The sequence below is a fragment of the Vibrio profundi genome, from assembly GCF_005281835.1.
GTDB classification, from domain to species: Bacteria; Pseudomonadota; Gammaproteobacteria; order Enterobacterales; family Vibrionaceae; genus Vibrio; species Vibrio profundi.
In genome coordinates this window covers 172618-229169 of the sequence record NZ_RZIS01000002.1, presented here as the reverse complement: position 1 = coordinate 229169, position 56552 = coordinate 172618, and the positions used below count along the sequence as shown (strand labels likewise).

General features: G+C 45.0%; 62 protein-coding genes (2 of these 62 only partly in view). 45 read left to right on the top strand and 17 right to left on the bottom strand.

Translation table 11 applies throughout. The features are described from left to right. A protein-coding gene (locus ELZ11_RS05950) for a DUF2798 domain-containing protein (RefSeq protein WP_137356465.1) crosses the window boundary here: on the bottom strand, positions 1-73 show its 5' portion. Its footprint begins 239 nt before the window's first position; only the first 73 of its 312 coding nucleotides appear in the window; it begins with the start codon at positions 71-73; its stop codon lies beyond the left edge, outside the window. 102 nt (positions 74-175) lie between these two features. Here ELZ11_RS05950 and ELZ11_RS05945 point away from each other — a divergent pair, with 102 nt between their 5' ends. Together ELZ11_RS05945 and ELZ11_RS05940 are read left to right on the top strand one after the other, a co-directional pair. Next, the gene (locus tag ELZ11_RS05945) at positions 176-1078 is read left to right on the top strand and encodes a LysR family transcriptional regulator (protein ID WP_137356464.1); all 903 of its coding nucleotides are present in this window, start codon (positions 176-178) and stop codon (positions 1076-1078) included. A gap of 11 nt (positions 1079-1089) precedes the next feature. After that, positions 1090-1965, top strand: a complete 876-nt coding sequence (locus ELZ11_RS05940) for an NAD(P)-dependent oxidoreductase (protein ID WP_137356463.1) — start codon at positions 1090-1092, stop codon at positions 1963-1965. Positions 1966-2060: 95 nt separating this feature from the next. On the opposite strand, the gene ELZ11_RS05935 is transcribed toward ELZ11_RS05940, so the two are convergent. Next, entirely contained in the window at positions 2061-2813 is a 753-nt protein-coding gene (locus ELZ11_RS05935) for a substrate-binding periplasmic protein (RefSeq protein ID WP_137356462.1), read from the bottom strand. A gap of 301 nt (positions 2814-3114) precedes the next feature. Here ELZ11_RS05935 and ELZ11_RS05930 point away from each other — a divergent pair, with 301 nt between their 5' ends. From ELZ11_RS05930 to ELZ11_RS05865, 14 genes are all read left to right on the top strand, one after another. Then, positions 3115-3801 (top strand): hypothetical protein, encoded by a 687-nt coding sequence (locus ELZ11_RS05930; RefSeq protein WP_137356461.1) that lies wholly within the window; start codon positions 3115-3117, stop codon positions 3799-3801. 24 nt (positions 3802-3825) lie between these two features. Beyond that, positions 3826-4524, top strand: coding sequence for an ABC transporter ATP-binding protein (locus ELZ11_RS05925; RefSeq protein ID WP_137356460.1), 699 nt, complete (start codon positions 3826-3828; stop codon positions 4522-4524). After that, the gene (locus ELZ11_RS05920) at positions 4512-5807 is read left to right on the top strand and encodes an ABC transporter permease (RefSeq protein WP_137356459.1); all 1296 of its coding nucleotides are present in this window, start codon (positions 4512-4514) and stop codon (positions 5805-5807) included. Before ELZ11_RS05925 ends, ELZ11_RS05920 begins: the two co-directional genes overlap by 13 nt. 40 nt (positions 5808-5847) lie before the next feature. Next, complete coding sequence (locus ELZ11_RS05915; RefSeq protein ID WP_137357022.1) at positions 5848-6630, top strand: outer membrane lipoprotein-sorting protein; 783 nt, start codon at positions 5848-5850, stop codon at positions 6628-6630. 80 nt (positions 6631-6710) lie between these two features. Continuing rightward, a complete protein-coding gene (locus ELZ11_RS05910) occupies positions 6711-8006 on the top strand; it encodes a hypothetical protein (protein WP_244291629.1) in 1296 nt (431 codons plus the stop codon). Then, positions 8006-9046: a sensor histidine kinase gene (locus tag ELZ11_RS05905; RefSeq protein WP_137356458.1), complete on the top strand. Its 1041-nt coding sequence runs from the start codon at positions 8006-8008 to the stop codon at positions 9044-9046. The genes ELZ11_RS05910 and ELZ11_RS05905 overlap by 1 nt, the downstream gene beginning before the upstream one ends. Before the next feature lie 53 nt (positions 9047-9099). Next, positions 9100-9900 carry a LytR/AlgR family response regulator transcription factor gene (locus ELZ11_RS05900; protein WP_137356457.1) on the top strand — a complete coding sequence of 267 codons (801 nt, stop codon included), beginning with the start codon at positions 9100-9102 and terminating at the stop codon, positions 9898-9900. Positions 9901-10073: 173 nt separating this feature from the next. After that, positions 10074-12848 (top strand): M16 family metallopeptidase, encoded by a 2775-nt coding sequence (locus tag ELZ11_RS05895; RefSeq protein ID WP_137356456.1) that lies wholly within the window; start codon positions 10074-10076, stop codon positions 12846-12848. Between the two features lie 270 nt (positions 12849-13118). Beyond that, entirely contained in the window at positions 13119-15878 is a 2760-nt protein-coding gene (locus tag ELZ11_RS05890; protein ID WP_137356455.1) for a M16 family metallopeptidase, read from the top strand. A gap of 208 nt (positions 15879-16086) precedes the next feature. Next, positions 16087-16581 carry a hypothetical protein gene (locus tag ELZ11_RS05885; protein ID WP_137356454.1) on the top strand — a complete coding sequence of 165 codons (495 nt, stop codon included), beginning with the start codon at positions 16087-16089 and terminating at the stop codon, positions 16579-16581. A gap of 141 nt (positions 16582-16722) precedes the next feature. Beyond that, positions 16723-18516, top strand: coding sequence for a protein translocase subunit SecD (secD, locus tag ELZ11_RS05880; RefSeq protein ID WP_374939803.1), 1794 nt, complete (start codon positions 16723-16725; stop codon positions 18514-18516). A 3-nt stretch (positions 18517-18519) separates the two neighbouring features. Next, positions 18520-19428 carry a protein translocase subunit SecF gene (gene secF, locus ELZ11_RS05875; RefSeq protein WP_137356452.1) on the top strand — a complete coding sequence of 303 codons (909 nt, stop codon included), beginning with the start codon at positions 18520-18522 and terminating at the stop codon, positions 19426-19428. A gap of 200 nt (positions 19429-19628) precedes the next feature. After that, the gene (gene rlmJ, locus ELZ11_RS05870) at positions 19629-20492 is read left to right on the top strand and encodes a 23S rRNA (adenine(2030)-N(6))-methyltransferase RlmJ (RefSeq protein WP_137356451.1); all 864 of its coding nucleotides are present in this window, start codon (positions 19629-19631) and stop codon (positions 20490-20492) included. 343 nt (positions 20493-20835) lie between these two features. After that, positions 20836-21324 carry a hypothetical protein gene (locus ELZ11_RS05865; RefSeq protein WP_137356450.1) on the top strand — a complete coding sequence of 163 codons (489 nt, stop codon included), beginning with the start codon at positions 20836-20838 and terminating at the stop codon, positions 21322-21324. A 71-nt stretch (positions 21325-21395) separates the two neighbouring features. On the opposite strand, the gene ELZ11_RS05860 is transcribed toward ELZ11_RS05865, so the two are convergent. From ELZ11_RS05860 to ELZ11_RS05845, 4 genes are read right to left on the bottom strand one after another with little or no spacing between them, the layout of a single operon-like run. Further along, positions 21396-22493, bottom strand: a complete 1098-nt coding sequence (locus ELZ11_RS05860) for an extracellular solute-binding protein (protein ID WP_137356449.1) — start codon at positions 22491-22493, stop codon at positions 21396-21398. 15 nt (positions 22494-22508) lie between these two features. Then, positions 22509-23354, bottom strand: coding sequence for an ABC transporter permease (locus ELZ11_RS05855; RefSeq protein ID WP_137356448.1), 846 nt, complete (start codon positions 23352-23354; stop codon positions 22509-22511). After that, positions 23351-24220: an ABC transporter permease gene (locus ELZ11_RS05850; protein ID WP_137356447.1), complete on the bottom strand. Its 870-nt coding sequence runs from the start codon at positions 24218-24220 to the stop codon at positions 23351-23353. Before ELZ11_RS05850 ends, ELZ11_RS05855 begins: the two co-directional genes overlap by 4 nt. Further along, positions 24217-25287 (bottom strand): ABC transporter ATP-binding protein, encoded by a 1071-nt coding sequence (locus ELZ11_RS05845; protein ID WP_137356446.1) that lies wholly within the window; start codon positions 25285-25287, stop codon positions 24217-24219. Before ELZ11_RS05845 ends, ELZ11_RS05850 begins: the two co-directional genes overlap by 4 nt. A gap of 280 nt (positions 25288-25567) precedes the next feature. On the opposite strand from ELZ11_RS05845, the gene ELZ11_RS05840 reads away from it, so the two are divergent. The 5 genes from ELZ11_RS05840 (at position 25568) to ELZ11_RS05820 (ending at position 30664) form a co-directional block, all read left to right on the top strand. Continuing rightward, complete coding sequence (locus ELZ11_RS05840; protein ID WP_244291616.1) at positions 25568-26356, top strand: glycerophosphodiester phosphodiesterase; 789 nt, start codon at positions 25568-25570, stop codon at positions 26354-26356. Positions 26357-26424: 68 nt separating this feature from the next. Beyond that, positions 26425-27549 carry an ROK family protein gene (locus ELZ11_RS05835; protein WP_137356444.1) on the top strand — a complete coding sequence of 375 codons (1125 nt, stop codon included), beginning with the start codon at positions 26425-26427 and terminating at the stop codon, positions 27547-27549. Positions 27550-27570: 21 nt separating this feature from the next. Beyond that, positions 27571-28245 (top strand): DUF1868 domain-containing protein, encoded by a 675-nt coding sequence (locus tag ELZ11_RS05830; protein ID WP_137356443.1) that lies wholly within the window; start codon positions 27571-27573, stop codon positions 28243-28245. 471 nt (positions 28246-28716) lie between these two features. Next, complete coding sequence (locus ELZ11_RS05825) at positions 28717-29391, top strand: response regulator transcription factor (RefSeq protein WP_137356442.1); 675 nt, start codon at positions 28717-28719, stop codon at positions 29389-29391. Further along, on the top strand, positions 29375-30664 hold the full coding sequence (locus tag ELZ11_RS05820) for a sensor histidine kinase (protein WP_137356441.1): 1290 nt from the start codon (positions 29375-29377) through the stop codon (positions 30662-30664). Before ELZ11_RS05825 ends, ELZ11_RS05820 begins: the two co-directional genes overlap by 17 nt. Positions 30665-30742: 78 nt before the next feature. On the opposite strand, the gene nagE is transcribed toward ELZ11_RS05820, so the two are convergent. Beyond that, the gene (nagE, locus tag ELZ11_RS05815) at positions 30743-32224 is read right to left on the bottom strand and encodes an N-acetylglucosamine-specific PTS transporter subunit IIBC (protein WP_137356440.1); all 1482 of its coding nucleotides are present in this window, start codon (positions 32222-32224) and stop codon (positions 30743-30745) included. A 312-nt stretch (positions 32225-32536) separates the two neighbouring features. Between nagE and ELZ11_RS05810 the strand changes: the two genes are divergently transcribed. Then, positions 32537-33139, top strand: a complete 603-nt coding sequence (locus ELZ11_RS05810) for a hypothetical protein (RefSeq protein WP_137356439.1) — start codon at positions 32537-32539, stop codon at positions 33137-33139. A gap of 120 nt (positions 33140-33259) precedes the next feature. Here the strand turns inward: ELZ11_RS05810 and ELZ11_RS05805 are convergent, their stop codons facing one another. Further along, the gene (locus ELZ11_RS05805) at positions 33260-34027 is read right to left on the bottom strand and encodes an amino acid ABC transporter substrate-binding protein (protein ID WP_137356438.1); all 768 of its coding nucleotides are present in this window, start codon (positions 34025-34027) and stop codon (positions 33260-33262) included. Positions 34028-34217: 190 nt separating this feature from the next. Here ELZ11_RS05805 and ELZ11_RS05800 point away from each other — a divergent pair, with 190 nt between their 5' ends. The 8 genes from ELZ11_RS05800 to ELZ11_RS05765 all read left to right on the top strand — a co-directional run bounded on the left by ELZ11_RS05800 (position 34218) and on the right by ELZ11_RS05765 (position 38050). Next, entirely contained in the window at positions 34218-34619 is a 402-nt protein-coding gene (locus ELZ11_RS05800; protein WP_137356437.1) for a GFA family protein, read from the top strand. Between the two features lie 121 nt (positions 34620-34740). After that, the gene (locus tag ELZ11_RS05795; protein WP_137356436.1) at positions 34741-35214 is read left to right on the top strand and encodes an OsmC family protein; all 474 of its coding nucleotides are present in this window, start codon (positions 34741-34743) and stop codon (positions 35212-35214) included. A 57-nt stretch (positions 35215-35271) separates the two neighbouring features. After that, a complete protein-coding gene (locus tag ELZ11_RS05790; RefSeq protein WP_137356435.1) occupies positions 35272-35682 on the top strand; it encodes a DUF1330 domain-containing protein in 411 nt (136 codons plus the stop codon). A 39-nt stretch (positions 35683-35721) separates the two neighbouring features. Then, positions 35722-36159 (top strand): gamma-glutamylcyclotransferase family protein, encoded by a 438-nt coding sequence (locus ELZ11_RS05785; protein WP_137356434.1) that lies wholly within the window; start codon positions 35722-35724, stop codon positions 36157-36159. Between the two features lie 98 nt (positions 36160-36257). Beyond that, positions 36258-36683, top strand: a complete 426-nt coding sequence (locus ELZ11_RS05780) for a GFA family protein (RefSeq protein WP_137356433.1) — start codon at positions 36258-36260, stop codon at positions 36681-36683. A gap of 26 nt (positions 36684-36709) precedes the next feature. Beyond that, complete coding sequence (locus ELZ11_RS05775) at positions 36710-37207, top strand: GNAT family N-acetyltransferase (protein ID WP_137356432.1); 498 nt, start codon at positions 36710-36712, stop codon at positions 37205-37207. Positions 37208-37275: 68 nt separating this feature from the next. Further along, a complete protein-coding gene (locus tag ELZ11_RS05770) occupies positions 37276-37683 on the top strand; it encodes a ribosome recycling factor family protein (RefSeq protein WP_244291615.1) in 408 nt (135 codons plus the stop codon). Between the two features lie 25 nt (positions 37684-37708). After that, positions 37709-38050 (top strand): Fis family transcriptional regulator, encoded by a 342-nt coding sequence (locus ELZ11_RS05765; RefSeq protein ID WP_137356431.1) that lies wholly within the window; start codon positions 37709-37711, stop codon positions 38048-38050. Between the two features lie 48 nt (positions 38051-38098). On the opposite strand, the gene ELZ11_RS05760 is transcribed toward ELZ11_RS05765, so the two are convergent. Next, positions 38099-38338 carry an RNA recognition motif domain-containing protein gene (locus tag ELZ11_RS05760; RefSeq protein WP_137356430.1) on the bottom strand — a complete coding sequence of 80 codons (240 nt, stop codon included), beginning with the start codon at positions 38336-38338 and terminating at the stop codon, positions 38099-38101. Between the two features lie 383 nt (positions 38339-38721). Here ELZ11_RS05760 and ELZ11_RS05755 point away from each other — a divergent pair, with 383 nt between their 5' ends. The 11 genes from ELZ11_RS05755 to ELZ11_RS05705 all read left to right on the top strand — a co-directional run bounded on the left by ELZ11_RS05755 (position 38722) and on the right by ELZ11_RS05705 (position 44418). Then, positions 38722-39135 (top strand): GFA family protein, encoded by a 414-nt coding sequence (locus tag ELZ11_RS05755; protein ID WP_137356429.1) that lies wholly within the window; start codon positions 38722-38724, stop codon positions 39133-39135. 113 nt (positions 39136-39248) lie between these two features. Further along, the gene (locus ELZ11_RS05750) at positions 39249-39713 is read left to right on the top strand and encodes a GNAT family N-acetyltransferase (RefSeq protein WP_137356428.1); all 465 of its coding nucleotides are present in this window, start codon (positions 39249-39251) and stop codon (positions 39711-39713) included. A gap of 16 nt (positions 39714-39729) precedes the next feature. Then, positions 39730-40131 carry a thiol-disulfide oxidoreductase DCC family protein gene (locus ELZ11_RS05745; RefSeq protein WP_137356427.1) on the top strand — a complete coding sequence of 134 codons (402 nt, stop codon included), beginning with the start codon at positions 39730-39732 and terminating at the stop codon, positions 40129-40131. A gap of 66 nt (positions 40132-40197) precedes the next feature. After that, positions 40198-40599 carry a VOC family protein gene (locus tag ELZ11_RS05740; RefSeq protein ID WP_137356426.1) on the top strand — a complete coding sequence of 134 codons (402 nt, stop codon included), beginning with the start codon at positions 40198-40200 and terminating at the stop codon, positions 40597-40599. A gap of 201 nt (positions 40600-40800) precedes the next feature. After that, complete coding sequence (locus ELZ11_RS05735) at positions 40801-41226, top strand: DUF6232 family protein (protein WP_137356425.1); 426 nt, start codon at positions 40801-40803, stop codon at positions 41224-41226. Between the two features lie 269 nt (positions 41227-41495). Continuing rightward, positions 41496-41864 (top strand): VOC family protein, encoded by a 369-nt coding sequence (locus tag ELZ11_RS05730; RefSeq protein WP_137356424.1) that lies wholly within the window; start codon positions 41496-41498, stop codon positions 41862-41864. Between the two features lie 77 nt (positions 41865-41941). After that, entirely contained in the window at positions 41942-42148 is a 207-nt protein-coding gene (locus ELZ11_RS05725) for a DUF3565 domain-containing protein (protein ID WP_137356423.1), read from the top strand. A gap of 38 nt (positions 42149-42186) precedes the next feature. Further along, entirely contained in the window at positions 42187-43146 is a 960-nt protein-coding gene (locus ELZ11_RS05720; protein WP_137356422.1) for a D-2-hydroxyacid dehydrogenase family protein, read from the top strand. Positions 43147-43188: 42 nt separating this feature from the next. Beyond that, positions 43189-43554: a VOC family protein gene (locus tag ELZ11_RS05715; RefSeq protein WP_137356421.1), complete on the top strand. Its 366-nt coding sequence runs from the start codon at positions 43189-43191 to the stop codon at positions 43552-43554. Between the two features lie 11 nt (positions 43555-43565). Then, the gene (locus ELZ11_RS05710; protein WP_137356420.1) at positions 43566-44054 is read left to right on the top strand and encodes a GNAT family N-acetyltransferase; all 489 of its coding nucleotides are present in this window, start codon (positions 43566-43568) and stop codon (positions 44052-44054) included. After that, complete coding sequence (locus ELZ11_RS05705) at positions 44032-44418, top strand: tautomerase family protein (protein WP_137356419.1); 387 nt, start codon at positions 44032-44034, stop codon at positions 44416-44418. The genes ELZ11_RS05710 and ELZ11_RS05705 overlap by 23 nt, the downstream gene beginning before the upstream one ends. Positions 44419-44470: 52 nt before the next feature. On the opposite strand, the gene ELZ11_RS05700 is transcribed toward ELZ11_RS05705, so the two are convergent. Next, positions 44471-45745: a glycosyltransferase gene (locus ELZ11_RS05700; protein ID WP_137356418.1), complete on the bottom strand. Its 1275-nt coding sequence runs from the start codon at positions 45743-45745 to the stop codon at positions 44471-44473. A gap of 250 nt (positions 45746-45995) precedes the next feature. Here ELZ11_RS05700 and ELZ11_RS05695 point away from each other — a divergent pair, with 250 nt between their 5' ends. Both ELZ11_RS05695 and ELZ11_RS05690 read left to right on the top strand, forming a co-directional pair. After that, complete coding sequence (locus ELZ11_RS05695) at positions 45996-46802, top strand: helix-turn-helix domain-containing protein (protein WP_137356417.1); 807 nt, start codon at positions 45996-45998, stop codon at positions 46800-46802. A 74-nt stretch (positions 46803-46876) separates the two neighbouring features. Continuing rightward, a complete protein-coding gene (locus ELZ11_RS05690; RefSeq protein ID WP_137356416.1) occupies positions 46877-47509 on the top strand; it encodes a LysE family translocator in 633 nt (210 codons plus the stop codon). A 164-nt stretch (positions 47510-47673) separates the two neighbouring features. Here the strand turns inward: ELZ11_RS05690 and ELZ11_RS05685 are convergent, their stop codons facing one another. Both ELZ11_RS05685 and ELZ11_RS05680 read right to left on the bottom strand, forming a co-directional pair. Further along, complete coding sequence (locus tag ELZ11_RS05685; RefSeq protein ID WP_137356415.1) at positions 47674-48705, bottom strand: HlyD family secretion protein; 1032 nt, start codon at positions 48703-48705, stop codon at positions 47674-47676. Then, entirely contained in the window at positions 48702-49013 is a 312-nt protein-coding gene (locus tag ELZ11_RS05680) for an Mg2+ and Co2+ transporter (RefSeq protein WP_137356414.1), read from the bottom strand. Before ELZ11_RS05680 ends, ELZ11_RS05685 begins: the two co-directional genes overlap by 4 nt. 187 nt (positions 49014-49200) lie before the next feature. Here ELZ11_RS05680 and ELZ11_RS05675 point away from each other — a divergent pair, with 187 nt between their 5' ends. After that, positions 49201-50094, top strand: coding sequence for a LysR family transcriptional regulator (locus ELZ11_RS05675; protein ID WP_244291614.1), 894 nt, complete (start codon positions 49201-49203; stop codon positions 50092-50094). 48 nt (positions 50095-50142) lie between these two features. On the opposite strand, the gene ELZ11_RS05670 is transcribed toward ELZ11_RS05675, so the two are convergent. The 3 genes from ELZ11_RS05670 to ELZ11_RS05660 all read right to left on the bottom strand — a co-directional run bounded on the left by ELZ11_RS05670 (position 50143) and on the right by ELZ11_RS05660 (position 52724). Then, a complete protein-coding gene (locus ELZ11_RS05670; RefSeq protein WP_167494635.1) occupies positions 50143-51108 on the bottom strand; it encodes an alpha/beta hydrolase in 966 nt (321 codons plus the stop codon). Positions 51109-51390: 282 nt separating this feature from the next. Continuing rightward, positions 51391-51771, bottom strand: a complete 381-nt coding sequence (locus tag ELZ11_RS05665) for a DUF4345 family protein (protein ID WP_137356412.1) — start codon at positions 51769-51771, stop codon at positions 51391-51393. A gap of 29 nt (positions 51772-51800) precedes the next feature. Next, positions 51801-52724 carry an SDR family NAD(P)-dependent oxidoreductase gene (locus tag ELZ11_RS05660; RefSeq protein WP_137356411.1) on the bottom strand — a complete coding sequence of 308 codons (924 nt, stop codon included), beginning with the start codon at positions 52722-52724 and terminating at the stop codon, positions 51801-51803. Between the two features lie 116 nt (positions 52725-52840). Here ELZ11_RS05660 and ELZ11_RS05655 point away from each other — a divergent pair, with 116 nt between their 5' ends. Then, positions 52841-53779, top strand: coding sequence for a LysR family transcriptional regulator (locus ELZ11_RS05655; protein WP_137356410.1), 939 nt, complete (start codon positions 52841-52843; stop codon positions 53777-53779). Between the two features lie 142 nt (positions 53780-53921). On the opposite strand, the gene ELZ11_RS05650 is transcribed toward ELZ11_RS05655, so the two are convergent. Then, a complete protein-coding gene (locus tag ELZ11_RS05650; protein ID WP_137356409.1) occupies positions 53922-55583 on the bottom strand; it encodes a methyl-accepting chemotaxis protein in 1662 nt (553 codons plus the stop codon). Positions 55584-55863: 280 nt separating this feature from the next. Then, positions 55864-56552, bottom strand: partial view of a DUF4344 domain-containing metallopeptidase gene (locus ELZ11_RS05645; RefSeq protein ID WP_244291613.1) — the 3' portion only. 100 nt of this gene lie beyond the right edge of the window; the window shows 689 of its 789 coding nt (coding positions 101-789); the start codon falls outside the window, past its right edge — the gene reads right to left on this strand; the stop codon is at positions 55864-55866.

Sequence of the window (56552 nt, the reverse complement as noted above, 5' to 3'; positions counted from 1 at the left end):
TGATGCCAGACATAATGGCGGCCATGACGAAAGAAGATAAAAACGTATTTAACCACACTTGCTTTTTATTCATGCTTTCTCCTTTCGAGGTTGAGGTCTGTGAATGAATAGTTGAACTTTGATGTGAAAAGGTTATAACTATCCAATAATGAAATAAACAAGTAGATATAGAACTATGAATTCCATATTTGGAAACGTTGATGATTTGTTCTTGTTTTGTACCGTGGTTGAAGAAGGCTCCTTACTGTCAGCGTCAAAGAAATTGCAATTACCTGTCTCGACGATGTCACGCCGTCTGAACGCGCTAGAAGCTCGCCTGAACGTTCGGTTGTTGGAAAAGCAAGGTAGAGAACTAGTCGCGACTGAAGCTGGTGAGGCTGCGTTTCAGGGGCTAAGTAGCGGTATGGAATCGATTCAAGCTGCCTTTGTTGGGATGCTGACTGACAGAGAGTCGGTACAAGGACGAATTAAGCTAGCGATTCCTCATAATTTCTATACTGGCTTTGTTGGAAAAATCATTGAGAGTTTTTTAACCCAATACCCTAAAGTGCAACTGGATTTAGTGTTAAGCCAAGAGCAAGTAGTGCCACAAACTGATCGCGACTTGTTGATGACCTTTGATATATCGTCGCTTGAAGGAATGATTGCCCGGCCTTTGTTTAAGGCAAAACACGGCTTTTTTGCTAGCCCTGAATATTTGCAAAGCCACGCAGAAATCACTTGTCCAGCCGACTTAGAAAAGCATGAGTGGATATCAGTCGATCACTTGCTGCAATTACCCGTCTATAAAGGCGATGAGTTGCTGCAGATGATCTCAATACAGCCAAAACTGATAGTGAATGATATTCATGCGGTGGTCCAAGCGACCGAGAAAGGGATTGGAGTTGCATCGTTGCCATTTCGACATGTCTCGCCCGAGATGAATTTGGTTCAGCTCTTACCCGAATATCATCGAAGTGACCGACAAGCGTATTTAGTGTACAAAGAAAGAAAATATCAGCCAAAAGCACTGACGCTATTGATTGAGGCTTTGATTGAAGGAGTTCAATTAGCGCAACAATCGGTCACGGTCGAATGAAGGAGAAAGGAATGAAAGTAAGTTTTATTGGGCTTGGTGTCATGGGGTTTCCTATGGCCGGACATCTTAAGAATGCTGGTTTTGATGTGACGGTGTTTAATCGTACTTACACCAAAGCTCAAACTTGGGCTGAACAATACCAAGGAAAAGCTGCTCAAACTGTGGCTGAGTGTGTGGCTGATGCAGACGTAGTATTAGTGTGCGTCGGAAACGATGACGATGTACGTAGCATGACCACCAGCGAAACGGGCGCCTTAGCTGCGATGAAAGATAGCGCGATTTTGGTCGACCATACCACAACGTCCGCACTACTTTCTGAAGAGCTAGGTACTGTCGCAAAGGCAGCCGGATTGCGCTTTATGGATGCGCCAGTTTCGGGCGGCCAAGCGGGTGCAGAGAATGGTGTATTGACCATCATGTGTGGTGGTGATGAAGATCTGTTTGAAACGCTGCAGCCCGTGTTCAACGCGTATGGGAAGTCTTCAGTTTTGATGGGACGAGTCGGACAAGGTCAACGCGCCAAAATGGTCAATCAGATCTGTGTGGCAGGCGTGCTGACCGGGCTTTCGGAAGGGCTTATTTTGGCTGAGAAAGCCGGTTTAGATATTCCCACGCTGGTGGATTGCTTAAAAAATGGTGCAGCTGGCTCGTGGCAGATGGAAAACCGAGCTGAAACCATGGCTGAAGGCAAATTCGACTTTGGCTTTGCGATCGACTGGATGATCAAAGATTTAGGATTTTGTTTAGATGAGGCAGATCGCCAGGGCTTACAATTGCCGATGACAGAAAAATCTATGGAGTCATATAAGGCGTTATCCGCTCAAGGGGATAATCGTATGGATACCTCAGTGATCATTAAAGCGATAGCTGAAGAAGCGCAAAAGTAACCCGCTATTGGTTTGATATTTCGAGCCGATAAAAGAATACAATAAGGCGCAGATGTACATCACATCTGCGCCTTATTGCTGGTCGCTAATCTTGTTTACTTCTTATATTCGCCTTTCACGGATGCTTCACGGTACGCGTCCAGTTTTCCTTCCGCTTTTAGTTTTGCTAGGCCGCGATTAAAAGCGTCTAACAATTCTTGCGCTTTAGGTGATTTTTTAGAAATGATCACCGAATAATCTCTTTCGGTCAGAGCTTTGCTATTGGTTTCAATTTTGCCAGACAAACCTAAGCGATTAACGGTTTCCTTACCGACATCGGTATCTTCCAATACGATATCCAATCGCCCGGCACCTAGCTTCTTGTAGTTACTTTCTGCTTTAGAAATTCGTAATATTTTCAGCTTACCTTGTTTTTCGAGTTCTTCGGTTCCGTAGGCATAACCTACCACTCCCCCAATTTTGTATTTGGCTAAGTCTTCCAAGGTACTCCAGCTAATATTCTTGCCTTTTTGCTGGAATAAAGAGGTACTTAACGTGATCACTGGATCGGAATAATGAAAGGATGCTTCTCGCTCAGGGTTTTTACTCCAGATGAATGAACCATCTAAGTTACCGACTTTGGCTTCTTCAAAGCCTCGTTTCCAAGGCATGTAAGTCAGTTCTACTGTGTAGCCTTCGGCGGCAAACGCTTCAGTCACGATTTGGGTGATGAAGCCTTCGTGTTTTAACAATTTAGATTGGTACGGAGCCCATTCTCCAGTCGCAAGCTTCACGGTGTTTGCCGAGGCTACGCTGGTAAGTAGGATTGCAGCAACCAGTAATAGGTATTTGTTGATGAGATGAAACATGACAGTCCGTCCTATGGAATTACCTTTCTATTAACAAAAAGATTAGTAGTGTTTGCTCACTTCAACAAATATCTCTGAATGGGATTGCAGATTTAGCCTAGCGGTGGGAGGGCACGCTACCTCGGGCTGGCAATGTTGTAGAAATGACGCAGTTAATATCTACCTCTCTCAGATCTTATTGGACCGTTTACTCTCGTTTTTTGCCGTTTATCTAAGCTAATGACCGTTTGTCGCATTGCACCACAAACGTGACACAAAGTGGTTAACCTTTCATCGTCAACTTTTGAAAGGAACTTTAACCATGACGACTTCTCAGGCTCAACGTAAGACTCGCTCTCCAATAAAACATTCACTACTTATCGCAATGATGTCACTGGCAATGACTGGTCACTCTGTGGCGAATGCCAATCCAAGTAGCGACGTACTTTCCATTTATAACCAAGCTGCGCAAGGCGACGAGCAATCGGTAGATGTTGCGTATGAACGCTTGAACGATGTGCTCAAAACCGAGGGGGCGACACCGTTAACTTTGGTTTATTTAGGCAGTACTGAAACCTTGATGGGGCGTGATGCCTTTTTGCCTTGGAACAAGATGAAGCATGTAGAAAAAGGGCTAGCGACGATCGACAAGTCACTCAATCTACTAAGCGATTTTGACACGCCTCTCCATGAGCAAGAACGTATTCAGGGGTTACCGGAGTCCTACCTTACAAGAGCAATGGCAGCGGCAACGTACACTTCTCTGCCTGATATGTTTAATCACTTTGAGCGCGGTTATGACCTTTACCTCGCCTTACTTGCTGAAGAGGCTTTCACTCAGCAGCACTTCGCCGCTACGGCATGGGTTTATCGCTATGCCATTGCAGCGTCCATTCGCGCGCAAGATTTACCTCAGGCGGAACGTTGGTTGACGGTGATGGAAAGTAGAGACAAAGACAACATCGAAACCATGACTGCCAAAGCTCTGGTAGAGAAAGCACGCGGCTAAGCACTAGCAAGGGAGGAAAACGTCATGATTGAATTTAAAAAACTGCATAAAAATTACCGACTAGGAACCCAAAAGGTCTCCGCTTTACGAGGAGTGAGTGGGCAAATTCAAAAAGGTGAAATGGTGGCCTTATGTGGGCCATCGGGCTCAGGAAAAAGCACTTTACTGAATATCTTGGGTTTATTGGATATGGGCTATCAAGGCAGAATTCAAATAGAAGGTAAGCCTTACCCTGTAGACCCAATGGCAGCGGCTCGCTTTCGCAGGCAACAACTGGGCTTCGTTTTTCAAAAATTCAATTTAGTCCCAGTCATGACCGCGCTCGAAAACGTAGCCTATCCCTTAATGCTGAATAAGCTCAGTAAAACGGCACAAAGAGAGAGGGCTGAAGCCATGTTAATACGTGTCGGGCTTGGGCAGTTTCTTCAGCATAAGCCAGACAATTTGTCTGGAGGTCAGCAACAACGTGTCGCGATCGCAAGAGCGCTTATCCATAACCCTAGCTTGGTCATTGCTGATGAGCCAACCGCAAGCCTTGATAGTCACACAGCTAACCTTGTCATCGATATTATGAAAGAACTCGGGCATGAAATGGGCACGACTTTTATTGTCGCCACCCATGATCCGAGAATGGCGAGTCGCTGTGATCGTAAGATAGAGCTGCTCGATGGGAAGCTTGTGTCAGAAGTGGCGGATAGGGAGGTCGTATCATGGGCAAGTTAATCGAGTTATCGTCATGGGTGCCTGATTCTTTAAGACTTGCTGGGCTTAATTTATTGAGAAATGGCCGTCGCAGTTTGTTGTCGGTTCTGATCATTGCCATCGCAGTATTTGCCTTAACAAGCGCGGGTGGTTACGGCTTGTATACCTATGAGTCGCTTAGAGAATCAACCGCGCGTGACACGGGCCACCTTACGATCAGTATTCCTGGCTATTTTGAGTCGGATGAAGAGATGCCTTTAAGCAATGGGTTGAATAGTGCGCAGGTGTTAACTCGTGGGATCATTGGTGACAGCGATGTTCGCGGAGTGCAGCCGCGTATCTATTTTAGCGGTTTAGTATCGAATGGGACTAAGTCGACCATCTTTATGGGTACAGGAGTGAATGAACGAGAGTTCGATATGAAAGGGCCTTTTCTCGATGTACAAAGCGGGCAAACTTTATCAGACGTGAATTCAACCCGTTATAACGCTGATGAACCTCAAGTTATGTTAGGTATCGATTTAGCTCGCAACCTGAAGGTGACGGTCGGCGATTGGGTGACGTTGCTGGCGACCACCAGCGAAGGCGCGTTGAACGCTTTTGATTTCAAAGTGCGTGGCATTTACTCAACGGGCGTGCCAGAGCTTGATAAGCGTCAGCTGTATATACATGTCACCAGTGCGCAAGAGCTACTGGCGTCAGATAAAGTCAGCACTTTGTCGGTTTTCCTTTTTGAAACGTCGTTAACTGACACCGTGCTGCAGAGGCTTGAGCAGCAGTTCGCGAACATGGAACTGCCGAAAGAGTCATCTAGGGTGCAACAAGTAGAGATCACCCCTTGGCAAGATCGCGCATTTTTCTATACCAAAGTAAAAGATCTGTACGACCGTATCTTTGGAATCATGGGGGCCGTTATGGCGTTGGTGGTGTTTGTGGCTTTGTTTAATACGATGACCATGTCGGTTACAGAGCGCACCAGAGAAATTGGTACTTTATCTGCTTTAGGAAGTTACCCGTCTGAAATCGTATCAGGTTTTTTGAAAGAAGCAGGGCTACTTGCCCTAATCGGAAGTGTGCTTGGCGCAATCGTAACGGCTGTGGTCAGCATGGTGTTATTGATTGTTGATGTGCAAATGCCGCCTCCGCCAGGGCGAACCGAGGGGTACCCATTAAATATTTATTTCTCTTTTGAATTGGCAATGTATGCGACCGCTGGCGTGATACTGATTTGTATCGGGGCAGCTTACTTATCGGCGAAAAAAGGCGTTAACAAGCCAATCACGGAGGCATTAGTGTATGTATAACTTTAAAGTGAAATCTCGATTGCTGTTGAGTGGTGCTTTGATGTTTAGCCTGCAAGCTTGGTTACCTCAGGCAGCAGCGTCAGGGGCTACTACGACTCACGAAAGCGAACCGGAAGCGCTAAGCCAACAACGCGTTACTGAGATGATAGCGCAAGCCGACCGTTATCGGTTGAGCGCGGAGCAAGCGTCGAAAGTGGTGTCTTTGGTTACCTTGTACGAGCACGATAAACTGGATAAGACCCGTCTGTATAATGTGTATACCCGACCTAATCGAGAATCGCTGGTGGTGTTTAAGTCTGCTGTTGAAGCTGGGCAAAAAATGCTGATGATTGAAGATAACTACTGGCTGTTGATGCCAAAAAGCCGTAGGCCAATTCGGATCACACCGATGCAAAAACTGCTTGGCGAGGCATCGGTTGGAGATATTTCAACGCTGACATGGAGCGAAGATTACCAAGGGGAGTGGATAGACACGCACACATTAACATTGTCGTCGGGAGAGCAAATCGCCACTCAACACCTGAAATTGAGCGCCAAAACAAAAGGTGCTAGCTATCAGCATATTGATTTATGGCTAACCGCTGATCGCGCTTTTCCTGTCAAAGCCGACATGTATTTGCGTTCGGGAAAATTAGCCAAACAAGCATGGTTTCAAGAAGGCGTGAGAAACGATTTACCGAGTGTTACGGCGATGACTCTGCTCGACAAAATTCAGCCGAGCAAGAAAACCGTCATCGAATATCAAGAGATCATTGAGCAGGCGTTAGAAGATAAATATTACAACCCGGCTTTTTTGTCGCGTAATAAGGTCTCAGGGTTGTAGCCATGGCTATTGGTATGTGGGTAAAAAAGGTAATTAGGCTAAGCGGAGTAAGAAATCTGCGACTGACCAGCTTGCTAGGCATGTTATTCAGCGTTTTCTTTATTCAAACCGCTGTTGCTCAAGAGTGGAATATGGCATGGGATTGGCAAGTGAGCGCTGAGTCGGTCCAATCGAGAGAAACGCCCTTTATTCCTAATAATGAGCACAGTTCTCAGTCGGTGAATGCTTTGTTAGATCTAGAGCTGACGTATGGCGAATGGCTTGGTTTGTTTGCGGTGAAAGCGAACGATTTATACAGCCACACGACTAACTCAACGAGCCCAGAGACAGAATCTGAATTTATCATTAGGGAGCTTTTTTGGCAGGGCGGTATTGAGTTACCTGAGTCTGTGTTTGGCGGTCACTATCTTGATATCACCCTGGGTAAGGTACGGTTAGATTGGGGCGTAGGTTATGGCTATCGCCCATTGGATGTGATTAAACCTTACCGACAAAACCCAGTAGGCATTGTTGCGGAGGAAGGGGCCGGGGTGGCGTCAGTGTCGATGTTTGATGGAACGGGCGAGTGGACATTGCTGTACAGTGATTCTTCATGGACTTCCCAAGATGTGAACTCATTGGAGCAAAACAGCGAGCAGCAAGGCATTGGTGTTCGCCGCTATAACATGTTGGGCGCGCATGAATACCAGTGGCTCGCTTACTACGATGATGTGCGTCATGGCTTGTTGGGGGCGAGCATAGTGACTGTGCTTAATGACGCGTGGGAGCTTCATGGTTCGGCGGTTTACCAACGGCAAAGCCTTGGGTATCAAATACCAAGTCATGCAGGTGGGCCTGTAGAATTGACTGAACAAGGAGAAGCTTTTCAAGGGCTCATGGGTATCACATGGGCTGATGACATCGGTCAGAATATAGTCTTAGAGTATTGGTTTGATAGCCGTGCGTGGAGCCAGTCTGAGTGGGAGTCGGCAATGAGCAATGCACAAGTATTAACATCACTACCGCAAAGCTCTGCGCTGGGGGCATCTTACCTTCAGGGGTATCAGCATGCGAATGTCGTCGAGCATAATATCTTATTTCATTGGTCGCTAGACTCAAGCGCTTGGTCGCAGATTCTGCCTACCGACGCTGGTAATTCGTGGGGGGATGTACTTGGTTTTTTAGATAACTTAACCCCTACTTTTGATCTGATGTATACCCCACAAGATGGCGGCTTTATTGCGACCCAGTGGATCAACTATCGAGTTTCTGATACCGGTGTCTCTTCTGTGGATCTGGAACTTGCAGCACGGTTTTTATCTGGCAAGAGTGATTCTGCTTACGCCAACCTTCCTGATAGCCATATGATTCTACTAAATATCAAAGGACGATTTTAATGACAGGCTCAACATCTCATTCTAAACAATCACGATGCTTCCCGTGGGTAAAGAGTGCCCTTCTCACGACGGTGTTCTGCACTTTGATTGCGATTACGACCCAAACTATTTGGGGTGGCGAATTACAGGTTAGCTTATTGATTAGCTTTGGGTTTGGCTATAGCGCGCTGTTATCATCTTTAGCGATTGTAAAACTTTTCCCGACGGCGCCGAAGTGGGTCGAAACACTCGGTTCAATGCTCATCGCGATCGCTCTCGGAACGATTAATGCGCAATATTGGCTTAATGGATTTTTGGGGGAGAGTTTTTCTGAGCTGAAATCTGTTGTGCTACTCGGCGTAATTTTTTGCGCGATTTGTTATTACTACTTTTACACCAAAGAGCAAAAGCTTATTGCAGATAATGAGCTAGAAGTGGCTAAGCGCCGCCAAGCGGATCAAGAAAAGGTGGTGGTACTGAGTCAACTAAAGCAGTTGCAAAGCCAAATTGAACCGCATTTTTTGTTTAACACACTCGCCAATATCAGCGTGCTCATAGAAACTGACAGTGATAAAGCCAAGTTGATGTTAGAGAAGCTGACGGATTTACTCAGAGCGACGTTGAACAATAGTCGGAATGAGCAATCGACCATAGGCCAAGAACTCGATTTAATTGATGCGTATTTGAACATACAGAAAATACGGTTAGGCGAGAGGCTCAAGTTTTCGATCGAGATTGACGGCGCTGATCGTTCAATGGTACTCCCGCCTTTCTTAATCCAACCTTTGGTTGAGAATGCGCTGACGCACGGCATTGAACCTGCTGCGGCTGGTGGTGAAGTCAAGGTTTGCATTACTGAGAACAAGGACGGATTGGAGATTCAGGTTTCAGACAATGGTGCAGGGTTGAATAACGCTACATCATCATCGGGGAATGGCATGGCATTGGCCAATATACGCCAACGAATTGATACCTTATTTGATGGCAAAGCAAAATTGACCATTAAAGAGCAACAGGGAGGGGGCGTGATCTCGATGATAACGCTGCCTAAATCAGCATAATTCGCCATCAATTTACAGTGTGAATCTACAGAAAAAGGACGGAGGTAAAGCAATTGGAACATGCAATCACAGCCATTATTGCCGATGATGAAGCCTTGTTAAGGCGTCATTTAGATAAAACTTTAGCGGAAGTTTGGCCGGAATTAGAGGTCATTGCTAAAGCGCAAAATGGCGCAGAAGCGCTGCAAAGCATCCAGTCTTTATCTCCCGATATCGCGTTTTTAGATATCCGTATGCCTCAGCTCGATGGAATGGAGCTTGCCAAGCGACTACTCCAGCTACCGAGTCCGCCTTTAGTGGTTTTTATTACCGCTTACGACGAATATGCCGTGAAAGCATTCGAGCAAAATGCCGTGGACTATCTACTGAAACCGATCAACGAAAAACGCTTGCTGGCGACATGTGAAAAGTTGAAATCACGATTGTCAGAGGAGGCTAGAGAACAAGGGCAAGCTCTTCCCGATATCTCCGCGTTGATGAGTCAGATCCAACAATTGTCGCAACCTGTATCGACACCTCAATATTTAAATTGGATCAAAGCGACTTCTGGTGATGATTTGCACCTGATCGCGGTAGCCGATGTTCTGTATTTCAAAGCGGAAGACAAATACGTTTCGGTATTTAAAAAAGGTGAACAAGGGCAAATTGAAGAGTTCATTATTCGCAGCTCTTTAAAAGAGCTACTTGCGCAGCTAAACCCCGAGGAATTTTGGCAGATCCATCGCTCGACAGTCGTGAGAGTTGCGGCGATTAATAAAGTGAAAAAAGACTTTACGGGACAAATGTCAGTCCTTATTGAAGGCAATAAGCTCCCGATTAGCCGCTCTTCCCAATCTCTGTTCAAAGGTATGTAGTGAGCAGGTGAGTCGTACTTCACTTGTTCGACATTCATCTTTTCGCGCAGATAATCAGCAGTAATTTATAAAATTAAAGATCAAGATCACAAAGATATTCGCATGCATTAATATTAAATAATAATTATTACCTCTACCTGTATATTGTCGATGAATGACATTATGAGGTTGTTATGAACAAATATTATTTAGCAACGGCGCTTTGCGTTACCTTGGTTGGCTGTAGTTCAACCCCAAAAGAAACGTTACTCCAACCAGATCCTGATTGGATCTCTGGTCAGCTAGAGAACGGTCTTACCTATCATGTTTACCCTGATCATGAAGAATCAGTCGCGGTACGTTTAGTCGTTCATGCGGGGTCGTTCCAAGAAACTGATCAACAGCAGGGCTATGCTCATTTTCTAGAACACATGGCTTTCAATGGCAGTAAAAACTTTTCTCAAAACGAAGTGATCAGCTTGTTTGAGCATGCCGGAGCGAGTTTTGGAGCAGACCTCAATGCCTATACCTCTTACCAAGAAACGGTCTATCAATTAGATCTACCGGATAATACCCAATTAGAGCCAGCTCTAACGTGGCTACGTGATATTGGTGACGGTTTAGATATCGCGAGCTCAGAAGTTGAAAAAGAAAAAGGTGTGATACTTGGCGAGTTCCGTTATGCGCGGTTAGACGATAAACCGTTTGCCGATAAATTCTACGATCACTTTATCGCTGGTGGTCAGTATGAATCCCAAGATGCGCTGGGCACTAAGGTATCAGTGACAGAAGCCACATCTGCCGAGTTGAAGCACTTCTATCAGCGTTGGTATCAACCTCAAATAGCCGAAGTCATTGTGTCAGGTGATATCGATTTAGACACGGCAATCCCATTAATCGAAGAAACGTTTTCCGATTGGGAACGTGGACAGACGCCAAAACCAGTCAAACAAAAAATCGCTACGTTTAACGAAGGTGATTACGTTGAATATGCGGAATCAGAAGCGCCGAGTATTACTTTAATGAGTAATAGAGCGCCTAGTATTCTCGACGATCATGCCCAACAACATCAGTTGTGGCTTGATGAGACCTCACAGCAATTGATTCGACAAAGACTGATTGCTGCATTTAATGGTGCAGCCTTGCCAACACAATGGGTAGCGTCTGAAAACTACGTGGTGGGGTTTCAGCGTTATTCAATGACAAGTGTTGGCTTTCCTGTTGGATCGCGTGAAGTCACCCAGCAAGCGCTGCTTTCTGCATTGGCTTCATTGCGAGACTATGGCGTGTCCGAAAGTGAAATTGTGAGTGAAGTGCACTATTACCAAGATTTGCTCGATAATGTGGAGCAAGATTGGGATCGCATGGATGGTGTTCAACAGGCAGATTATAAAGTGTCGGCTTTATTGGCAGAGCAAACTGTGCAGTCACAAAATGACTATGAGACGAGCCTAGCAGCGTTTCTGTCGGAGCTAGATCTTGATGTTATCAATGCCAACATTAAATCATTGCTCTCTAGTGATTACTTTATCGTGATAGGTATGGATGAAAGCGAAGATAAAGTTGCGGTCACTCAATCGCTTGATGGCTTGAAAGCGCACTATAGCGAAGCGGGAAGACCTACATCGTCTACCTTGGGTACTCATGCCTTTGCTGTGCCAAGTACACCGGGTGAAGTGGTTAATGTCGAGCAAATGTATGCAGACCCTAACATTCAAAAGTGGACGTTAAGCAATGGCATCGATATGTGGTACTTGCGTGACTATCTTGCTGGGGATGACGTAGGGATTTACTACACAAGCTTAGGTGGGAAGTACGCGCTAGATCCTAGCTTGTATCCTGCCTCTGAGATCGCGCTTCCTGCGATAGGCAGAAGCGGTGTTGGGAGCTTTACTGGAAATGAGCTCGATGCGCACCTAGACAGTCACGATATTCAAGTGTACCCATTTATCGACTTTACTCGCCACGGAATCGAGTTTAACTCTAAAAAAGAGGGACTAGCGGAAACTTTTTCGGCATTGAATGCCATTGTCACATCCGTAAAAGTGTCGCCAGAGCAACTTGAGGCGGTGAAGCAAGAGTTTATCCAAGACAGAGAATCTTATTTAGATAGCCCTGCTGGCCAATTCGCGCAAGCGATGAATCAGAATACTTACCAGTCAAACAGCAGCCACGCTTTGATGGAGGCAAGCAGCGTTGACTCAGTTTCAGTTGAAGATGTGCGAGAAGTGCATCATCAGCTATTTGGCCAATTACGTCATAATCAGTTCGTGATTGTGGGCGATATTGACCCTAGTGAGTTAAAGCCTTTGGTTAGCCAATATTTGGCGTCGATTCCATTAGAAAATGCGGTCAAGCCTGACTTTACAGTGGCTTATAAGCATCCATCGAAAGAGCGCCTTGATCTGGCGATTAACAATGTAAATAGTACCGAGTATATGCTGCGAGTCATTGCTGAGCCTTCCGCGAGCGTTGGAGCCGTTAAAGGCAACTTGGCGAAAGATGTCTTCATGGAAGACTTGCTACAGCGTGTGCTTGCGACCCGTTTAGATGCGTATATTCGTGAAGAGCTGAGCTTGGATTACTCGCCATACGCTTATGCCGGATCACTTGATGGCGAACCGAGTCACGACTGGTTTGTCGGGGCGCTTATCGCTCCAGAGAACGTTGACAAGGTTGAAGTGGCGATTGATAAAGTGGTTGCTGATTTATTGCTAGGGATATCAGAAGACGAAGTGCGTTCAGCGGGCAAACAACTGGCAGCGGACTTTACGCCGTTAGACGTTAATCCGGTTGATCAAGCATGGTTTGTCTCGCGCTACCTTCTCCATGATTATGGCGTGGAAGCGTTATTCGATATCGAAAAAACGGTAAATTCAATTTCTAGTGAAGACATGAACAAACTCGCACAGCGTGTGTTCGGTGAAAATAGCCGCAAAGTGAAGAATATTATGCGTCCCAAAGATTGAGTTAGAAGGCGAGACACATAAACGTTTTTTCTTTAAAGCCAAGCGAATGTCGCTTGGCTTTTTTTATTGGAAGGTTTCTGAAGAAGCGCTGTACTTGATTAACCGTAACCTTGATTCGTAATGGAATAGTGTTGATGAATCTGTAATTTACAAATGTAACACTTTCACTGGAAAGCTGAGTCTGCCCCAAATTTAACAGCTTGAATTGATATGGAATTTCTATGCATTAGCGATGGGATATATTGAAAAAAATCCCGCAAAGAGATCGTTATGAAAGCATATTATTTAGTTGCCGCATTGAGTACTACCTTGCTCGGCTGCAGTACCGCACCCACTCAAACGTTACTTAAGTCCGATCCGTATTGGGTCTCTGGTGAATTAGAAAACGGATTGAAGTACCACGTTTACCCTGATAGAAAGCAACCTGTTTCCGTTCGCTTGATCGTCCATGCTGGCTCATTCCAAGAAACAGAGCAGCAACAAGGTTATGCCCACTTTGTTGAACACATGGCTTTTAACGGCAGTAAGAACTTTTCTCAGAATGATGTAATAGACCTGTTTGAAGAATCTGGGGCAAGCTTTGGGGCTGATCTGAATGCCTATACGGCGTATCAAGAAACGCTCTATAAATTGGACTTACCCGATAAATCTAACTTGGACCAAGCCATCACTTGGTTAAGAGATATTGGTGATGGGCTAACGATTTCCCCTGTTGAAGTTGAAAAAGAAAAAGGCGTGATCTTAGGCGAGTTCCGCTATTCGCGTATGGAAGATAAGCCGTTGTCGTATAAGTTCTATGATCACCTTGTGAAGGATACACCTTACGCTAATCACGATCCGCTTGGGACCAAAACATCGGTGTCGCAAGCAAGTGCTGAAGGGCTGTCGTCTTTCTATCAAACTTGGTATCAGCCACAGCTAGCAGAAGTCATTGTCGCAGGTGATGTTACGTTGGCGGAAGTGATTCCATTAATAGAAGAGCGCTTTTCCAGCTGGCAAAGAGGTAACACTGCTCTACCTATAAAACTCACCTCTACCGAATACAACAACGAAGATTTTGTTGCTTATGTCGCGGGGAGTGAGTCTCCAAGTATCGGTATTGTGGTTGACCGTGGTGAGCGAGTGACTAACAGCCGTGAGCAGCAACATCAGTTATGGATGGATGAAATCTCTCAAGCAATCATTCAGCAGAGACTGGCCAACGTGTTCATTGATGCCGCATTACCGGTCCAATGGGCGGTTTCTTCCACTTACTTATTAGATTACCAACGCTATTCGATCACTAGCGTTGGGTTTCCAACCAAGGATCGTGAGCAGAGTCAGCGACAGTTTATTGAAACGCTTGCCTCACTTCGTGATTACGGCGTCAGTGAAAGTGAATTTAATGACGCTATCCAGCAGTACCAACAGCGACTCGACGATATTGTGACTAACTGGGAGCAAATGGATGCGGTGGTTCACGCTGATGGTAAGTCGACAGCGAGGGTTATTGACCAGCCTGTTCAATCTCAACTCGACCACAAATCTAGCCTCAAAGAGTTTCTTGCGACAACGGACCTAGATGCGATTGATGACAATATCGACGATTTGTTGTCTCATCCTGATTTTGTAGGTTTGGGGTTGTCGGCGAATGAAGACCGTCAAGCCATGTTAAGTGAACTTGATAGCTTAAAGTCTGCGTATCGTAAACATGGTGAGAGACCCTTGCTGGTCACCGCAAGCTCAGCGTTTAAGCTACCGGATCATCATGGTGAGATTGTGACTCAAAGCCAAATCAACGAAGATCCTAACTTGCAACGATGGACCTTGAGCAATGGCATTGACGTTTGGTATTTACGTAATGCTAAAGCCGGCAAGAAAGTTGGTATGTACTACGCCAGTGAAGGCGGTAAAGCGGCGCTTGATCCGGCCTTGTTCCCTGCGGTTGAAGTGTCTATCCCTACAGCAGTACGTAGTGGTGTGGGCGAATTTTCAGGCTCGGACTTAGATGCGCATCTCAAGCGAAAAGATATTCAAATTTATCCTTTTATCAACTTTACTCATCATGGCTTGGAGATAACGACCAAGAAAAAAAGTGTCGCGGAAGGGCTCGCTGCGCTCTATACCATAGTTACGGATACCAAGGTTGATGAAGACCAATTAGAAGCCGTGAAATCTGAATTTTCACAAAACCGTAGCGCTTACCTAGAAACGCCACTGGGTGAGTTTATTCAAATGGTTAACCGCAACAGCTATCAAGACAGCAGTCGTCATATCATGTTGGAAAGCTCGGATATTGAGCCAGTAACGCGTGAAGATGTGTTGGAAGTTCATAAACAACTATTCCAGAAGCTGCGTGACAATACCTTGGTGATTGTGGCAGATATTAGGCCGTCTGAATTGAAGCCTCTGATTCGCCAATACGTGGCGTCGTTACCGTTGGAAAGCGCTGCTATGCCTAATTACCAAGTTGCTTACGACCAACAAGCACAACAGCGTATTGATGTGTCATTGAATAATGAAGACAGCAGTCAGTATGTCTTGCGTACTATTTCTAATTCAGTTCACGAGAGAACGGCTAAGACTGTGTTTATGGATGACATGCTCCAACGAGTGTTGAGTCGCCGTCTTAACGCATACGTTCGTGAAGAGTTAAGCCTCGATTATGCCCCATATGTTTATTCGGTTTCGCAGGACAGCGAGCCGAACTCGGATTGGTTAATTGGCTCTCAGATCGCTCCAGAAAATGCGGCGAAAATTGAGCAGGCGATTGATCATGTAATGGCTCAAGCGACGAAAGGGATTTCAGAAGAGGAAACTCGTACCGCCGCCAAACAGTTGGTCGCGGACTTAGAGCCGCTTGCGGTGAAGCCAACACAACAAGCGTGGTTTATATCGCGTTACTTGATTCATGGTTATGGAGTGCAAGCGTTGCTCGATGTACAGGCAACGGCCGACTCGATCACTTCACAAGACCTATCGGATTATGCGGCTGGGATATTTGGAACTGAAAGTCGAAAATTAAAGAATATCATGCGACCTAAAGGGTAAGATTTCCGCACAATAAAGCGCTAGAGCCTAGATACTTTTCACTCGAATAAGAGAGGGAAGCTAGGCTCTTTTTCATTGCAGCCGCTCTCGTGGTTATGGATTATGTCAGCATTATGTCAAATGTGCTTAGCATCGCTTCTAAATCAATTGTGACTTAGAGGGTTGTTCTATATTGTCGCAAGTTGTTATTACTTGAGATTGTATTGATTTGCTGAAGCTTGGCGTTCGACTTGTGCTATTACTGCTTTTACTGAGCCTAGGCTTAGTGAATGCGAATGTGCACTCGTTTAATAACACAGCGTCGCTTTCTAACGCATCGGCTAGTCACGTGTGCGATGGCTTCACCGGAGCGGTTACGCTCACTGCACTAGATAATGCTGGAGATGTCCAATGTTCGGCTAACGTAGCGGTCACCCCTTCTCCAGATAACACGAATTATCATGACTCTCAGACCGCTCTGCAGTACAACACATTTCGTCGTATATTGAGTAATGATCAGGATGCTTCTTCGGAGCTAGAACCTGTTTATCATCTACTCATCGACTTTTTCCCGCCTTCATTACTGGCTTTTGTGCTTGCCGCGATTCCTCTTATGGATTCCACTCAGCATTGGACCAGCACGAGTTCCTCTCCTCCTTCCCGGCTTTCTGGCTGGAAAGAGAGCAATATCCAATTCTCCCATTTTCGAGACTCTTTGAGCTAATTGCTTTACCTCTGAAGAGGCCTGTTTACGCAGCCTCAAATAAGCAAGGTTCGTCGCTACTACGGTTAGACAGCTGAATAAGCTTTCTAAATGGTGAGTGTGCGAACAGACAATTAGTGAATAAATGAAGAGATCTTGACTGTGAAAAGACACAACACAAGACAACCAATTAACCGCTACGCCAAGTGGAAGTACGTGGTGTTATTGTTCACCGTAGTGGTAATGATTTTAAGTGCGTTACCTTCTTGGTATGGCGAGAATGCCTCCGTTCATATCAGCAATCGTTCTCACCAAACCGTAGATGCCACGGAAGTGACTCAGTACTTGGCAAGTCACGGGATCCAAGCTCAATCTGCGTATCAGAAAGACCAACGCTTAGTCGTAATTTTGGAAGATGCTCAGCAGCAAGCACAGGCGAAACAAGTGCTTAGTGAAACGTTGCCAGAGAGTGCAACCATAGCGTTAGCGATGGAGCCTGCTGCGCCTAAATGGCTCACTGACATGGGCTTTTCTCCGATTCAACTGGGGTTAGATTTACGCGGTGGAGTTCAGTTTTTGCTGGAAGTGGATATGGAGCCTGTGTATCACGCGCAAGCTCAATCAGTTATCGATGAAGTGACCAGCGAAGTGCGCTACACCCGAGGCAAGATTGTCGGTGACAGTGCGCAGCTGACGTTCCGAACTGAAGATGATTTTTCGGCTGCGCGTAAGTTAGTGCGAGAACGATTCCCACAGTGGCAGCTGCATGCATCAGATAAACAGCTTACTTTGAACCAATCTGAAGATGAGCGCCGTACGTTACGCAATTTAACGGTGCAGCAGAACTTACAGATCATGCGCAGTCGTATTGAAGAATTAGGCATTACTGAAGCGTCTATTCAACGACAAGGTGAAAGCCGAATTCGTATTGAACTACCGGGCGTACAAGACCCTGCTGCAGCGAAAGATGTGATTGGTGCGACTGCTTCATTGGCTTTTCATTCCGTGTATGAAACACCTTCACGCCGCTCACAAACCTTACAAGATAATCAAGGTAACGCGGTGATTGTGGGTCAGAAAGCCGTTTTAGGTGGCGACCATATTATTGATGCACGTAGCGGCATTGGTGAAATGGGCAGCGCTGAGGTCAATATCACCTTGGACTCCGCTGGTGGACATAAAATGTCAGATTTCTCTCGCCGTAATATTGGGAAACCGATGGCGACAGTCTACAGCGAATACAGCCGTAATCATGATGGGGCGAGTGAGCAAACCAGCGAAGTGATTAGCGTAGCAAATATTCAGTCTCAACTTGGTAGTCGCTTTCGTATTACCGGAGTAGGGACAATGCAAGAAGCGCATGAGCTAGCCCTACTGCTGCGTGCTGGCTCGTTAACAGCGCCAGTGACCATCATTGAGGAACGTACAATTGGCCCATCTTTAGGTGCTGAAAACGTGACTAACGGTTTTGCGGCATTAGCGCTTGGGCTCGGTTTAACTTTGACGTTCATAGCCTTGTGGTATCGCCGTCTAGGCTGGGTGGCGAACTTAGCGCTTATCATCAACATGACGACCTTGTTTGGCTTAATTGCATTACTTCCTGGCGCGGTTCTTACCTTACCGGGTATCGCCGGATTGGTGCTGACGGTCGGTATGGCTGTCGATACTAACGTGCTTATCTTTGAACGTATTCGCGACAAGATGAAAGAAGGGCGCAGCTTTGCCAGCTCAATTGATCTTGGTTTCAACAGCGCGTTTTCTTCTATCTTTGATGCCAACTTCACCACCATGATTGTCGCAATAGCTCTGTACGCGATTGGTAATGGCCCGATTCAAGGTTTCGCGCTGACATTGGGACTAGGGCTGCTAACCAGCATGTTCACAGGGATTTTCGCTTCACGCGCCATCATTAATTTAGTTTGGGGGCGCGATCAGCGCCGCGACGTAAGGATTTAAGCCATGAAAATATCAGACAAAGCGATGACCAAGTTGCGCCTAGTGATGTGTAGCCTGTCTTTGATGCTGTTTATTAGTTCGATTGCGTTAGTGGCAATGAAAGGCTTCAACTGGGGGCTAGATTTCACTGGTGGAGTCGTGGCTGAGGTTCAACTTTCTGAACAAGTGACCAAAGCTGAACTGAAACACAACCTTGACCAAGCTTTTGCACAAGATGTGCAAGTGGTTGGTATGGCAGAACATGATCGCTGGACCATTCGTTATAATCACATTTCGCAGCAAACGCAGCCGACTTTAGTGGAAGCGTTAGCGCAAGTGAGCGACCAAGTACATGTGCTAAATAGCAGCGTGGTTGGCCCACAAGTTGGGCAAGATATGGTAGACCAAGGCGGTTTAGCAATCTTAGTGTGTTTCATTCTGATCATGCTGTATTTGAGTGTGCGTTTTGAATGGCGTTTGGCGTTAGGTGCACTTGCAGCACTGGTGTACGACGTGACGCTCATTTTGGGCTTGTTTGCTGCAACACAACTGGAGTTTAACCTGACGGTATTAGCCGCTGTATTGGCGATTCTAGGTTATTCCTTGAATGACTCGATCATTATTGCGGATAGGGTTCGTGAAATATTGCGCGGCCACCCAAACGGTGAAACTGACAACCTGATCAATCGTTCTATCCAAGCAACGTTCTCGCGCACTATGGTGACGTCTGGTACCACGTTGATGACAGTTTCAGCATTGTGGCTGCTAGGTGGCCCGGCGTTGCAAGGGTTTGCAATTGCGTTAGTTGTTGGCATTGTCAGCGGAACTTGGTCATCGGTTTCGGTGGGAATCACATTGCCGAAAATGCTTGGGTTACTGCCTAGCCATTACCAAATAAAACCGATTGATAAGACGGAAGAGGCGTATCCTTAAGTATTGTCCCGTATGAGCCTGTTCAATGATGAAAGGTTCATACCGGCTGGCGCTCGTGATTGGTTTGTGCCACTTCGCGAGCGTTGAGGGTAAAAATTGTTGGATATGTGCACTTCTGCATAAAAAAACACTTCACTATAAGGTAAGCCTTCCATCAATGAATTATGGTTAAAGGAGGCTTATCGAATAGGAAAGTAACAATGGAATATCGACACCAATGTCATGTTGGCGACCATGGTGATGCGTTAAAACACCCAGTGCTAGCGTCTTTAATTCAGGCTCTTGTTCAAAATCATCCAAGCCTGAATATTATTGATACTCATGCGGGCACTGGATGCTACGATTTAACAACCGCGCCCAAAAACCATGCTGGTGAATTTAAAGAAGGTGTGGGCTTTCTTTGGAAGCACAGACAGTCGTTACCACCAAGCTTTAACGCTTTCATTTCTACTCTTGCTGCATTTAATCCAGAAGAAACACTGACACTCTACCCAGGCTCTGCTGCGATCGGTTTTGAACAAGGCCGCCGCAATGACAGCTTTTTCTTCTCCGACATTCAGCAAGATGAAGCGGACTTATTAGCGACCAACATCAAGCAAATCCGTTCTGATCTACACATCGACAGTAAATTACACATCTTCGCTGGAGATGGGCTCGTTCAATTGCCTCATGCCGTTTCTGACTCTCAGTCACACAACTTGATTGTGATCGACCCTCCCTATGAAACCGATGGCGAATATTTAGCGGTGATTGATGCGCTGGTGGCTGCATGGCAACAGCAAGTGAATATTACAGCGTTAGTCTGGTACCCGCTTTATACCGAGGATAAGAGCCACCTGATTTTAGATCATTGCACCGAAGCGGTTACCGATGGCAAACTTCCAACACCACTTCAAGCTGAACTGCGTTTGAGAGATCCGAAAGACGACGATCGACTGATAGGTAGTGGTTTATTGGTGTTTAACCCGCCGCAGTGCGTTCCCCCAATGGTGACAGAGGTTCTGGATTACCTACATACTCATCTTGCCACTAAGCATGAAGGTTATTGGCAGCTAAAACGCTAACCTCTTTGTTCAAGTTCTTCATACAGCGGCTTTCTTTTGGAAGCCGTTTTTATTGGCTGTAATTATGAAAACAGCCAATTGATAGTGACGAGTGATTGTCTAGGGTAAGTTCAATAACGAGTGCGAATATCCGTAATATTTTCAAACAATTACTGTGGAAAACCGATCTTCAAATATGACGTTTCAATGGTCAAAATGGTTTTCTATGTAGGTTTGAGACGTGGTATGAGCGCTAAAGAGGCTGTTTTGAATATTGGATTGATCGCGGGCTTAGTCGGTGGGGCTATTGTGATACTTGGTTCTATTGGACTGGTGGTTTTGTATTTATCAGGAATTTGACCCGATGAATAAAAGAGAGCGACAGAAGTTGGGGGCGGTGGTCGCAAAGCTCATCCATTCCCCAGATAAGCCAGCTCGGAAAATCGGGGAAGAACTGATTGATATATTCCCGGCACTGGAGGAGCAGCTTGCCATTGAGAGTATTAAATATCACCACCAAGAGAAGTTTAAAACCATCTGGAATGCCGCGTCTTGGTACAACCAATTACAAGGTAAATTGAGTGCGAATGTATTTTGGAAAGCAGTATCGACGATTCCTGAATCCGCTTTTGAAGATGCGTTGTACGACTATTTACTGAAAACTGGTTATACCTTAGATATGGTGGTAAGTGGCATGGACTCAGACTTAGATAGTTTTAAAAGCCGGGCGTGCTACATGTTTTTTGAGGATGGACGTTGGAAGCGCTGCTTGCGTGAATACTTAAGAAAAGACTCTACGGGGTATCGCTTTCTTACTGCTGCTTATCGCAGTGACCGCGAGGTGTTGGTTTAGCGCCTTAGCAATAGTTTTCCGGGAAACAAAAAAGGGCGCTGAAAGCGCCCTTTTTTATTAATGATGGCTAATTAGCGCATCAATACGTTACGTGTAAACTGCTTCTTCAAGTACGCGCTGTACTCAGAGTTAAACGGTTCAGTTGAGTTGTTACGCATCTCTTGAGAGATTAATGCGTTTGATGCATCCGCTTCAGGGTGTTGAGGCGCAGTACCGAACTCAGCGTTAAGCGCAGTTTGTGTTTCCGCTGACGTTAACCAGTTAATGAACACTAATGATGCCGCTTGGTGTTGGCTGTTTTTAGCAACAGTTACGAAGTTACCGCCACCTGACATACCAAATTCAGGGATGTAGAACTTAATACGCTCTGTGATAGCACCACGTTTTTGCAAGCCAGCTAAGTGATCTTCCCATGCTGGCGCGAGTGTGATTTCACCATCGTTGATACGAGTTAGGCTGTCAGCGTTCGATGCTGTGATTAGCATGTCTTCTTCGTTTGTCTGGAACCAGTCCCAAGTTTGTGCCCAAGACTTCACGACTTTTTTGTCTAGCTTGTCTGTCATATCAAACTCACCAGAAACGTGGCGAATGCTTGATTCGATAAAACGTTGACCTGCACCGCCACCGTTTGGATCGTTCACACCAAACGCTTTAGGGTTGCTCTTAATGTAGCTTTCCATCTCTTCAAACGTTTGTGGTAGATCTGCTTCGCTGATGCGGCTTGGGTCGTAGGCTAAACCAGTTTGGTTACCCCAGAACGTCACACCATAGCCTTGTGAATGAATTCCTTCCGCTGATTGGTTCAGCTTTTGAATTTCAGGCAGCTTATCAAGCGTCAATAGTGTGTTCTCTAGCTTGAATGTGTTCAGTGCTGTAGGGCCAAGTGCTACTACGTCCATTGAACCTTTATCACGGCGGCTTTCAGCTTGTAGCTTGTTGCGGTTACCATCGTGAGTACCTTCCGGGATACGTACTTTAATGCCTGTCTCAGCTTCAAAGGTTTTTACAAAGTTGCGCCAACCTGGCTGTAAATACCAAACCGAAAAAGTGACGGAGCCTTCTTTTTTCGCCTGAGTTTCAATTTCATCCCAAGTCATGGTGCTTACATCGTATGCGAAACTTGAAAATGCCGTGGTGCTAAGTAGTGCTGCTAGTAGAGTTTTTTTCATTGTATCCTCACGAAATTAAGCTTTACCCGTCGATTGAGACAAGTAGTTTCCTTTCAATAAACGTTCGATTAGTAACATTAGTAAGACATTTGGAATCACAAGAATCAGTGATACAACGGCAGCATCAGGTCTGATAAATGAGTAACCCAAAAATGAATATAAGATGGTTGGAACGGTGATAAAGTCTGGAGCACCAAGTACGTAAGACATATTGAATTCCTCAATACTGATCACCAAACAGAAGATTGACGATGCAAGTAAGCTTGGTTTAAGCATAGGCAAGAATGCGTGCTTAAAGGTACCAAATTTCCCTGCGCCCATGTCGGCACAAGCATCAATTAAATCTTGTGGAATCGCTTTAAAACCTGCCGACAAAATACGAATCGCGTATGGCAGTGCGAGTACTGTATGCGCAATGACAATGTTGATGTATGGGTCGGTTAATCCTAGCTCTAACAGCATCGCACTGAAGAAAACCGCGAGGATCATTGAAGGCATAACCATTGGCAGCAACGACACCATTTCAGCCAGCTTCTTGCCGCGAAATTCCATGCGACCAAAGGCGTAAGCGGTCGGCATCGCTAGGGTAATGGTTAGGATAGCTACCGCAGGTGCCACCGAGTAACTGTTACGTAGCGCTTCTGGTAATGATGTGCTTTCCCATACTTCCACCCAACGCCCGAAAGAAAGCACCTGAGGGAAGAGATCTGGGTAACTCCATGGATGGTTTGGATCAACCAAAGACCAGATGATAGCCATTGCGAACGGCACGCCGAGCCATAACAAATTAACGAGAACAAAGAAGCTGATGGAGATCAGCATCACCCACTGGGTGTTGGATAGGTTGCGTAGGCGACTCATGATGCTTTCTCCATATCCACAACAACGCTTTTACGTGTAACAAATGGTTGAGTTAGTAAAGTTAAAACGACAGCTGATAGGCCTGCAATCAGCATGATTACCATGGCAATAACCGCCGAGTTTTCCCACTCGTAGTATTGGGTTGCCGTGATGTTCATCAGCATTGCCAATGAATAGCTACTGCGTGAACCTGCAACGGAAGCAAACGAGAAGTCACCCAACGCTCCGATGAAAATTAGAATTGATGATGCTTGCAGTGCAGGGATCGTTAACGGGAAAATCACCTGACAGAATCGCGCCCAGCGAGTTGCACCTAAATCTAACGCTGCATCCATTAAGTCACCGCGAATGCTAGCAATCGCACCGCTGATTAAGATCAGCGCGAATGGTAGATTCTTCCAAATTTGCAGAACCACAATGCTCCAACCAAATTTGTCGTTAGCAAGGCGTAGTGGCTTATCAATGATGCCTAGCGCCAGTAATGATTCGTTAAAAATACCGTGATAAGCGATCACGTTCATCAGTAAAAATGCGGCAACTAGTCCAGGAACGAACATGGGTGCACGTAGCACGCCAATGATCGCTGGTTTGCCCGGAATCGGCTTTTGTAACCATAATGCGATTGGGTAAGCCAGCATCACCGCACCGAGCGTGCCCAGTATGGAAGTTCTTAATGAATAAGCCACAGAGCGCCATAAAATCGGATCGCTCAGCGTCGTTTGCCAATATTCAAACGTCGCATTGGTTTCACCCATCACGCTGAATAAGCCAAAACTCTGCGCCACCACTACGTAGAGCGCGCTCCCCATCAGTAGGGCAATGGTGCCTACTCCGGGGATGAGCAATAAATAGGGTTTTAGGTTCATGCACACACTCCTTCTAGGAAGCGAATACCAAATTCAGGCAATTTCACGTGCAGTACTTCACCTTGTTGCGCCGACACTCGGCCACTCAGTTGTAAACGAATCTTTTGCTTGGTATCAGAGCCGACCCAGCCAAATACATCTAGGTTGTTACCTTGGAATGCGCTGGACTCAACCGTCACTTCAAAGCTGTTCTCATCACCTGGTTGACAGATCTCTGCATCTTCAGGGCGCCAGCAAATGAAGATTTCACTTGATTGTGGCTGCTCGGCTGATTCGACGCGGAACTCACCCATGTTGCAGCTAACGCGGTATTGGTTGTCTTCACTGGTAGGCTCAACATACGCTTGGTGAATGTTGGCTGCGCCAATGAAATCGGCAACGAAACGGCTAACCGGGCGGTAGTAAATGTCTTCAGGTGTACCAATTTGCTCTATGTTACCGCCGTTAAGTACTACAATTCGGTCACTCATCGCTAATGCTTCAGCTTGATCGTGAGTAACGTAAATAGAAGTAAGTTGATGCTGACGTTGCAGTTCTTTGATTTCGAAGCGAACGCCTTCACGCATTTTTGCATCAAGGTTAGATAATGGCTCATCGAATAAAATAATGTCTGGGCGTGTCACCATCGCACGGGCAAGTGCCACACGTTGTTGTTGGCCGCCAGAAAGTTGCGAAGGCAGCTTATCTTTATGTTCAACAAGCCCTACTTGCGTCAGGATTTCGGCCAAACGACGCTTTTGCTCATTCTTATCGATTTTTTGTTGAACCATGCCAAAGCAGATGTTGTGAGAAACACTTAAATGCGGAAATAACGCATAAGACTGAAAGCACATGGCGGTTTCACGTTTTTCTGGTGGAATTTGATTCACAACGCGATCATTCATCAAGATTTCACCTGATGTTGGCGTTTGAAAGCCGCCAATCATTTTCAGCAATGTTGTTTTACCACAACCACTTGGGCCAAGTAGCGTGACAAACTCGCCTTGTTCTACCGAGAATGAGATCTCTTTAGACGCATAAAAGTCACCATAATTTTTCGTCACAGAACGAAGTTCCAAAATTGCCATGATTAACCTTTTTTAAAAAGTTTAAATTTCCAGTTAGATTATTTACAGTTTATTTCAGTTTTATTATCGATCGAGATATTTCGCATAAAAATCATTCATTGATCACGGAAAGTTTAATAACTTATTGTTTTTAAAGGGTGTTGTTTTGTGGGTTTTTGTGGGGATTTCTTTGTTGACAGAAAATAGGATACCTCTGTATTCTAGATTAAACTTTTTAAGGTAGTTTAATTGGTGGCGTTTGATGTTTACTTTTGATGTGGCAAAAAAAGGACAAGTTTTGGTGAATAGCCATAGAGGCGATTGCATTACTTGCCCTGAAAACACCATGCCTGCTTTCTTGAGCGCGATAGAACGAAAAACAAGCTGTATTGAAATCGACATCGCGATGACCGCAGATGAAGAACTTGTGGTGATTCACGATCCAAGTGTCGACCGCACCTCTAATGGTACGGGCTATGTCGAGCAAATGACCTTAGCTGAATTAGAAGCTTTGGATTTTGGCGCTTGGTTTCATTCGTCGTTTGCTGATACGCCTATTCCTCGATTGGACTCAGTACTTGAATGGGCCGTTGAACAGGGCGTCGGTCTGGTTGTGGAAGCTAAGCAAAGACGCAATCATCAAGTGTTCGCCGATAAATTAACTGCCTTAATTCACCGGACACCAGGAGCGTTACAACACATTCAATTGTTGGGCTTTGATCATACTTTGGTGAACCGAGTAAAAGCCCAATTGCCAGGGATTCAGTTGCAAGTCGTCACTTTGGCGCGTTATCAGAATCAAGTGGATGCGGTGTTGGAATCGAATGCTTCGGCTGTGTGTGTGGAGTACCCATACACGACCCAATCGGTACTTGAAGGCTATAAAAAAGCCGGGCTAACCACTCGTCTGTACTTACCTAATAAAGATAGAAATATGAAACCGACTCAATGGTTTAATCAATATTATGGTTACGACGTACACAGTGAAATTATTCAATGGTTGCGAGATGGCCTCATTGATATGATTAGCCACGACGATATCGATATGTTGAAAGAGTTGGTACAGGAAGCCGGAATGGAGGCCATCTAATCCAACAGCTTTGCTGTCAATACAGTGATGTTAAATAACGAATAAATCTAATAAGAGAACCACCGAACATGTTAACGCCGATAAAACCATTACAACTAGAATTGACTCCAGGACAGAAGAAATTACTGGCGGTTTGTCGTGAGCATCGCTCGGTACCTCGCGCGAAAATTGTTGAGCAAACGGGGCTACGCAGTGGCTCGGTTACTAGCATTTCCAAAGAACTGCTGGCGATGAATATGATCAAAGAAGGCCCACGAGAAAAAGTAGGCCGTGGTCAGCCAATCATTCCTTTGCAGCTCAATCCGTATGCGGCGTTTTCTTTTGGAATTGCTTTTCACATTCACCGAATTGAAGTGGCGTTGGCGAATTTTTGTGGCGAGGTGATCGATACAGCCACTATGGATTACGCTGAAGATTCTCCTATCTCGGAAGTCTTAGCGAGCATCAAAGCGCAAATCGACTCATTGGTCGACAAACACAAAATCCAAAACGCCCGTATTCTCGGGATTGGTGTATCCATGCCGGGGCCATCTGAGGGCGATGGGAAATCCATTCGCACCATCATTCAAATGGAGCATTGGCGTAATGCTGATCTCGCGGTGATTTTTGGTGAAGTCTTTGAATGGCCAGTTTGGATAGACAACGACTGTAATGTCGCCGCTGTGGGTGAATTTTACTCTGGTCGTTGGCCGGAAGTGAAGAACATGGTGTTGTTTGAGTTGGGCCATGGTGTGGGTGGCGGTGTGATCATTAATCGCAAACTTTACCGTGGTAGTCGCCACAATGCGGGTGAGATCGGTACTTATTTCAACCTATTAGGTGAAGAGAACAAACCAACCATTCGTGGCTTGCTTGATCAATTGGCGGAATCTGGACTCGAAGTTGATGGCCCAGAAGCGATACCGGGTTTAGAAAACCCTGTGGTGGCGGAATGGGTGCGCTTTGCCGCTATTCAACTCAAGCCAATGCTGGTTTTGACTTTAGGTTGGTTTGACCCAGATTGCGTGATCATTGGTGGTTCTTGTCCTCAACATATCAGCCAAGCGCTCATTGATGAAATGGCGCTAGAGAAGAATTGGGTAGAGTTCGAGCGCTCGTATCCAATGGCTCAATTCTCTCCTTCAAAAATTGGATCGTCGCTAAATACCTATGGGGCATGCATGTTCCCAGTATTTCGCACGCTAGGTATTTAATAAAAACATCGGATAACTATTATGAAGTACGCACCAAGTGTGGGTGTAAAGTTCCATGAAGATGGAAGCGTTAGAACATTCCCAGGTAACACCTTTATTTGTCATTTAGATCAATCACTTCCTTTGATTGAAGAGCTACGTTGGGCGCAAGACCAACTCAAAGCGATGCAATGTGGAAACAAGTTCTCGTTCTTGCCGATTTCGAGCATGCACATGACTGTATTCGAAGGGGTGTGCGATCAAATTCGAGACCCGAAAAAGTGGACTTCTAAGCTCAGTCTAGAATCTGAATTGTCGGCGACTACGGATTTGTTTGCCACTGAAGCGAGCCAAATTGGCGCGCGTGGCGGTTTTGAAATGGCGTTCGATTATGTTTATAACTGCCCAATCGGCGGTAGCGCGATTCGTATCAAACCTGCCAATGAGCAATCGAGCCTAGCACTTAAGCAGTGCCGTGAAGCATTAAAAGCGGCGACTGGTATCAGCATGCCAGATTTTGACGATTACCATTTTCATATTACTTTGAGCTACCGAGTGATCGAGCTTGAAGAACAAGACAAAGCTGAACTAGAAGCCACCACTCAGCGTATTGGTGAGCGTATTGCACAGACATTCGGTACATTGACTCATGGGCCTGTAGAATTCTGTACTTTCCAAGACATGTTCAAATTTACTCCGGTTATTAAGCTCACTTAGTGACTTGGTAGTGAAACTAGCGGCTTGGCGCGGAAAGTCGTAGGCTCAGTGACACATTCCATTATTGAGTCATGGCAATGTGTAGGGCTTGGTCATAGCGCTGCCTGTTGTTATGGCTAGTTCGCCCTTAAGATGAAAGAGATAGCAGAAGTAAGCTTGTTGAATCGGCTGCTTTTATAATCCAAATGTCTAATTTACCTCGTATTTCATTACATCTATTATGGACTTAATTAACGTAAAACTAACCTGATCAGCTTGATTAATTATCGTTAATTATTTAAAAATGAAACCTCAATGATGTTCAGTTCATACTGTCGTCGCACACAATGAAGAACTCACTACTCGTAGTGAATTTGTGGTTTACCCCCTAAACCGCATCTGGCTCGCATTAGTCACGCGAGCCTTTCTTTTTTCTGACGAAAAGTACTTTTCTTACGATAAAATTCATCCTCTAGAAGGAGACCTCCCCCTGTGAAAATACTCATCATTGAAGACGACACCACCACTCGAGAATTTGTTGCAAAAGGCTTACAAGAGCACGGTTATGCTGTCGATCAGGCTGAAGATGGCAAAAAAGGTTTAATGATGGCTTTGAGCTCTGAATATCAGCTGGTCATTTTAGATCGTATGCTGCCGTACTTAGATGGTATGAAAGTGTTGTCTGCCATCAAGGCAACCGAAGAACATTTGCCCGTATTGATTTTAAGTGCGATGGACAGCGTTGAAGATAGAGTGGATGGCTTACAAGCGGGTAGCGATGATTATTTGATTAAGCCTTTTGCTTTGGCTGAGTTGATTGCTCGCGTTGATATCATTATCAATCGTACGCAAAGGCAAGTGCCTAGCCAAAATATTTTGGCATACGATTGTTTGCAGATCGACTTACGAGCCCATCGTGTTACTTGCTCTAATCAAGAGCTGAGCCTGCAACCGAAAGAGTTCCAGTTGATTCAGTATTTCATTGAGCATAGTGAACAAGTCGTGTCTCGAATGCGCTTATTTGAAGCGATTTGGAGCTATCACTTCGATCCAAAAACGAATGTGATTGATGTGCATGTCGCCAACCTAAGACGCAAACTCGAAGAAGCAGGTTGCTCTGATTTGCTGCATACCGTTCGAGGGGCAGGTTATGTCCTTCGTCGATGATTACGCGTTAACCCGTTCATCCGTATTCAAGACCTTAGTGGGTTTGTTCCTATTTATCACCGTGGTTAACATCATGGTGATTCGCCAAGTGTATATTGATTCTGATGCTTTCCATCGGCAGCAACTAACGAAGCAGCTGAATGAAGAAATCTCGGAGTTTCGTTTTGTCGCCAACCAAAGCAAAGAAGAAGTCGAAAAGCTCCTGGCGGCTAAGCGCGCATCTGCGACCTCTTTTTACTACCATCTTAGCGAACGGGCTGAGCCATCACTTAGCACCCAATATTATCCGATCAGTGCACTAGTGACTGATAAAACTCACATCCCTATCGGTGACAACCACCATTTAGAAATTGGTGTGGATTCACAAGTGATAGAGGAATTTCGTCAGTCGCTGATACCGATTGTTTTCTCTGGCATCGTATTGCCTGTCGCGGTGATGATGATTGCAGCGCTGTTCTTTACCATCTTGATTTTAAAGCGCTTAGAACGTGTTAATCGAGCGATGAATCGGGTGTTATGCGGTGAACGCGATGTGAAAATCTCGGTGTCTACTCAAGATGATGAGTTTGATATTTTGGCGATCCATCTTAATTTTATGATCGAGCAAATGTCGAAGAATGAGTCGACGCTTAAGTCGCTCACCGTCGGCTTAGCACATGATATGCGTACTCCAATGGCGCGTTTGAAATTGCGTATGGAAGAAATACTTTCTCAGTCCGAGTTGTCAGAGAAGCAACAAGACCAATTATCGGCCTGTCATGATGAGCTTGAACTGATTTTGTCGCTGTTTAACAGCATGCTAGAGATCGCTAAATTAAACAGTGGGCAAATGCCAATTGAAACCGAGCAAGTCGATTTGGGCAAGATAGCGCAAGATGCCCTTGAATTTGTTGGGCCGCTTGCTGAGTTAAAACAGCAAAACTTGGTGTATCGTCAGGATCAGCCGTGCCTAGTGATGGGGGACAGATCGCTGCTGTTTCGGGCGGTGTTTAACTTGATTGAAAATGCGGTCAAGTACACGCCGGAGCTTGGTGACATTGAGGTGGTGATCGATCACTTTGGTGTCGTGGTGGCAGATTCGGGAATTGGGATTTCAGATGCCGACAAGCTTAATGTGTGTCGCCCTATGTACCGGACGGATAAAAGCAGAACCGAGCATGGCAATGGGTTAGGGCTATCATTGGTTGATGCCGTTGTTAGCAGGCATCACGCTCACTTAATTTTAAGAGACAATGCTCCGGGTTTAAGAGCGCGAATTTACTTTGAGCAGTGAAGCTCTGTTTGAGAACGAACAAAGGTCAAAGCTAAGCTTTGACCTTTTTGTTATGTGCTGACTAACAACAGCTTGAGGTTAATGGCTTGGCACGGCTATTTGTGACAAGTCTTGGCCTGCTGGTATTTGCTTCATCGCATGGGCGATCTCTTCAGCTTCAGTGCCTACAATCACTTGTAGGTTGTTGGCGCCGATTTTCACGACTCCCATTGCACCAATCGCTTTGAGTGTGGCTTCGTCAGCGATCGATGCATCTTTAAGCGTCAAACGTAAACGTGTGATGCAAGAGTCGATGCTGGTTAAGTTGCCGTGACCACCCAGTGCTTTCAAGTACTGTGCGGCTTTATCATTGGTGCCCATTTGAACGACTTCTGCTTCTTCAACGTCTTCGCGGCCTGGTGTTTTAAGGTCAAACTTCAAGATAGCGAAACGGAATACGAAGTAGTAAATCGTCGCAAAGCCCAGACCTTGTAAGATCAACATGTAAGGCTTCATGGCGAGTGGAAGGTTGTACGACAATACGAAGTCAATCAAACCGCCACTGAAGGTAAAGCCAGCAATCCACTGCATGCTTGCCGCGATGTAAAGTGATAGTGCTGCAAGTAGTGCGTGAATGACGAACAGGACAGGTGCAACAAACATGAACGCAAATTCAATCGGCTCTGTGACACCTGTGAGAATCGCAGTCACGGCCGATGCGCCAAGGATACCGCCGACTTTCTTTTTGTTTTCAGGCTTGGCACAGTGGTACATTGCTAAACACGCTGCTGGTAGGCCATAACCCATTACCGGGAAGAACCCACCTTGATAGATACCAGTTACACCTAATTCTCCAGTGCCAGACCAGAACTTAGAAATGTCGTTGATGCCCACTAAATCGAAAATGAAAACTTGGTTTAGCGCGTGGTGCAGTCCAACAGGAATAAGCAAGCGGTTAAAGAAGCCATAAAGGCCAGCGCCCGTTGCGCCCATTTCTGAAATCGCGATACCAAAGTTAACCAGTGAACCGTAAACCACGGGCCACACGTATACCATGACTAAGCTGATACTGATCGCGGCCAATGAAGTCACTATCGGAACAAAGCGTTTACCGCCAAAGAAGCCGAGTACAGCGGGTAGTTTGATAGTGTGGAACCGATTGTACAGAGTGGCTGCGACAATACCCATCATGATACCAGTGAAGGCGCTTACCGATGCCTGAGACGCGATCACTTCTGATGAGCTCATTTGGTCTACGGGTACTCCCGTTATTTGTGAGATCACCGCTGTGTTGCCGACAATCATTTCCACAATTAACAGCCCTAGTAATCCTGAAAGCGCTGCAGCGCCATTGTTGTCTTTTGCTAATCCATAGGCGACACCGACAGCAAATAACCATGCTTGGTTATCCATGATCCCTTTGCCGCCATACACCAGAATTGTCGCCAGTGCGCTATTAGCCCCCCAGCCTTCTGGATCAATCGCGTAGCCAAGCCCCAGCATTAAGCCACCGGCTGGTAATACGGCAATCGGCACCATCAGCGCCTTACCTATTTTTTGGAGATATCCGAGTATGTTCACCTTAAGTCCTCTTATGTTTGTCTTTATGGCGAGAGCTTACATAAAGCCGGATTAAGGCGAGCTTGTGTTTAGATTAATTTTTATTAATCAAAAATTAAGGAGAGGCTCGGTAGCCGAATTCACAGTGTAAATTGCGCGATAAGTTCGTCGATGGTCACCTGCAGAGTGACGGCAGTTAGGCTCAAGATGAGCGACCGGTTAGCCTTGTTTGGCTTATTGAAAACCCACTCAAATATGAGCTTACTAACGTTCAAACTTGATTCGTCGCGTGTGAGAGCCTGTAGATATTGAATCTATGAGGTTAACTATCCTATGAAATCATCATTCATTGTTCCTATTTCACTGCTCGCTCTCAGCCCTGCGGTGCTGGCTGATGAAGTCGATATGAGCGATCCCACTGCTGTTTATTCCTCGGTTGGCACAAGTTTTACTTCTGAAGGGGAGGTCGATTTGAGTGCCGGCTTTGCTTGGGGCGAACACTTACTTTCTATTGAAACAAAACAAGGAACGGATGCCCTGAGTACACGTTATGCATGGATGCGAGAGGGAAGAGGGCTTTACGCTGAAGGCTATTTTAACGATGAAACTGAAACTCAGTCGGGAAGCGTTGGTTACATCCATACCTTTCAAATTCATGAAAAGATTAAGCTCTACCCTTTGGCGATGGTTGGTATCAACAACAATGACATGACAGATACGACGATCGCCACGGGCACCGTAGGTATGTACACCCGCATTGATATTGGCAGTGGCTTTCACTTAGGTTTAGACCCGTTTTATACCTTCGGTGAAAGTGACTACGACAGCTACTCGCTGGATAGCTTCATTGGCAAACAAATTGATAATCACCGAGTGCGCGTTGGCGTGAACTCAGCTGAAGAAGAGATGTATTTTAAATGGCAAATGGCTTTTTAATCCTAGCTTGAGCTTGAGCTTGAGCTTGAGCTTGAGCTTGAGCTTGAGCTTGAGCTTGAGCGTTCCCATCATTAACCAACTGTTTTGGTTAGTGTATTTTTGGTCGATTCGAGTGGCTGCCTAAGAGTTTAAATCAAAATAACTTTCAAAAAGTTGTGGGATTGAGCCATTACTTTTGAGCTCGATAACCAGATTTTTTAATAGTTCTCTTTGATGCTGCGGGAGCTGATCGTTACACACTAAAAACAAACCGAAATCGACAAAAAGCAAAGGTTCACCAAAGGTTGCGGCGGGTATATCCAGCATTTTCGCATTGTAGTACAAAGAAGAGATCGCCCCCGCCACCGAGTCTACCCGCCCTGCGGCTAACATCTTTATGCCGTTATAATATTCCCGAACCGAAACCTTATTTAAATCGTCATCGTCATGAAATCTTCGATCAAACATAATTCCTAGTGGTACAGCGATGCTTTTGTCATTCAAGCTTTGGTAATCGGTGAGAGTGATCCCTGCTGCAGGCAAAATGCCCGCTTTTAGCTGAAAGCCAATGGGTTCAATGAGATCGAAATGGTCGGCTATGATTGGTGATTCAGCAACAAGCGTACACACAGGATGGGTTTGGTTGAGCTGACTGATAATACGTTTGGTCGGGATAATGTAAGGCTGGGTGAGCGCTAACGATGGCATAGATTGACTCGCTTGTTGTAGCTCGAGTGCAATATCGAATAGTACGCCGGTTTCAGTGCCCAGTTCGTTTTTAAAGCCGTAAGGAACTTGCTCCATGATGATCATATCAATGGTGTTGGAGTGCGATTGACAGAACGCAGGTAAAGGCGATGAGAGCAAAAGGCACAAGCTAGTAAGGCTTAAGCTTTTTAAGTTGAACATGAGATAACCAGTTAGCGAATTACGATTCGTTACCCATTAGATAAGTAATCGTTCGATTTTTCAATGACTTTAAATGATAGTTTAGAAAGTTGTAATTACCTCCTGATAAACCAATTTTGACGACTTAGTTCAAACAAAAAACTTGGTATATGATGGTGATGCATATCAATGGATGGAATAGGAGGCATTTATGAAGCAAGTTGGAAATACGACCATTCACGCAAAGCATAAGGCTACATGCCATTGCGGGGCAGTCGAGTTGGAATTGAGCTTACCTAATGGCATTCAAAACCCGCGTCGATGCGATTGTTCCATTTGCCGCCGTAAAGGGGCGGTTGTGGGTTCGGTCACTCTCGATGGAATTCGAATTGTAAAAGGCGAAGATATCTTGAAGCTCTATCAGTTCAATACTGGAGAAGCGAAGCATTACTTCTGTTCTCAATGCGGCATTTATACGCATCACCAGCGCCGCTCAAACCCGCATGAGTATGGTTTTAATATCGGTTGCTTAGAAGGCGTGAACCCATTCGATATTGACAACGTGGTGACCAACGATGGAGTTAACCACCCTTCAGATAGGGTATCGACATAGAATACCGTTATTTATGAAGCGTAACCCGTGGCGTAATTAGTGCTGGATTGTTGCGCTTTATAAAATTATCGTAAAGGCCATATGTTGTGCAGTTGAGTAGCCGTTTTGAAAGGAGTCTTCAATGTCAGAGTATAGTGCGATTGTTCGCTGGAACCGCGGGGCAGACGAAGCCTTCAGTGATAACCAGTATAGCCGTGGTCATACATGGGAGTTTGATGGCGGCGTAACTGTGCCCGCATCTTCTTCTCCGCATGTGGTGCCGCTTCCTTACTCAGTTGAAGCGAATGTGGATCCAGAAGAAGCTTTTATCGCGGCGCTATCGAGCTGTCACATGTTGGTGTTTTTGTCGATTGCTGCAAAACGTAACTACATCATTGAAGAATATGTTGATGACGCTGTGGGTGTACTTGAAGAGGATGAGAGCGGTAGAACGTCTGTCACCCGAGTGACACTACGACCTCGAATCATCTTTTCGGGTGATCGGAAGCCGACTTACGCTCAGTTAGAAAAGCTCCACCACATGTCGCACGTAAACTGTTTTATCGCGAATTCTGTCAAAACTGAGATTACCACCGAGATTATTATGGACGAATAGCTCATAAAGCCGATAGGCATGAGTTAATCACTGCAAAGAGCACTGGAGAGGTAGTACATGGAAGTCATTAATCATCTTTACCCAAGCGCAGAGCAAATGGAAATATTGCACACTGACAACGACGACAGGCCATTGCAATTGGTGAATCTTTTTAAGTTTAAAGAGAAAGCAGAATACAGTGATGGCCGAGTCAGCACTCTGTCGGGCAAAGAAGCGTATAACTTATATGGGCAACCTATGCTCGAAGTGCTAGAAAAATACGGTGCCGAGGTGGTGTTCTTTTCTGAGATGACTGGGCTGATTATTGGTGAAGTTGATGAGCTTTGGGATTCTATGGCCATTGTGCAATACCCCTCTCGGCAAGCCCTATTAGACATGACCTCTTCAGAAGAATTTAAAACATTAAGTGTTCATCGAGAAGCTGGATTGGCTGGTCAGTTGAACATAGAAACGCGAATACCAGTTTAAATTAATCACTGCAGAATGTTAGGAAACAAGGAGGGACCTATGCAGCAAGTTTTTGTATTTGGAACGTTAAAGGAAGGATTTCCAAATTTTTCGACCAATAAAGGTCGTCGAGTCCCAGGAGACTTTACGACAAAATCGTCTTACCCGCTTTACCTGATTGGCGAGCGAAATTCGCCTTGGTTAGTGTTGGATGAAGGCAAGGGACACCCCGTGAAAGGGCAAGTGTTCGAAGTCTCAGACGAAACCTTAGCAGATATTGATAGGCTAGAGCGCATTACAAAGCCTGATGGTTATCGACGTATTATGCTTGAAGTGGTGTGTAAGCAAACGGGCGAAGCATCGCAAGTGTTTGTGTACTGTAAGCCGAAAATTCAATTGCAAAATATGTTGATTCAGCAAGAGCTGGCTGGAGACTATACGTTAGAGCACGCCAAGCTTTATACGCCCCGCTCAATTGAAGCCGTCGCGACACCCTAATTTGATTTCTTCGGGCTACTGACATCTGCTGTCAGTAGCCCGTGTTATTTTGGCTTAATACAAGGTAATTAACTGAAATATAATAAAAAGGAAATCCTATGCCAGATTCAAATCAAGCGTCAGCGAGTTGTTTATGTGGCAAAGTCACAGCGACTGCTAAAGATATCAACCCTAAATTTACGGTCTGTCACTGTAAGATGTGCCGAACATGGGGCGGGAGCCCATTAATGGCGGTGCAATGTGGTACGCAAGTGTCGTTTGAAGGCGCTGACTTTATCAAGGAATATGACTCTTCTGACTGGGCGAAGCGTGGTTTTTGTTCAAACTGTGGCACGCACCTTTTCTATCGAGTGAAGGCTTCCGGGAGCTATAACATGCCTTTGGGGCTGTTTCCTGAAATGGAAAACTTATCGATGACGATGCAGTACTTTATTGATAAAAAACCGAGTCATTACTGTTTTAGTAATGAAACTAAGGAAATGACCGAAGAGGAAATCTTCGCCTATTTCGCTTCTCAAATGTAACGCTTTTTAAGTTAAGGAGCTTTGCCATGCTTGTTTCTGTGTTGGCTGATTATCCACATTATGCAAAACAAATTGCCGAATGGTACTTTTCAGAATGGGGGAACCTAGTGCCAGGGTCCACTTTGGAAAGTGTGGAAAATAAAGTGAAGGAACGAGCGGTGCAAGGAGAGCACATTCCTTTTGGATTGGTCGTTCATCATCAAGGCGAATTGTTAGCGGCGGCCGATCTTAAGTTTCGTGAAAATACGAATTACCCCGAGTACGAGCATTGGCTCGGTGGGGTTTATGTCAATCCCAGTTATCGAGAGCAGGGGATCACCCGTCTGCTGATTGAAAGAGCGAAATCTGAGGCAAATAGATTGGGTGTCGAGCAACTCTATTTACAGTGTGAATCGCATAATATTGCTTTGTATCAGAAATATGGGTTCACGCCGCTTCATACTACCAAACACCATGAGGCACACACCACTATTATGGTTTGGCAGGCTGTGAGTGTGGATGAGAGTAACGTCTCTGAACGCTAAGCAATGCCTAATAAGACGTTAAGTTACCCGTGAACAACGGTGTAAGCGTTGTAATTGACTAAAAGAGAGTGGCATACTCTCTTGGTTATCCCGCCAATACTCAACATTCCATGATTCAAATCCAACTGAATAGTTTTGTTCATCGAGCGTCCGATAAGCTCAAATTGTTAGCTGCCGTTGAATCTACAGGCGCGACGTTAAAGCGTATTCGTCGTTCTAGAAACTGGTTGCTATCAGGAACCGAATTTCAGCTAATGGCATTAAAAACTCAGTTGGGGGACGAAAGAGACCGATGGATCAAACTGGCCATTGAGAAAGGTATGCCAGTAGAAGCGACGTTAGCCGCCACGGAAGCTCAGCTAAGCGCTCTTATTGCTCAACAAACCGGAATCACGGTGTCTGAGTTGGTGGCGTTATCGGGCTGCTCGGTTGCGGACGCACGTAAAGCAATTGATAGCCACGAAGATCTAGATTAGCCCTTTCAGCCAAACGGAAACGGACATGAGAAAAACCGATAAGAAAATTGATAATCAACTGCGTGAAGTTCTGACCGACATTTGTGAGCAGACACTAAAGACCTATGATGGCTTTTTGTGGGTGACGCATTTGGTCAACTTTTCGAACTTTCCGCAGAGCCTTAAAATAGTGTGCGTATTTGATACCAATGAACAGCTTGAAACGTTCGTTTCCACTCAGGGTAAAGCTGAAGTTCAGCGCGTGATGCACAAAGCATTAATGCAAGCGGGGATAAAACTGAAGAGTATTGAAAAGCACCTGACTTTCGATACGCAAGAAAATTGCGAACGCGACCACCGGGGGAAATGGGATGCTAGATTTGGTTAGAGCCAGCCCCATGGTGTTCACACACCGGTTAGGCTGGCCTACTAGGCATTAAGAGTTTGCGACTTTTACACGAATCTTATTTTTGCCAAAGCTAGCGAGATTCAACTCAGCCAATGCCGTTTTTGCTTCCGCTTCATCTGGCATTTCTACAAACGCAAAGCCTTTAGAGTAGCCCGTTTCTTGGTCTAGCACTAAGCTGCATTCAGCAACAGAGCCATGTTCAGAGAAAAGAACACGAATTTCTTGTTCTGTTGTTGAGCGAGATAGGTTGCGAACTAATAGTTTCATAATTAACCGTAATGTTTGAATTTTCGAGAAGCATTGTCTCAATCTTTTGCTGGTAGACCAAGCGATTAATAGACTCATTCAATTCACTGCTGCAGTTGTAAGCGCTTCTATCCATCCGCCTGCCCCTTTACTCCTAAAAAATTCTAGGCTTATCAGCGCTGTAGCGCTATGACTTTCAAAATGTGTACAGCTGGATGTCGTCATGATTTTTCTTGTTGCAGGTTGACGTTTGGACCTGTCTGATGACTTTTTGTACTGGAAACGCTACTTAAAGTTTGCGACATTAGTTTGCTGGTTCGATGTGATGCAACAGAGTTTAATATCTAACCCGTTTGTTTGGGTGTGTAGAGCGTATTCGATTTAACAATAATAGGAAGAAAGTGATGGATTACCCGATTAAAGGTGAGTGCCAATGTGGGCAGTTAACTTATCAACTCAAACAAGCGCCACTAAAAGTGATTGCTTGTCACTGTACCGAATGTCAGAAACTGGCGACTGGCCCATATAGCGTTACTGCTTTGGTTGATGCAGACAGTATTGAATTCAGTGGTGAAATGAGCGAATGGAGCCGCGGCTCGGATAGTGGCAATCTGAATAATGCGAAATTTTGCCCAGGATGTGGCAACCGAGTCTACCATTACAATCCAGCTGAACCCTCTGTGTTAAAACTGAAACTAAAGCCTGTCGAGATGGAAGATGACACGTTATTCCAACCTGTCGCACATGTGTGGGTAAGCTCGAAATTAGACTGGTGTGAAATCCCTGAAGGCGTCGCTGTCTTTGATAAGCAGCCATAGATAAAGCCCCCCGACACCATTAAACGAGTTTGGCGATAGTAGGCATCAAATTATGGCTTGTTGTCGCTTGAGCAACGATTGAAAATGCTTAAAAGATAAGGAATTGATAAGAGATGGAAATTCGAGAAGATAACTTGGAAGGTAATGGTGTTATTCGTTTACTTGAAGAGCATTTAGAAGATATGTACGCCACTTCACCGCCAGAAAGCGTGCATGCATTGGATGTTGCAGCGCTAAAGCATGAATCTATTACCTTTTGGAGCGCTTCTGAAAACGGTGAAATATTAGGTTGTGTAGCCATTAAAGAGCTTGATAAAACACATGGTGAGATAAAATCAATGCGAACAGCCGAATCTGCAAGAAAGAAAGGCGTAGGCACGCAATTGCTGACTCACATTTTGCAGGTGGCCGCTCAGCGTTCATATCAAAATCTCAGCTTAGAAACCGGCTCTATGGCATTTTTTAAGCCAGCCCGAGACCTCTATGAAAAGCATGGATTCCGTTACTGCGACCCGTTTGCTGACTACGAGCTAGACCCTCACAGCCAGTTTATGTCGATTGACTTAAGTTCTACTTAATAGCGGCGTTAGGTATATGAAACAGCCGTACATTGTGATTTTTGATGGGGTTTGCAATCTGTGTAATGGCGCGGTGCGTTTTATTATCCATCGCGACCCACAAGCCAAGTTTGTGTTTTCACCGATGCAAAGCGAACCAGCTAAAGCTTTGTTGAAAGATCATCAGCTTCAGGATTTGACTCTAGATACTGTGGTTTTGATAAAGGGCGGCCAGCACTTTACTCAGAGTGATGCTGCGCTAGAAATAGCGAAAGAACTGAATGGGCTTTGGCGATGTTTAACGGTGTTGAAAGTGCTGCCTCTACCATTGCGTAACGCGTTATACCAGTGGGTAGCAAAAAATCGTTATCGTATTTTTGGTAAACAAGATCAATGTCTTATACCTACGGAACAAGTGAAAGCCCGTTTTTGGCTTTAGCCATACCTATGGCCTTGTTCGCAAATGTGCAAAAATACCCATCACGATCATTTAGAGGTTCAGAACATGACTCAACCCGTCCAACAGCAAATCGGCAACATTGCTTTAGTCGTTGAAAACTATGACGACGCAATAGAATTCTATACCAATAAATTGAGCTTCGAATTGATAGAAGATACCGATTTAGGTGGTGGAAAACGTTGGGTTCAGGTATCGCCACCCAATTCAACGGGCACCAACTTATTGCTTGCGCAAGCCAGCTCCGAAGAGCAGTTGGCAGCTGTAGGAAATCAAACGGGTGGACGTGTATTTTTATTCCTACAGACCAATGATTTCTGGCGAGATTACCATGCGATGAAAAGTAAAGGCGTCGTGTTTAACGAAGAACCAAGAGTAGAGCCGTATGGCACCGTGGTGGTGTTCCAAGACCTCTACGGAAACAAATGGGATTTATTGCAACTCAACTGATACAACAGCGTTAATATTTATCCTATTCGCTGGTTTTATCAGCATAAATGCCCACATTACCCTACCTATCACTCAGATATTTGCAAAACATATAAATCCAAGTTGATTTATATGTTTTGCTGTTTTATAAATTTGCCAATCCGCTACATAACTCCATGAATATATTAGTTTTTACTAACCTTTAAACAATGGAGATGGATAGTGGGAAATAATAATAAACAACGAAATCGTTTAGTGAATGCGATTAGGCTTTATCGTCCATACGTTGCGGATGATTTTAAGGTTACGTCAACTGAATTTATCGTTAGGAAAGACCGTTACGGCTTAAATAAAATTAAACGAATACAGGTGAATCGACTAGGTATTAAAGACAACCTAGTACGAATCTTGTCTTTGGCGCTTTTGCTGTCTGCTTCAACTTGGGCGTTTGCTCCTGGTTTCGGCTTACTGGCGTTAGCGCTCAGTTTATTACTGGCATTGGTTTCGATGAGGAAGTTTGAACTGCGTGCTGAATTTAGTGGTACTGATGAAACGGGCGATCATTGGGTCTCTGTGGTTCGTTGCTGTACCGAAGAAGAATTTAACATTCTCAAGTCGCTTCAATCTGAACTGAGCCAGAGGCTTTAACATTATTAAGCTCGCCCTTATCGGCGAGCTTTTTTATTGGCTGATGTTTATCGTTGATTAAATCGATACAAGCTACTGGGCTGCGGCGTTATGTCTTACGAACAGTTAGGGCTTACGATCACGTAGGTTTAAGCGTGGCCATTTTTTTGAACTTTAAAGCAGAGTTAGATTTATCCGTCATTTTTGGTGAACGTTCGGAAACAATAGGTGAGAGTTGATAATACTCTCGTTATATTATGCAGTTACATGACTATTGATAGAGAGGGAGCATGATTTTAAATCATATTTCAATTGGCGTTTCAGACGTGAATGCCGCTGTGAAGTTTTACGATGACGTATTAGCAACACTAGCGGTTGATCGCGTGCATTTCATTGAAGGTGCCGCTGCTGCTTATGGTGAAAAGTTTGAGTTCTGGATTGGCTGCCCATGTTCAGGTAGTGCGTCGACAGGTAACGGCTCTCACGTTGCGTTTAATGCTCAATCTCACGTGGAGGTGGACGAGTTTTACAGAGTTGCGCTTGAATCTGGTGGTCAGTGTGCGGGTAAGCCGGGGCTAAGACCAGAGTACGCAGATAATTATTATGCGGCTTTCATCCTCGATCTTGATGGAAATAAAATTGAAGCGGTATCGATGTAGTTTTAGTCGTTATCGGCAATAGTGCCTCACCCATTAAAGGCGAGAGATATTTAGAGCAACACGTGAGAATGAATGGTATGAAGCAGCCCATTGTTGGCTATCACATTGATGATGAGGGAGATTGGGTGGCGCAATTATTGTGTGGGCATTTTCAACATGTTCGCCATCAACCGCCCTTTATTTGCCGACCTTGGGTGGTGAGTCAGCAAGGCAGAGACTCTATGCTTGGGCATCAACTCGATTGCAAAAAATGCGAAAGCGGTGCCCCAAAAGATGTGCGCTAATACCAATAACGAGCCTACCAACACAAAAGGATTATTAAGTGAAAATTGCGATTCTGGACGACTACCAAAGCGCCGTAAAAACGCTCGATTGTTTTGCTTTACTCGAAGGGCATCAGGTAGATGTCTTTACAGATACCGAGCTATGCACAGAGACGTTAGCCGAGAAGCTTCAGCCTTATGAAGTGCTGGTCTTGATCCGTGAACGAACTCAGATTACCGAAGCGTTGCTAGCCAAGTTGCCGAATCTGAAGTTAATTAGTCAAACCGGAAAAGTAAGTAATCATATTGATGTGGATGTGTGTAAACAATATGGAGTGAGCGTCGCTGAGGGGATTGGTTCGCCCGTTGCTCCTGCTGAGCTCTGTTGGGGTCTCATTATGGCGGCATCGCGCCACATTCCGGAATACATCAATAATATGTCGTCTGGAGAGTGGCAACAATCTGGATCGTTGGGGTTAGGACGGACGTTAAGTGGCTTAACACTTGGAATTTTGGGATATGGAAAAATAGGTAAAAAAATCGCTCAATATGCCAAAGCTTTTGATATGAATGTAATGGTTTGGGGAAGTGAGTCATCACGTGCCGCGGCGGTTAATGATGGTTTTCAAGCCGCGATTTCTCAACGCGCTTTTTTTCAATCTTTGGACGTGCTCTCTTTACACTTAAGGCTGAATCAAGCCACCAAAGGCATTGTGACTCGAGAAGATCTGGCCTTGATGAAGTCAAACTCATTGTTGGTGAACACTAGCCGAGCTGAATTGATTGAAGAGGGTGCTCTGCTTGCAGAGTTAACTCGCCACCCAACCAAACGCGCAGCGTTAGATGTGTTTACAACAGAGCCTGCAACGCCTGAAAATGAGCCGCTGATCGCGCTTTCGAATGCATTATGCGCTCCTCATTTAGGTTACGTTGAGCAGGGAAGCTATGAATTGTATTTTAAAGTCGCATTCGAAAATGTGGTGGCTTATGTGAACGGTCAGCCTCAAAACCTCGCGTGAGGGGGCGGTTGTTTCTTTAGGGTGAATATAAAAGGGATCTCAGTGAAAAACTTACAGCCAGTTGAAATCAAATCTTTTGTCCCAGCGAAAGACTTTGCGGTTTCTAAACAGTTTTACCAAGCCATCGGGTTTGAAATGGCGTCTGAATTTGGTGCGGTTGCCTACTTTAAGAAAGGCGATTGTGCCTTCTTACTGCAAGATTTCTATGAACCGCAGCACAGCGAGAATTTTATGATGCACCTATTGGTAGAGGATGCGCAAAGTTGGTATCAACATATTCAAGAATCTTTGACTGAGACCGAATTTGAGTATGCGCTCACTGACTTGGTAGCCCAACCGTGGGGAATGCTTGAGTTCTGCCTAACGGATCCAAGCGGTGTGCTATGGCGTATTGCTGAAAACACTTAGTTAAGGTGGCTATGTTGAACTTTGAGCCCATCCTGCCGCGCGATTATGAACAAAGATTGGCTGTACTTAAACAGGGCCTGCATTCTTATGTCGATGAAGTGTTTGGTTGGAATGATGACTTCCAATTGGCGCGTTTGGAAACTGAGTATCAGGCTGATTGGTTTTTCTGGGTGATGAAAAAAGGCGAGCGAGTAGGCATGGTTTGCTATAAGCCTTATGACAAGGCTTTACATGTGCACTTACTGCTTGTCTTCCCTAAATTTCAAAACCAAGGGGTTGGCGCTGAAATCATGTCCATCATCCATGAACAAGCAAGATCTAACCAATGTGAGAAGGTTACTCTATCTAGCTTTATTGCTAACACCAAGGCTATCCGTTTTTATGAAATGCTGGGCTACGTCGTGCTAGAAGCGGAGCCTCACTTTGTTAATATGGTTTTGGACCTCACACCATCTGTCAACGTTAAAGGATTGAACCATGATAGTGATTTACGGAATTAAGCAGCACTTAAACCCCATCAAAGCTGAACTGTCGCATGTGATTCAAACTTGTATGAAACAAGTGCTTGGGTTACCAGAAGATAAACGCGCGCATCGATTTATTCCGATGGAAAAAGAGGACTTTTACTATCCGGGAGGCCGAAGTGACGCTTATACGGTGATCGAAATTAACATGATGGAAGGCCGTCAGCTAGAGACCAAAAAGCGCCTAATTAGATCCCTGTTTGATAATATCGAGAATAAATTGGGCATCGCGCCTATTGATATTGAAATCACGATAAAAGAGCAGCCTGCGCATTGTTGGGGATTCAGAGGGATAACAGGTGACGAAGTGAATGATTTAAAGTACAAAGTGAACGTCTAAGTTAGCTTCCTCCGTTAATTGGTGTGTCATTGCGCACCACACTATTCCTGATTCACTCATTTAGTGCATAGTGTTCAATGACTTTAATGGCCTTCTCTATTCCCCCTTCACGTCGAACTTTCTGACCCAAGACCTCAGCATTTTTCTGAATGCTTACATCCGAAATAACGTGCTTGATTTCTTGAGCAAGGCTGTCTGAATTTAGTGACTTTTTAGGTAGTGGTATTGAGCTTACCCCTAACTCATAGAGGCGTTTAGCCCAGTACGGTTGGTCGCCAAAAAAGGGCACAGGTATGGAGGGTTTACCTGCTCGAAGCGCAGCTGCGGTAGTGCCTGCGCCGCAGTGATGAACAATCGCCGCCATTTTAGGGAACAGCCATTGGTGAGGAGCGTGGTCGATTTCGATGATGGAATCTGGAAGCGAGCTTGATTTGATTCCTCCCCAGCCAGAAGCCAGTATGCCCCTTACTTTTGCTTTGGTGAGGGCTGCTATAACCGTCTCAGTTAATTGCTGTGGGTCTTGCCCTACCATAGAACCAAAACCGATATAAACCGGAGGTGGCCCACTTTCCAGAAACTCCGAAAGTGCTTGGCTTGGCTGCCAATCGGGCGTCTCTGTAAACCAGTATCCTGTCGTGGTGACCTGTGATTGATTGTCTAGCGGGAGGTCGGCGACGTGTCGGCTAAACCCTTGTAAAACAGGCATTGAACTTCCCGAATGCGTACGTAAAAGATTGATCCCCCCTTTTGCCGGCAGTCCATTCTCAACTCGCCAGTGTCGTATTGGTTTGCTTATCGATAGCTGCATGATGAGATTGACAAGCGAATAGGTGAGCCGGTTGTACCATTTACCCAACTTTAACGATGGGAACCCAATATGCGGAGTCGTCGAAGAAGGGACAAGCATTGGCACCACTGATGCAAGCATGACGGGCACCCCAAGCTTTTCTGCATAACTCGGCGCACCAAAGGCTTTTGGGTGGAAAATAATGACGTCTGGGTTGGCGTCCTTAGCGGCAAGCCAACATTCTTCTATCTGCTTCGTTTGTAGAGGGCTAATCTTTTTCTTGGCTTGAATGAGCTGTTTAAGGTTTCCGAGCAAGCCATGAGAAGAATCAATGAGGCTGCGTCCGAGTTGAGTGTCTAAAATCGATAGCAATTCATCGTTCATGTATCCGTAGTGCAAACCTATGGCCTGTACGTCTGCTTGAAAGCGCACGCTGGTGGCAATAGTGACATTATGCCCCGCGTTCAGTAAACCTCTCCCTAATGCTAAGTAAGGTTGGACATCGCCACGAGAACCATAAGTTGCTATGAATATATTCATGAATATCTCATACAAAAAGAAGAAAAATTAGAGTATGAAATACAGATGGTTCGGTCAAACCTTAACGGTTTATTTGCGCTAACGATGGACGTGAGAGGGTGATTACACGTGCATAATCGGTATGAATTTTAGAAATGATACGCAGAATATTGGATGCGGATGATCGAGAGTGTGCAGTGCGAATGAAACCTCGTCATTATCTCGTTTATAGAGTTCAAGTGGCTATTTACTCTGTATCAAAGGAGTTGATGTGGAAAAATCTAAAATCTGGCGTAATGAGCTGTTTTCGGGCGTCGAGCTGCTTGCGGCAAAGTACACGAAATTTGAATTTACTAAACATTGGCATGATGAATTGGCCATTGGCGTTATCGAAGATGGCGCTGAAGGATTGTTCTATCGAGGCAGGAATATTGTTATCCCTAAAAAGCATATCGTTGCGATTAACCCTTCGGAAGTGCATACCGGTTTCTCTGGTTCGCCGATGGGGTGGCAGTATCGTATGTTTTACTTTGATTTGAAGACATTATCAGAGCAATTTTCAACCCGTGATTGGCCGATTAATCCTGTGATTGAAACCGCTAAAATTGACGATGCACCATTATTTGAGCTGTTAATTCAGCTGCATCGTTCACTGGAGGAAGCCTCTTTTGAGATCACAAGAGAGTCTTTGCTCGTAGTCGCTATAGAACAGCTATTAACTCGCCACGGTTCAACCCCGGTTGAAAAACATACTCAGGTTTGCACCAAAACCAGCTACTTAGCTCGTGACTTTATACACGATAATTTTATGGCTAGCCCAAGCTTGTCGGAGTTAGAACAAATTGCAAACTGTTCAAAGTTCCAATTGATTAAGAGCTTTAAATCGATATTTGGCGTGACGCCCCACCAGTATTTAATTTTGATAAAAGTAAAACACGCAAAAACATTGTTAGCGCAAGGCGAAAGCTGTATTGATACCGCGCTAGCGTGTGGCTTTTATGACCAAAGCCATTTCAATCGCAATTTCAAAAAAGCTTTTGGGATCTCACCTTCTAACTTTCAAACTTTACGCCTTTAGATCTTCAATTTCGTACAAGACTTGCTTTCATTGGATTTAATACTATCGCATTTCTGTTTATAGGGAGGTGTAGCATGAGTTTGTTTCTGATGTGGTTGGGAGTGATGTTTCCGCTAGTATTTAGCCCTGGCCCCGCCAATGTAGTATTTGCGGCGTCTGGTGCCAGAGTTGGGTTAAAAAGGTCTATTCCGTTGGTTGCGGGGGTAGACGTAATATTCATTATTAAATCGATCGTTATCGGATTTGGACTTGGGGAAATAGTTAAAACACACACTGACATAATGAATACCATGCAATTATTGGGTTCACTGTACTTGCTTTACTTGGCGTTTAAGTTTGCGACATCAAGTGGCCAACAAGATGGCAAGGCGATGACTTCATTGGGGTTTCTAGATGGGTTATTGATCCAAATACTTAACTCAAAAGGGTGGTTGATGGTGTTCTTAATGTTCAGCTTGTTTTCTGAGTCATCACTGCAGGTTTTTGGCGAGTATGGCATTGTAATTTTGATTGTTTGGTTGGCGGTTCTGAATATCACTACTCACATTCTATGGGTGTCGATAGGGGAAGCTTTAGCGAGAGTGTCGAGTAGTTTAGTGTATGAAAAAGCGCTGAATTTCTTTTATGCCGGGAGTTTAGCGATGGTGAGTGTTTGGTTGATACTAGATAACCCCATGCTCAACTCGTTAGTTGTGAGAGGGTCTTAAGAAAATACTGTAAGGCTGACCTTGGTTACTATCTATTGAGCTTTAAAACACAAAGCCTAAGCTAATCTCAGGCTTTTTGGGGCGAACTTATATCAGAAGGTCGCTTTACAGTGTAAAACGACCTTTATTATCAGTATTGCTGCCTTGCTGTATTTTTAGGCCTTTTAGAGTGCTTTAAGGTAAGACTTAATCGAGGTTAGTCGTACACCCGCCCCACCAATGATGTCTAAAAAGCCCAATAGTGGGTGAGGCTTTTCAGCGCTGATCCATGCTGATCCAGTAGCACCAATGGGCATTAGCGCCATGGTTTTTTCATCCATCTCCAAAATAACCGTTCGACCAATGGGAGCAGAGCCCATTGCTATGTGTGCAGAGACGCGTTGCTCTACGGGCATTAGCCCCCCTTGTGCTTCTCCTGTTGCTTCTACCACGCTGTGGACTCTTGCTCTGAAGATTTCTCCCGGGAAGGCATCGACATAAAACTCGCTAAATTGGCCTTTGCGAATGTTCTTATAGGCTTGATCTGGGATACGGGTTTCAATGAATTTCTTTTCTATATCCCATAAATGAAGCGCGCCGACTCGTGAACCATTTGCAATAAACACGTGCGTGATCATTCCGTTGAAAGGGGCACGAACGGTGAGTCTTTCGCGTTCAAATTGCAGGTTATCTCGTCGTGCGACCAAGCCTATTAGACGGGTTTCAAGGATCTCGATATCGGCTTGAAGCACTTCAACTAAGTCGGACGATTGTTCTAAGTCCCGTTGCGTTGCGTGTTTTTTAAGGCCTAGGTTGCGTTCTAAGTCTCGTTGAGCTTGCCGATATTCAATTTTCTTAGCACTAATTGCCTTAGTACTTTCATCAATGCTGGCATCGACTTCTATTAAAGCGGATCGAATATTATCGTCTTTTAGGGTGTAAAGGATCTCACCTTTATTGACCTTTTGGTTGTGTTCTACATGTATGGTTTTGATTTGCTGGCCAAAAGCCGGCGACAAGATTGCATGTGGTGCTTTAATGGTGGTTGAGTTGGTTAAGTCTGCTGGAGAGTAAAATCGGTGCGCGAAGAATAGCCCAGCCATGAGTAAAACGCCCACTAATGTTGTCGCAAAGTAATTTCTCGGAGTGCGGCGAAGTAAGCCAAATTTGAACAATAGCCACACGAGTAATAGATAGGGAACCATTATTTCTTTCATACGCGAGCCTCCTTAAGCCAAAGCTGAACTTTATCCCAGTCAGTGACAATGGCTAATACTGCTGCCACCCAAAGTGGTTTCCAAGCGATACCTAAAATACATAACCAGAACACCAGTTTGCTTTGCCCTAAATTGAGTTCCTTAGCTTTAGATTTCGGAATGGAATGAATGAACCAAAGTCGGTTCAGTACCCAAGCAAATAATGCGATGGTTGAAAGTGCAATGACCCACATAAAGATCGGAGTGTCGAGTAATTGATAGACCGATGGTAAGGATTCATAACTCAAACTAGATTGATGGATTTTCATTTCGAGCCTCTGTATATGACTTGCTAAATCCTTATGAACAATGTCGTTAATGGGTTAATGACAGTCCCAGACCTTCCGTTTGGTAAAGGGCACAATATGGCAATGTCTAAACAGTAAAGTACCTTGCTTTTCGGTTGGCCTATAATTGATTATGATGGGGTTTCCCCACCAAAAAACTTTGAGGTAAATGATGTTTACGAGAGAGCAGATTGTTAGTTTTTGTGCCGTCTATGAGAAAGGTTCATACAGTGCAGCGGCGAGACATCTTGGCCGAGATCGCTCTACCGTTCGTGAACATGTCAATATTCTAGAAGATACGGTTGGACTGCCGCTCTTTGATATTCAGGGAAGGCAGGCCGTACCAACTGAAGTCGCAAGAGTTCTATTTCCTAGAGGGGTGACTATTGCAAGGCAAATTGAAGAGTTTGAGAAAGCTGCGCTTAACTCGTTTAACCAAGAAATATCGACACTGAATATTTACCATGACGCGATCATTCCTTTGGCATTAATGTCTTATGTTGAAGAAAAAATGAGTGAAGTCTCATCGTTAACGCAAATCAATTGGCTACATAAGCAAAGGCGTAATGCAATGGAAGATTTGGTGAGTGGCGAAGCGCACCTTGCATTAATGCCGATTAAGATGATGGTTCACCCAGATAAGGAAGTGAACTTTATTAACTTAGGATCGATAGACGTTTCGGTTTATACCGGAGTGGATAGCCCATTGGCCAACAAGCAAAACGTACGTTTAGCGGATCTACAGTTAGAAAAACAGTATATTTGTGAGAACCACTTTGATGCGTCGCTACAAGGAGCCAAGATATCACCGGATTACAGTTTAGTGAGTAACTATGATGTGCTTATAGAGTTCTTGAGGTGTCGAGGTTGGGCTGCAATCCCTGATGCATACGCGAAGTCTTATTGTGATGCGGGAATTATTACAGCAGTAGATTGCTACGAGGTGGCAAACGCGATTAACTACAATATCTGCGTGTTCTTTTCGCCAGCGCTCGAACACAACAAAATTATTTCCACAGCTATGGAAATGATAAAAGAATACGCTATAAAGAATTTAAAATAACCAGAATGGGAGTGGCATCCCTGCCTAGGCTTCCCCGATTTTTATAAGCTATTGAGTAACGCGCTCTACAAAGTTAAGCATTCTTTCTTCTACAGATAACCGGATTCCATCTCCATCCAGAGCTACAGCGCCAGATGGGTAGAAATGGCCAGCCCCTGGGACCCAATTAAATTCATAGTCAACACCGATCTTTTTGTAGTGGCTGAGCAGAGCTGGTGTTTCAGCTAGCGCGGCAGGCAGATCATATTGACCCAAGAACATTAAAATAGGATTAGCATCCTCAGCGGTTCTTACGGTTTCCCTGAGGTTAAATCCGAGTTCAGCGGTCCCAAGCATCATGGTTCCGGCGACGGGCTCCTGCATTCCATGAGAGACGTTAATACTGTGAATTGCGCCAGCAGAAAACCCCCCCAAAATTATTTTATCTGCATCAATGTTGAATGTGTCTGCATTGGCTTTTACGTAGCGCACTGCGCTTTGTAGATCTTCAGCACCTGATAAAATGGCGTTTTCTATGATTTTCTGATCGCTGTTCTTACTGAGGTCTAGTCGTTCTAAGTTCATGATTGAGCGAACAATGTTGACTTGCCCTTCTAGCTTCGGTATTGCATCCATATTGACCGCTGACTCTTTATAGGTTGCTCTGTGCGGTATTGGAAGCTCTGGCGCGACGCGATAATCAATATTGAAGCAAGCGTATCCTTGTTCGACAAAAATCTTACAGTACTCGCGCATCGATGTTGTTTGAGCACCTTCCATATTATAAGGAAGGTGAGGGTTACCGCGATGGAATGAGCCTCCAAATGTCATAAAGATAGCAGCGGTAGGTAACTCTGCGTTAGGTATGAATACATCCATCTTTAGTTCTCTATCTGATGTTTTACCATCTTTGACGACTGCTCCCTGCCCATAAGTTACGTTTTCTTGGCTTGTGAATGTAGGCTCCTGTGCTAACACCATTGGAGATACCGCAAGTGCCAACATAACCGAAGTAAACAGTTTCGAACTTTTCATAATAGACCTCATTTCCTACATGATTGTTTGTTGAAATGAAATTTATCAGGGATATTGAAAACATAATAACCACATTTGGTGGGCTTTCCCATCCATGTGCTGGGTGGCTCTTTATACGTGAAGAAGTCGGCGAAAAATTTATCAGGAGATTTATGGACGCTAGGTGTGGAGAGCTGGGATTAACTAGTGTGACCGTTTAACGGAAAGTGTCAGTTCTAGATCGAAGCTAATCAAAGCAGCTTTGTGAAAAGCTGCTTTGGATTAAAGCTTAATGGGTGATCATTAATAAAAGCCACCGTTTTTCATATGGCTGAATAGAAGGATCCCAGCTATCACTAGTTCCAAAACTAAAGGTGGAATGACAGCTTTATCAAACCCGTCAAATATCAGCCCGACCACTCGGCCTACTGCGACGGCAATCATCACAATCGCAACGAAGAAGTAGCCTTCTGTGTCACCCGAAGTCAGTCCAAGCGCAAGTATGGTTACGCTTGCCAAAAACAGGCCACCCATGACTGAACGAATGGTATTTAGGCCAGCCTTACCTATCGGCTCTAATGAGAAATTTGTGACCATTTTTTGTGGTGCAAACATCGACATGATACCTAGGCCGCTAAGCATGAGTGTGGCGAGCCCTACTAGAATTTGTAATGTAGTGTCCATGGTGATTCTCCAAAATTGATTAATGTGATTTACGAAAACTGCTGAATGGCTTGGCGTGCATTGTCTTGCGCGCTGACATTTCCAAAAGAAGGTTCGAGCGTAATTTGGTCGACAACTGGGCCAGTTGGCGAGCCAGCACGACTTGCGTAGAAATGACCGCTTTCAAACCTTGGGTCGAACAATCCTTCTAGATAGCGCTTCGCGCCTTTATCTACGCTGTGCATCATGCCCATCATTGGCATTAGTAGGCCGCCCACGTATTTAAAGAAAAGCTTTTTCAAGAAAGGGAGATCATCCATTCCGTTGGTACCTGTGGTTCCGCCTGGACTCATAGTGATAAAGCGAAGGTGCGGATGCTGCCTAGCCATTGAAGACATCCATAAGGTTCCGGTTAATTTAATCGTGCCGTATACATCCAGTGGATCTGCTTTCGCACCGAACTTACTGCCGTTTGCGATAGATGCGAATTCTTCTACAGATGCGCTAACAAGTTCAGGCTTGGCGACGCCCATTTTAGGGATGCCGCGTGCGGTTTCAGAGCCTGCGTAAAGAATGGTGGAAGTGACTAGCTGGCGCTGAATCAGTTCTTCTACAAGCACCACGTGGCCCAATACATTGGCAGCAAATATGTTGGTGACGCCATCCTTCGTTAGCTGATGTGGTGCTCGACCACCTGTTCCACCTGCGTTTAATACAACGGCATCAACCGAAGATTCTAGTTGGGTGACGGCATTGCGAACCGACTTAGAATCGGAGACATCGAGAATGATAATCTCGAAAATATCTCGACCAGTGATTTCAATGAGCTTGTTTCGTGCATCTTGTGCTTTGCTTGCGTTACGGCAGCCCAAATAGATTTTTTGAACGCCTTCTTGGAGTGCGAGTTGGCGTGCTGCTTCAAAGCCAATTCCAGCGTTGGCTCCGGTAATTAGGATCGTTTTAATCGTATTCATGTCTGTTCCCCGTTGGTGTGCTTGTTGACATGCGATTAAGTTATCACCATTGAAAAATGAACTGTATACAGGTAAAAATGGACACAGTGTTTCAAAAATGAACCATAGGTAGCCAAGTGTTAAATAATGAAAGTTATGCCTTCAACTGGGACGATCTTAAATTTTTTCTCGCCGTCGTTCGGGCTGGTACATTACGTGGTGGAGCGGAGAGTATTCAAGTTAACCACACCACTCTAACGCGACGTATCTCAGTAATGGAGGAGCGAATTGGCAGCCGTTTGTTCGATCGTTCAAAGCAGGGCTTAGTCTTGACTCAAATTGGCGAAGAGTTATTGCCTTATGCCGAGCGGGTAGAAGATGAAATGACTGCTGCATCACGGATGATCATTGGCCGAGATTCTGACCCGGTAGGAACCGTTTATGTTTCTATGCCTCATGGCATGGCGATGACTTCGATCATGGATGACCTTGCACTGTTTTCAGAGCGCTACCCTGATATCACTCTTAATCTACAGTTTGGCAATGATATTGCGAATCTGAACCGTCGCGAAGCTGATGTTTCGATACGGGTAGCCAACGATGTCTACGATGATGCGGTAGGGCGTCGGTTAGTTCAGATGTCTCAGGCTGCGTATTGCACTCGCGAGTATGCCGAACGAGTAAAAGACAATGCTGGCGAAGGGCTTCACTTCATCGGCTGGCATGAGCCGGAAGGCGATATTACGGCTAAGTGGCTAAAAGACAGTTTTTACCCAAAAGCGACGCTTAAGCACAGAGTTTCTGAGCTTGTGCCGTTGGTTTCTCTGGCTGCTTCTGGTTTGGGCATGGCCTATCTGGCTTGTAATTTAGGGGATAGACACCCCAACTTGGTTCGAGCTCCGTTTCAAAAGCCGCTCCCTTACCGCAGCATTTGGTTGTTACTCCACAGCGATTTGCGCCGTACTGCTCGGATCCGCTGTCTGGTGGACTTCCTCGGTGAACAAATTCAGTCTCGTGAAAATGAATTCTGGGTCACGGGTACTGTGGTAAGCGCAACTAAGGATGTTAAAGGTTAAGGCGGTTTGGTTGAAGTAGGACGAGGCGATTGTCTTTCGCGAGCGCAGAACCCTTTACGTTCGATAAGAAACCTAGAGTGCAATAAAAAGAGCCAAGAGATTACCTCTTGGCTCTTTTGGTTTCATCTGTATTTTGGGCGATTTACACAGTAAATCGGTCTACAAGTTCGTAGAGCTGATGAGCTTTTCCATTCAAGTCTTGGCTGCCTGAACGGTTGGCATTGGCTAGGCTAGCCGATTGGTTGCTTTGGTCTGAAATTACGGTAATGCGCTGCGAGATCTCTTGGCCGACATGGCTTTGTTCTTGAGTCGCTGTCGCGATTAACGAGTTCATGTCCATGATGATGTCGATTGAGCCTTTGATTTTCTCTAAAGCTTCTTTGGCTGAATTGGCTTCAGTTACGGCGTTGGTACTGCGTGATTGGCTAGAGTCCATCGCTTTTACCGCGTTATCAGAAGCCGCTTTTAGTTGGTCAATCATCTGATTAATTTCACCGGTGCTTTCCTGCGTTCGGCTTGCAAGTTTACGCACTTCATCTGCTACGACGGCGAATCCGCGGCCTTGTTCTCCGGCACGAGCTGCTTCAATTGCGGCGTTTAGGGCTAATAAGTTAGTTTGTTCTGCGATGTCTTGAATCACTGCTAGTGAAGAGGAAATATTCTGTACGTCGCCTTCCAATTTAGAAATAACTTCACTGGCTTGAGCCACCTCTGAAGCCAAATCTTGAACGGAATGTACAGCCGATGAAACGATATCATTGGCCTCATTGACGTTATCTTCTGCGTCTTTGGCTGAATCGGCCGCTTGGTTAGCGTTGTTCGAGATTTCGTGCGCAGTAGAAGTCATCTCTGTCATCGCGGTCGCAACTTGATCGGTTTCCGTTTGCTGACCCGATGCCAGTTCATCGACTTGAGCGGCGCGGCTAGACATATTGTTGGTTTCTTCTACTACTTGCTGCCCAACCAAGCTTACCTTACCTATGATGTCTTGGAGGCTGGCAACAAAGGTATTGAAGTTTTTGGTTAACTCGTTGAACTCTGGAACGTTCGACACTTCCATACGTGCGGTGAGGTCGGCATCACCACTAGCGAAAGAGCGGATTGAATCGTCAAATTGCTCAAGAGGCTTCATGATGCTGCGATTGACATACACGGCAAAAAAGCTGACTAGGACCGCGATACCAAAACAGAATAAACCTATGGTCGTTAAGCTACGGTTTGCGACTGCTTTTGATTGCTCATCCATTTTGGCGATAGTCAGTTCTACATCGTCGGTGTAAAAGCCAGTCCCTATCATCATGTCCCACTGAGGAAAAAACACGGAATAGCTTAGTTTAGGTAAAGGCTCTGTTTGATTTGGCTTTGGAAAGTAATAGGTGGTGAATTTGTCGAGTTTGGCGTTCTTGATTAAATCTTGAATCAGGTAGTTGCCTTTTTTGTCTTGTAGGTTAAAGAAGTTTTCCCCTAAACCTTGGTCTGATTGCCCCTGTAACACTCGAATACCTTTTGACGTATAACCAAAGATGTATCCGTTTTCTGCGAAGTTAATTTCTTTTAACGTGTTGATGGCATCTTCACGCGTCCCGTTTGCCGCGATGATTGGGTTGAGCGCGGTTTTGGCGATGTCGATGTAAGATTTTAGTTCGGCTTTTTTCATCTCCATCATGCTGTCGCGAGTGGTTTGGATTTGTTGGTTATTGAGTTTGTTGAGCTCCATGTAAGTCAGCGACATGATACTGGCGGCGATGATAAGTAGTGGAACGATGGAAAGAATATAGAGGCGCTTGCGAATAGTAAGACTCATAAAATGTACATCCTGTTTGTATGGTTCGGCTGAGCACGGCTGAACCATCATTTATACTGATAGTTATAGTTGTAGATTACTCCTAAACTTTTGATTGAAATGTGAACAGCGCAGTATTTATAAAACTAAATATTAATACTTCTAATTTTAAGTGGTTGTTTTTAAAGGGTATTAAACTAAAGTCTAATGACTTTTTGGAGTTTGAGGCTGCAGGCGACGCTATTTTCGGTGATTAAGCAATGCCTGCAGTGATAACGAGAGGGGATTGTTTACTTAGCGACTATTCTTGGTTTTGCTGGTTGGCAAAGTAGCTATGCCAGTTTTCATCGAGCGCTTGAAAGTTGTATATGCAGAAATCTTTTCGATCTTTTAGATAATCATTCTCGACTTCATCAAGCAGGTTAGCGTGCTTTTCTGGGTCGCTGCCATACACTAAACAAAGCGTAGAAAAGTAGCGTTGTAGATCAAAGCTGTGTTCATCAATGTATTCGCCAAAATCGTAGTAATCAGGACGGTCGTCTGACTCAAAAGCAAACATGTCTGCTGCGCTTATCGCGGCGTCATCACCGTTCTCAATGTAGTTCAGCATCAATAGCGTTGCGAAGTTATCGACGGCGTCTTCTTCTTTCCCTAATACGGCGATGTTTTGATCAGCCACATAGGCGTGTCCTGCTTCATGTAAAAGGGTGTGCAATAAAGTGTCGATTGCACCTAGTTGAGCTGACTTGCCGTATTTTTCGTCGTAATTATTTTTGGCGAAGTAGTCGATAGATTCTGAATAAAAGGAGTAGGGAATATGAACCGTGTGGACTTCAGGATCATACATCGGCCCTTCTTCACCACCATATTGAATGGTTAAGGTTTGGTTGAATGGGAAAAGCTGATCAGACAGCTCCGCCACCGTAGTATTGACCTCGCTTTGTTGAATCTGCTCTTTTAACTGACTCTCTTCTTGGCTTTGAGTCGGCA

Coding starts and splice junctions, on each gene's coding strand:
- ELZ11_RS05945 (WP_137356464.1), top strand. CDS start 176: ATGAATTCCATATTTGGAAACGTTGATGATTTGTTCTTGTTTTGTACC.
- ELZ11_RS05940 (WP_137356463.1), top strand. CDS start 1,090: ATGAAAGTAAGTTTTATTGGGCTTGGTGTCATGGGGTTTCCTATGGCC.
- ELZ11_RS05935 (WP_137356462.1), bottom strand. CDS start 2,813: ATGTTTCATCTCATCAACAAATACCTATTACTGGTTGCTGCAATCCTA.
- ELZ11_RS05930 (WP_137356461.1), top strand. CDS start 3,115: ATGACGACTTCTCAGGCTCAACGTAAGACTCGCTCTCCAATAAAACAT.
- ELZ11_RS05925 (WP_137356460.1), top strand. CDS start 3,826: ATGATTGAATTTAAAAAACTGCATAAAAATTACCGACTAGGAACCCAA.
- ELZ11_RS05920 (WP_137356459.1), top strand. CDS start 4,512: ATGGGCAAGTTAATCGAGTTATCGTCATGGGTGCCTGATTCTTTAAGA.
- ELZ11_RS05915 (WP_137357022.1), top strand. CDS start 5,848: ATGTTTAGCCTGCAAGCTTGGTTACCTCAGGCAGCAGCGTCAGGGGCT.
- ELZ11_RS05910 (WP_244291629.1), top strand. CDS start 6,711: ATGTTATTCAGCGTTTTCTTTATTCAAACCGCTGTTGCTCAAGAGTGG.
- ELZ11_RS05905 (WP_137356458.1), top strand. CDS start 8,006: ATGACAGGCTCAACATCTCATTCTAAACAATCACGATGCTTCCCGTGG.
- ELZ11_RS05895 (WP_137356456.1), top strand. CDS start 10,074: ATGAACAAATATTATTTAGCAACGGCGCTTTGCGTTACCTTGGTTGGC.
- ELZ11_RS05890 (WP_137356455.1), top strand. CDS start 13,119: ATGAAAGCATATTATTTAGTTGCCGCATTGAGTACTACCTTGCTCGGC.
- secF (WP_137356452.1), top strand. CDS start 18,520: ATGAAAATATCAGACAAAGCGATGACCAAGTTGCGCCTAGTGATGTGT.
- rlmJ (WP_137356451.1), top strand. CDS start 19,629: ATGGAATATCGACACCAATGTCATGTTGGCGACCATGGTGATGCGTTA.
- ELZ11_RS05865 (WP_137356450.1), top strand. CDS start 20,836: ATGAATAAAAGAGAGCGACAGAAGTTGGGGGCGGTGGTCGCAAAGCTC.
- ELZ11_RS05860 (WP_137356449.1), bottom strand. CDS start 22,493: ATGAAAAAAACTCTACTAGCAGCACTACTTAGCACCACGGCATTTTCA.
- ELZ11_RS05855 (WP_137356448.1), bottom strand. CDS start 23,354: ATGAGTCGCCTACGCAACCTATCCAACACCCAGTGGGTGATGCTGATC.
- ELZ11_RS05850 (WP_137356447.1), bottom strand. CDS start 24,220: ATGAACCTAAAACCCTATTTATTGCTCATCCCCGGAGTAGGCACCATT.
- ELZ11_RS05845 (WP_137356446.1), bottom strand. CDS start 25,287: ATGGCAATTTTGGAACTTCGTTCTGTGACGAAAAATTATGGTGACTTT.
- ELZ11_RS05835 (WP_137356444.1), top strand. CDS start 26,425: ATGTTAACGCCGATAAAACCATTACAACTAGAATTGACTCCAGGACAG.
- ELZ11_RS05830 (WP_137356443.1), top strand. CDS start 27,571: ATGAAGTACGCACCAAGTGTGGGTGTAAAGTTCCATGAAGATGGAAGC.
- ELZ11_RS05820 (WP_137356441.1), top strand. CDS start 29,375: ATGTCCTTCGTCGATGATTACGCGTTAACCCGTTCATCCGTATTCAAG.
- ELZ11_RS05810 (WP_137356439.1), top strand. CDS start 32,537: ATGAAATCATCATTCATTGTTCCTATTTCACTGCTCGCTCTCAGCCCT.
- ELZ11_RS05805 (WP_137356438.1), bottom strand. CDS start 34,027: ATGTTCAACTTAAAAAGCTTAAGCCTTACTAGCTTGTGCCTTTTGCTC.
- ELZ11_RS05800 (WP_137356437.1), top strand. CDS start 34,218: ATGAAGCAAGTTGGAAATACGACCATTCACGCAAAGCATAAGGCTACA.
- ELZ11_RS05795 (WP_137356436.1), top strand. CDS start 34,741: ATGTCAGAGTATAGTGCGATTGTTCGCTGGAACCGCGGGGCAGACGAA.
- ELZ11_RS05790 (WP_137356435.1), top strand. CDS start 35,272: ATGGAAGTCATTAATCATCTTTACCCAAGCGCAGAGCAAATGGAAATA.
- ELZ11_RS05785 (WP_137356434.1), top strand. CDS start 35,722: ATGCAGCAAGTTTTTGTATTTGGAACGTTAAAGGAAGGATTTCCAAAT.
- ELZ11_RS05780 (WP_137356433.1), top strand. CDS start 36,258: ATGCCAGATTCAAATCAAGCGTCAGCGAGTTGTTTATGTGGCAAAGTC.
- ELZ11_RS05775 (WP_137356432.1), top strand. CDS start 36,710: ATGCTTGTTTCTGTGTTGGCTGATTATCCACATTATGCAAAACAAATT.
- ELZ11_RS05765 (WP_137356431.1), top strand. CDS start 37,709: ATGAGAAAAACCGATAAGAAAATTGATAATCAACTGCGTGAAGTTCTG.
- ELZ11_RS05760 (WP_137356430.1), bottom strand. CDS start 38,338: ATGAAACTATTAGTTCGCAACCTATCTCGCTCAACAACAGAACAAGAA.
- ELZ11_RS05755 (WP_137356429.1), top strand. CDS start 38,722: ATGGATTACCCGATTAAAGGTGAGTGCCAATGTGGGCAGTTAACTTAT.
- ELZ11_RS05750 (WP_137356428.1), top strand. CDS start 39,249: ATGGAAATTCGAGAAGATAACTTGGAAGGTAATGGTGTTATTCGTTTA.
- ELZ11_RS05745 (WP_137356427.1), top strand. CDS start 39,730: ATGAAACAGCCGTACATTGTGATTTTTGATGGGGTTTGCAATCTGTGT.
- ELZ11_RS05740 (WP_137356426.1), top strand. CDS start 40,198: ATGACTCAACCCGTCCAACAGCAAATCGGCAACATTGCTTTAGTCGTT.
- ELZ11_RS05730 (WP_137356424.1), top strand. CDS start 41,496: ATGATTTTAAATCATATTTCAATTGGCGTTTCAGACGTGAATGCCGCT.
- ELZ11_RS05725 (WP_137356423.1), top strand. CDS start 41,942: ATGAAGCAGCCCATTGTTGGCTATCACATTGATGATGAGGGAGATTGG.
- ELZ11_RS05710 (WP_137356420.1), top strand. CDS start 43,566: ATGTTGAACTTTGAGCCCATCCTGCCGCGCGATTATGAACAAAGATTG.
- ELZ11_RS05705 (WP_137356419.1), top strand. CDS start 44,032: ATGATAGTGATTTACGGAATTAAGCAGCACTTAAACCCCATCAAAGCT.
- ELZ11_RS05700 (WP_137356418.1), bottom strand. CDS start 45,745: ATGAATATATTCATAGCAACTTATGGTTCTCGTGGCGATGTCCAACCT.
- ELZ11_RS05690 (WP_137356416.1), top strand. CDS start 46,877: ATGAGTTTGTTTCTGATGTGGTTGGGAGTGATGTTTCCGCTAGTATTT.
- ELZ11_RS05685 (WP_137356415.1), bottom strand. CDS start 48,705: ATGAAAGAAATAATGGTTCCCTATCTATTACTCGTGTGGCTATTGTTC.
- ELZ11_RS05680 (WP_137356414.1), bottom strand. CDS start 49,013: ATGAAAATCCATCAATCTAGTTTGAGTTATGAATCCTTACCATCGGTC.
- ELZ11_RS05675 (WP_244291614.1), top strand. CDS start 49,201: ATGATGTTTACGAGAGAGCAGATTGTTAGTTTTTGTGCCGTCTATGAG.
- ELZ11_RS05670 (WP_167494635.1), bottom strand. CDS start 51,108: ATGAAAAGTTCGAAACTGTTTACTTCGGTTATGTTGGCACTTGCGGTA.
- ELZ11_RS05665 (WP_137356412.1), bottom strand. CDS start 51,771: ATGGACACTACATTACAAATTCTAGTAGGGCTCGCCACACTCATGCTT.
- ELZ11_RS05660 (WP_137356411.1), bottom strand. CDS start 52,724: ATGAATACGATTAAAACGATCCTAATTACCGGAGCCAACGCTGGAATT.
- ELZ11_RS05650 (WP_137356409.1), bottom strand. CDS start 55,583: ATGAGTCTTACTATTCGCAAGCGCCTCTATATTCTTTCCATCGTTCCA.